Genomic DNA, 57671 nt, shown 5'->3' on the forward strand with positions numbered 1-57671 from the left:
CCTAACACGGCCATCGGAGGCATTCCGCCCAAACAATTAACGCAAGCGGTTCATTAATTCTACGAATAACTGCTGCTTAAAATGGGGGGATTACAACAAGCCTTAACGCCCCAACTGGTTAATTTTTAAGTAGTGTCAACAATCCTGCCAGAGGGGGCCCTAACGACGAAGCCGTCATGAAGGTGCTGTACTTGGCCTTGCATCAGGCTTCAAAAAAGTGGACTATGCCCATACGCAACTGGAAGCCAGCGATGGCACAGTTCGAGATTATATATCAGGATCGGATTTAACAGTGAAACCAGCCATTTACACAAAATCTTTTACAGTCTCGCTAATACACATGTGTCATCTCGTTTTTGCTTAGTTTATCGAAATGACACAGAATTCTGAACACTACCTTACCACCTTACAAAAAAGACAACGATGCAAAGTAAACGATCTTTTGTTTACCTGTTACTGGCTTACTGTATTTAAACCCTTTTCGTGCGTATTTAAAGGCTTTAATATATTGTCGTTCCTCTAGCAACCCTTTTACATAAGTAATATGCGTTGCCATTTTTCGCTGGTTTAAACATTCGAAACTGTAGTAGTTTAACCACTCTGCTTTTTCTAAAAAAAACATAACCCTGGTAAAGTTTTTAGCTGGATCTGAAGGGCGTGAAAGTGAGTTTTGCCTTAAATTTCTATAAAATCCTGCTGGAGTACAGCCTTTAACTTTCTTTTCAGCTTTTATTAACCTAATTAATATATCGTAATCTTCATTACACTTTAGCTCTTCATCAAAGCCCCCAACTTGAGCTAGTGCACTCTTGTTAAATAGGAAAAATGGAGAGCCGCCAGGTATTCCTTTCCCCTGAATATCTAGTTCATCCGTATTAGCGATACCATCTGTATCAGGAAATATTTCAGTTTCGCCCGTAGAGCGAATTGCTGTTCCGTACACACCAAAATAATCTTCATTCAAGTTTTTGATCAAGTTATATTTATCTAAAAGATTGTTTGGCAACATTTTGTCATCGACATCTAAAAAAGCGATGTATTCATAAGTAGACTTTTGAAGTCCAAGGTTTCTAGCACTTGATGCGCCGCCATTTACTTTACAATAAAAACTAACTTTCACGTTTTTATCATTTTCGATAAATTTATTTGTAATTACTTCGGCTTCAGGTAATTCAGATCCATCATCAATAACAATAATCTCACTAGGTAACAATAACTGTTCTAAAACCGATTCAATTGCTTGTTCGAGAAATTGGTAATCATTAAATGTAGTAATAATTACCGATATAGGTGCGTGGGTAAATACCATTATTTTCAACTCTATATTTAAGCGATCGTTACCACCTTGTATTCATCTTAAACAGCTGTAACGCTCAGCCAAATAAACACAGAGAATACCACGCCAAAAAGCAAACTAAGCATTCACTTCGACGGTCGACCGGATGATCATATAGACTTATGAAAACTTGGCTGACACAGAATATTGAACACTCTCTGGAAACTAGCTCACTCATGCATTTTCCCCACTACCGCTCCTAACCAGCTTTTCCCATCCACCAAACGCTCAGCATCTACGTTTAATACATGAATATTGTTTTTTTTATCGCAGCGTAAGCTGCGTTGAATTTCTTTTTTACGCTGGCCAACGTCATTGCAGTTGTAATCCAAAACTACAAGTTTTTTATCTTCATCATCAATCAATGAGCGCAGCAGTGTATTTATATGTCCATCATCTGCGTTAAATCCATAACCAATAACTATTATTACATCACTTTTTTTCGATGCATCATAATAATCAATATATCTTCGCGACATAGATATGCTAGTTAATGGTTTTGTGCCACTTTGCGTAAAAAGTAATGGCACTTTGAAAACGTTATTAGATTCATCTGTTATTTCGTTTTTATAAGGATCATACCAATCAGATAATTTTCCATTTAAATGAAAAATGCCAGAGCATCCAGTTCTACTAATGAAATTGGTATAGTTGCTCGTAGCTATGGCCCTTATATCTAGCTCATTAGAATTCTTTATATCTTCATAATAACCTTGGCCCTTTTTACATTGCTCTACTTGCTCAGACATATAACGATGAACCGTGAATAAAAAAGTGGTTATTTTACAAAACTTGCCCCATTCTTTTTTAGGTTGATATAAATAAGAAAAGTGTGAGTCTACAAGCGCTTGGTAATCGGCAACTGAAGAAAAAATTAGCTCATATAGGCGCAGCAAGAACTGGTAAGCAACATACTGATTATCAGACATATTTTTAATAAGCTCTTGCGAGCGAATATTAAACGGCTTTTCTTTAAGTAGATGCTCGAATGCATCAAGACCAACCCGCCTGAAATCTAAGCGAAATATCCCGCCAATATCATCAAACAATGCCACATCATCGGGAGCTTTTTTGAAGATATTACTATTTAAAGTATTAACCAGCTCTTTACCAAGCGCGCCAATAAGTAGCTCGATTAATGAGCGAATTAACATAGTAACATTATCAGAATAGCTTTCTGAAAAGCCACCTTTCCTAATAATATCCATGTATGCTGAGAAATAATCAGAACCAAAAAGCCCATCCAAGTTTTTTCCTGTGAGGCTGTTATTTAAGACTATTTCTTGAGCAAAAGTTTTAGTGCCTGGCTCACAGCCTAGAACCTTTAAAACCCTGGGTATATCTACGCTTTGGTCAAGTTTTGCAAACTCGTTTACAACTCTTTCAGCATACTTATCAAAATTAAGAATTGCTGCAACAACATCCTGTCTTCTTGCTTCTAAAGTGGAGCTGATAACGCTATCGAAATTGGTTTTTCCGAATACCGTAACGCGCTGACTCCCCAGTTCATCGGGGAACCAAGCGATCTGATTACTGGTTGTCTCAACTTGCGCCAATTGTTCCTTTAGCTGATCTTTATCTTTAGAAGAAATTGACCGAAAAATTTCTAATGCAAACTCGCCACCGCTTGGCATGCCATAGGCAACTTCGGCCCCTGCGCCAAAAAAGAATGATACTTTGGGTTTACTTTTTTCCATTCTTTAGCCCAGCCTTCAAAAGCTCAAACGAATGTCCGCGCAAGCTCTGCAATTTTTCTTGCACTGTTCCATAGTCAATAGAGCTGTCTAGCAAGTCCTCCACTTGTTTTTTGTCAAACTCACCTACCAACCTATCCAGTAAGTCAAATTCACTCAAAATAGATTCAAACCTTGATGCGCCTCGGTTGATGTTTACCAGGCTGATAAAAGGTTTGTTAAAAATAATTGAGAACACTGTGCCGTGGAATGAGTCGGTGATGACGAAATCGGCATCAGCAAAGCCTTTTATCCAGCCTTCTATGCTGGGAATTTTTTGTTCTTCAAGTGTCTGTTCATTATGTTGGTTGCTGTATTGAGGCAAACTTAATGTGCTTTTAGCGGTTTCAACGATTTGTTGCTTCCAGTCGCTGCTGTCGAGTATGTAGGTGTAAATACCTTTATTGGCAGGCAGGCTTAAACAGTTAAATAGCTGCTGATAATCTTCTTTGTTTAACAATAGTGTTGGATCTAATACAAACTCGGCATCTGCGTTTAGCTTTTCTTTAACTAGCCCAACTGCGGCTTTTTCACGCACGGTTATTTTGCCAAATTGCTGTGTAAGCTGTTTGCAACGTTCAGTTTGTTCGGCTGTGTATTCCCACTCATCAGTGCCAAACGAAGCAGCATAAGCCATTTTTTTTATGCCGTTATTTTGGCTTAAGAAATCTAAAAAATAGCTATAAATGTTAGGCGAATACATTGGCCTCCAACATTGGTCGCTACCTACTACCACGGCATCAAACTTGCCTTGAGCAAAGGCTTTTTGCACGGCAACGTCAGAGTAAAGTCTTGGCGTTTTGGTGATGTATGTACCTATAAAACGAGTAATTTCTTCACGCTTGGTAGCTAGGTGCTTATTTGAAAAGTAGGCCTTAAAACTAGGTTTGGGCTGTCCTTTTAAATAGTGAAAAACCAAACGCTTAAAATAGCCAAGTCTTAGCTTTGCTCGTAGTTTGATGGGGTGATGCCTGTCGATGGTAACAGGCTCATGCCCCATATCTTTTAATACTTTTTGCAAAGCAAAGTTTTGAAGGTTGCCACCGTAGTTGTTGTGCAATGGTTGGGTGAGAATTGCGATTTTCATAATTTACCGTTTTATAATTTTCTTCACTACGTCTACGCCTTTCTGGCCTATTACACTTTTCATAACCTGTTTAGCTTTGCCTTCAGCGCTCACTTCTATGCGATGCATTATCTTCAGTGCTTCGCTTTCTTCTTCGCTATCGGTGAATACTTCAAATAGCATGGGTTTGTCTGTTACTTTAGGCTCTAAGAAACGTTGATAAACCACTTCAAACTCTTGCTTGTTACTAGCCGTTAGATATTCAAACCCTAAATTTTCTGCGTAGTTTTTAATGAGTGTGTGTGATTTGTTGCCATAGTGGCCTGCCGCTGCTACAAACTCGTCGCCATCTTTGCCAAAGTGGGCCGCATGGTGGTTGTAAAGACGAAACTCTGTACCTTTACCATTGTTTACCATGAGGATGCGTAAGTTATTGCCCGTATGGCGATTGCCAATAGCGTTTAAGTCGTAGAAAAAGGCTAAGTCGCCTATTACTGCGTAATAGAGTTTTTCAGGGTTGGCCAGCGAAGCGCCTAACAATGATGAGACACCGCCATCAATACCGAAACCACCCACATTGGAGCAACTGGTTACGCTTTCAGGTAAATCATAGAAATTCCACGTTCTTAGGCTATTTAAAATACCAAAATGCACAGCCGAGCCAGCGGGAATTTTAGCAGCCATTTTGGATGCCAACCAAACATTAGAAAATGGTACTTCGGGAACTTTGCTTTGAATACTTTTAAGCAAGTTTTGACAATGCTCAAAATATTGTTTTGATGGATTTCCTTTCGCTTGTTTGGCCATTTTTGCAAAGAACAAAAATTCAGGCATGGCAAATACGTAACGTAATTTTCGGAAGGTATCTCGAACTTCGCCGTCTTCGTTGACTCTCCAAACCTCTTTACCTGACATGCCTAGCGTGGGGTAATCACCCGTTATCTCACCTATATGTATAGTTAAATCTGGAAGATATTCTTCACGATTTAACAATTCTTGTGCAGCCGCCAATGAAAAAAACAATCTATTTTTTCCACGATAGCCACTAGTATGATCACAAAAAACCACCGCGTTATAGGCTTCACAAAATTCTTCTAACGCTTTCGTTTCTTCTTTTTTCCAGTTTTTATGCGAACCAATAAATACGGCCACTTTGCTGTTTTCCGAAATTTCGGGAAACGCATCGTTAAACCCAATGCGGTTGATAACACGGCATTGAATACCCTCTTTTTCGGTAAACGGCTTGCTGTAGGTGGTTGGCAAGTTGATATGAACAGGCCCACCGCCATTACGTGTAAGCTCTAGAATGGCTTGATTGACTTTAACTTCACAATCCCAAAAATCTTCTTCATCTTTTACTACAGGCAAAGTAACACTGAAGTTAGCTACGTCATTTGAAATGACGCTTCTATCTATTACTTGTGCAATATGATGGCCAATGCGGCCTATCTGCTGTGTGGAGGTAATGGCTAATACAGGCAGCTTGCGGTAATAGGCTTCTGTCATGCCTGGTGCATAGTTACGCGAAGCCGTTGCACCTGTACAACTAATCACCACAGGTTCATTAGTTTCTGCCGCTAAGCCACAAGCCATGTAGGCAGCAGAGCGTTCATCTACAGCAGAGAAGATAGTAAAAAATGGGTCTTTTTGAATACTGCCAATCAGTGCGTTATTAGTTGTACCAGGCGATGCAATAACATATCTGATGCCATGCGCTTTCAGTAATGAAATAACAATTAAAGCGTTTTTTTCGGTAGTGGAATAACATTTCATTTTGTTAGTATCCTTGCTACTGCAGGTAGGGTCTTAAATAAGAGATATTTAATTTTTTGCTTGCTGCCAGCAATTTCTTTTAATGCTGTACTTTGTTTCGTTATACGATCTTTTAGAGCTTCTTCTTGCCAATTTGGCACTTTAAACGAATAAAGTTTAGACGATAGAAACTCATTCATACACTCTTTTAATCCATTTGCTGGAAAAACAAAATCAGAGGTATCGACAAATCGTTTTATCTTAGAGTTATCGAAAATGCGATCATAAAGCCTATCGTAAATAACCTGATACTTCCCTGTACGCCAGGCTAAAAAATCAGCCGTATTTTGTTCAACAATGTTTAATTCGATTCCCTGAGCTTGCAGAGTTTCCTTGTAAATATTAGCAACTTGCTGCCAGCATATATTTTCATCGGTTGTGATATGAAAGGCTTCACCTTGTGCGCTAACGTTACCAAGCAATGCCGCCATCGCTTTGGCTACATCCCTGCCCGATGTCATGGTGGTTTGTGCCGTTAAGATCTCTTTGGCCAGAACAACACTGCGCCCATGCAAGGTACGATATAACCAGTCCTCTTTTTCTAACACGCCTAGCTGCAAGCGTTCAGTATCGTAGGTGATATAAGGGCGGATGATGGTCCAGTTTTTATAGGGGCTGTTAAACAGAATATCTTCTTGGCGTGCCTTGGTTAACGCATATTCATCTGTTGCTAGATAAGTATGGTCGTTACATGTATCTAATAGGCGAGGTGAATTTTCTGTGAGTGGTACATCAGAGTTGGCATATACTCTTGAAGAACTTAGATATAAATAGTGAGAGGTCGATTTTAATAACTGCTCATTCCGAGCCTTAAATTGCTCCGTTGAATACACCATAAAATCGACGATACCATCCCAGTGCTCACTCAATATATGGTTCAAAAAACTCAAATCATGGGCGTTGCCTTGGATAAAATTAATGCTGCCTTTTCTTCCATTACGAGAGCGCGAAGTAACATGCACATTATGGCCAGCATCGGCTAGGTCGCGCACCAAGTGCACACCCATTGCTCCTGTGCCACCTAATACTAAAACTTTCATGCGAGCTTCATGTTTTTAAATAACTTGTTTTGCAGCACCGTTGCTACTTTCTGACGCCAGTGCTTATCTAAGCCCAAGTAATACATAGCTATGGTGGATATTGCCATAGAAAATACGATAACGAATGTAGCAGTAAATAAATTATTAGGCAGGCTATGTAAAACCAAAACACTACTTAGCGTTGAGAGCAGCAGAACCAATAAAATTGGCACTACTACCTTTTTGTAATAGGGCAGCACAGGTAAGCCTGTTAAATAATTAACCAACAACAAACGCATTTTAAACATAAGCACGTTTGCCGCTATGGCAACATAAAACACCCACTCAGCTGAATAGCCAAGGCTTAATACCCACCAAGACACAAAGAAAATAGCTATTTGTATGCTACCTAAAATAAATTCGTACATTGCCATTTTGCCCGGCGCTCTGGCCGCCGTTGCTAGGGGCATGCTTAATGCAAAAATAAGAGATTCAACTATCGCTAGTTGTGTAAACAGCACGGTAGCAGGTGGCGGTGTTTTCAACCATAGTGTTAGTATGGCCTCCATTTCCAACAACATGGGTAATGCAAACACCCACATTAAAAAAAATGTTAGCTTAGAGCCGTTAAATACAAGCGACATCATTTCGTCTTTTTGCTTGGCGGCATACGACTTAATTATGGGAGGGTACAGCCCAGTATTTAAGTTGTTTGAAAAAACAGCTACTTGACTTGCAACATTTAAAGCAATAGCGCGAGCAGCAACTATCGCTGGGTTAAACATTTGGTTTACCAATACTGTTACCGCTTGGTTGCGAAAGGCAGTGCTAATTTGTCCCAACAATGTCCAGACCGTGAAGCCTAAAATTTCTTTAAGCAGGCTTGTGCTCCAGTAAAGTTTTCTTAACTGGCATTCTGCGTATTTTTTTACACAAACACTAATGTAAAAAGCCGCAAGGCAAGCAGAAAGAGCAAATAGCGCCAAACCATAAAACACTAGCACATCACTGTCAACGTAGGCTAATGCTAAGGCAACACCAAGCTTCGCTACGGCATCGACAACAGAAACCATGGCATATAAATGCATATCTTCGTGGGCTATCAAAATTGCAATGAAAGGTGCTGTAAATATTGAAAAAACAAACATCAGCGAAGTGTAATGGTAAAGGGTTATGGCGGCATCAAAACGTTCATCGGGTATTTTTAAATACTCAGTAACATACCAAAGACCTACTGTTTGCAACAAACCATAAGCTATCACTGCAATGGCTACATACATCAGCAGATTTACACTAAATGTTTGTTTTAGTTTTTCGCTATTATTTTCTCCCATGGCGAAGGAAAAAAAACGCTGGGTTGCACTTGCCATACTTCCTGGTAAGAAAGCGAGTAACGTAACAAAGCCAGTGATTACACTGTACACTCCATAGTCGTCTGTACCTAGCTCATTCAAAACCACCCGCAAGGAATACAGCGTGATGAAAATAATAATGATTTGGCGAGTGTAAAGAGCCAATGTGTTTTTAAGAACTCGGGAGCTGGACATTACTTCTCTTCTATCCCTACAATTTCCTGATCCGTACCACTAAAAGTGGACACTTTGCTAAGCACTATTTTTTAATTCAAAGTTCTCTGGGCTGAGATAGCCAATAGCACTATGCCTTCTTGTCTTGTTGTAATCAACTTCGATGTACTCAAAGACTGCTCGGCGCATATTTTCTCGATCCATGATGGGCTCGTCCTGCAAGGCTTCGACCTTTAATGAGTGAAAGAAGCTTTCGGCACAGGCATTATCCCAATAATTTCCTTTTCGGCTCATACTCTGAGTAAGTCTATGTTTTTTTTTAATTAAATCTCGATAATCGTTTGAACAATATTGACTACCTCGGTCGCTGTGAACAATGCTCCCTTTGGGAAAGCCTCTGCGAAATAAAGCCATTTTCAGAGCATCACACACCGACGTTGCGGTCATTCGGTTACTCATCGACCAGGCAACAACCGAGCGTGAATATAAATCGATGATTACCGCTAGGTACAGCCAGCCCTCACTAGTGAATAAATACGTGATATCGCCAACCCACTTTTGATTCGGAGTACTTGCCGTAAAATCTTGCTCCAGCAAGTTTGGCGCCACAGGCTGATTGTGCTTACTGTCCGTGGTGACCTTAAATTTACGTGCAGCCTTAGGTACAAGGCCCTGGCGTATCATACTATTGCGAATAGTTTTGATGTCGGGTTCATGTCGAGCTCTGCCAAATCCACTTGGATACGCCGAGCGCCGCTGCGCTCTTTCGAGTCAATAAATGCCTGCTTAATCGCCTCGTCTCGCTCAATTTGACGCTGCTCTCGAGGATTGACTGTCTGACTATGTTTCCGCCAGGAGGAATACCCACTACGCGATACGTTGAGCACGTTCACCATCCGCTTTAAGCTGAATTGATGCTGATGCTCAAGAATAAACTCAAATCTGGCTATGTTTGGTTCTTCGCGAAGTGGATAGCAGTTCTCTAGCCGCTGCTGCAACGCCTATTCTTTCAGCTAATTTCAGGGCTTCTGCTTTAAATTCTTGTGTGTGGACTTTGCGTGTTTTATTTGCTTTCATGATTCACCTCGTTAAGTGATTTTACTCACTTAGCTCGGTATCCCAAAGTACTGGTACGGATCATAATGAACAGTAATGCTGAAGCTTAGGACGACGCTATATAGGCGATGTTACGTAGCAATTTATCGAAACCGAAACACAGTCAAAATCTATTGGCTCTTATAAGCATAACCATAATGGTAGTTATACCCATACCCGTAATAAGAACTTGCTTTACGCTCTATGCTGTTCAAGATGGCGCCTTTTACTTCAACACCGTTTTGTTCAAATCGTTTAACTGTGTGCACTAGCTCTTTGGCTGGGGTCATCCCAAAGCGGGCAATCAATAACGTGGTTCCTGCATATCGTCCCACAATGGCTGCATCCGTTACTGCAAGAATCGGTGGTGTATCTATTAGTACGTAGTCGTAATCGTTCGCTGTTTGTTCCATCAGCTGCTCCATGCGGCTATGCATCAATAGTTCAGCTGGATTCGGAGCAGACGTACCACGAGGCATAAAATCGAGGTTATCTACGTATCCAGATTGCGTGTAGGCTTTGTAATTCAAATCACCTGTGGCATCTCGGGCCGCTAGGAAATCAGCTAGGCCTTTATCATTCACGGCGTTCATCATGTTGTGTAAATAACCGCGACGAATGTCACCATCAATTAGCAGCACTTTAGCACCTGTTTGAGCAAGTACAGCAGCTAAGTTCCCCGTTACAAAGCTTTTACCCACACCTGGGCTTGGGCCTGAGATCATGATGATGTTGTTGCGTGCTTCTAACATAGCGAAGTGCAAGCTTGTGCGAAGGCCACGTAATGATTCAATAGCTAAATCTGTTGGGTCTTCTTTAGCGAGTAATGGTGCTCGCACGGCATCTGTTTGTTTGCGCTTTGCAAGCTTAACCAACTTCTCGTTCATGTTTTCTTGAGTGTCAGACTTAGGTACTGAGGCATAAACGTTTATGCCTTCTTGTTCTAACTGCTCAGATGTTTCTACACCGCGGTTAAACATAGCACGCACAAATACAATACCTACGGCTAACATACCGCCTAGCATAGTTGCTAGTACAACTATCAAAGGTTTTTTCGGAGCTACAGGCTCTGGTTTAACAACGGCTTCGTCAAGAATACGTACGTTACCTACGGTACCTGCCTTTAACACGTTCAGTTCTTGCATGCGGTTAAGTAACTGTAAGTAAATTTCTTGATTTACTTCTACGTCACGAGTGTAACGCAGTACTTGTTGTTGTGTTTCTGGCAGGTTTTGAATTTGGTCGGCTAAACGCTTGCGGTCGGCTTGTAAATTGGCTTTCTGCTCAATAAGCGCCTGATAACTTGGGTGCTGTTTGGTATACAAACGGCTTAATTCAGCTTCTTTCAATGAGAGCTCGTTAATTTGTTTCTCTAAATCCACTAACTGCTTTAGTAAGCCTTCTGTTTCAATGGTTAAATCAACTGACTGGCTTTCTAAACGGTATTGGTTTAGCTTTTCTTCGGCATCGTTTAGGTTTTCTTTTATGGTTGGAATTTGGCGTTGTAAAAATTCTAAGCTGTTTTCCGCTTCAGCTGCATTACGGCGAATGTTTTGTAGCATGTATTCGTTGGTTACGGCGTTTAACACGTCTACAGCATAGTTACCGTCAGCATTTTGAATACTTGCGCTAAGAATACCCGTTTGCTTACCGCGTTCGCTAATATCTAATTCTTCTTGAATGTCCGTGATAGCTTTTAATCGCGTTTTCTTAATTAACGTAAAGCTATTAGTATTCGGTGTAGTTGCATCCGCAATATGAACAAACCACTCCCCTTTTTCTGCTGGTGCTCCAACTACACCGGTTAGTACTTCTTCGCCTTCGCTGTCATATAACGTGAAAATTTTGTCTTTAATTTCAAGTTCTAAAGCTTTGCCTAGTTCTGCTTGCGATACGTTCAAGTTTTCAATAAGTACGCGGTCTTGTTCTTTTGCGCGGCGCGCTAGAAAATCACCGATAACTGGCATGTAGTTTGGGGTAACGACGTTGGTTAGTTTCAATTGGTCAACAACGGTGCCCACTACCATGCGTGACTTCATGATCTCAATTTCAGTGGCGGCTTCGCTTTCTTGGGCAAACATTTCTGCCATTTCACCAAGTGCTGGCATGCCTGACGATTTTTTCTCAACTTGCAGTAAGGCATCTGCTTGGTAAATGGGTGTTGCTAGTAATGCGTACACCACACCCAATGCGGCAAAGCTGGTGGTAATGCCGGCGATTAGCCATTTGTGGTCGATTAATAGGCCGAACAAGCGGCCTAAATCAATTTCGTCGTCATCGTTGCGTTGCTGGGCTGGAGATGGCGAATTCTGCATTTGAGATTACCTTGTAAAATTTAAATCGAGTAATTGGGTAGAATAACGGCGCGTTGCGCCACCCGGCGTGGAACGCCGGGCTACAAAATGGATGGCGTCAGCCATCAACATTAAAGCTTAGTTGCCCATTTATCGGTGGCTTGGTCAATAAGCTTTAGTACGTGTTCGTATACTTCGTCGCTTTTTTTGTATGGGTCTGGAATTTCTTTGCCACCTTTTTCTAACCACTGTCCTAGAAGCATGGTTTTGGCTTGGGCTTCTGGGTAGCGCTGGGCTATGTGGTTGCGGTGGTTGTGCTCCATTACCAATATAAGGTCGTAATGACTTATTAACTCGCGTGTTAATTGCTGGGCTTCGTGTACCGGGAAGCTATGGCCGTGTTTTTCGGCAATGCTGCGTGCGGTTTTGTCCATGTCCCAACCTTTGCCGTCACTGTGTTTCATGGCGGTAATGCCGGCACTGTGTACGGTTTTGTTCGGCAGGCGTTGCTGCAGCATAAACTGGGCGGTTGGGCTGCGACAGATGTTGCCTAGACAAACAACTAGTATTTTATTGAACATCGTTATTCGTTACTCGTTATTGGTTGCTAGATTAACCGAGCTGCGCTCGTCCCGGCGTGGAACGCCGGGCTACAACAGCGGGAGCGCAAGCGACCAACATTAGTTGCTGCTTATGTCGTCTTGGAATCTACCCAGTGAGTAGAGGCCGGTGATGGACGGGAGTAGCTGGCTGATGACGCGGTTCCAGCGCGCTACTGGCGCGGCGGTTACGTATACAATGTCGCGTTGTTGTAGTTTGAACTGCTCGGCCAGCACTAGCGCGGTGGCGTTTTTGGCATTCAGTTGGTATACGTCTGCGACACGCCCTGTCGCAGGGTCAGCGATGCGAATTACAAATACGCCTTCGGCGTTGGCGGTGGCTTCAAACCAGCCGCCGGCGTCGGCCAAGGCTTCGGCTAGGGTCATACCGCTGCGGCCCATCATGTAGCTTTTCGGTTGGCGTACTTCGCCCAGCACAAATACTTTGTTCTGGTCGTTACGCGCTACGTGCAGTACGTCGTTCGGTTGTAACAGAATGTTTTGGTCGGTATTGCCTTGCTGGTATAGCTCGCGCAGGTTAAAAGCGCGTTCCTGGCCGTTACGGGTGAGCGTTACGGTGGTCCAATCTGCTTCTGGGGTTAACCCGCCTGAGGCGCTTACCGCTTCAATTAGGGTCATGGGCACGTTAGTTACAGGCAACACACCTGGTTTTTGTACTTCGCCGGTTACGTATACGCGTTGGCTGCGAAAGCCGGCTACGGTAACGTCGACTTGTGGGCTTTCAATGTACTTGGCTAGTTTGTCGGCCAAAATGTCCCGAATTTCAGTCACTTTTAGGCCTTCTACTTTTACGCGGCCGACGTATGGGTAAAAAATGCTGCCGTCGTTGTGTACCCAGTTACCTGCATCTACTGGGTCACGCATTGAGCCAGCTGGAATGGTGAGTTCTGGGTGGTTCCATACGGTAATGAGCAGTACGTCGCCTTTGCCTACTTTATAGTCGTAGTTGCCCATGGCGGCTTGCAGTTGTTCGTTGAACTGCGGCTTGGGCTGGTTGGCGTTTAACTCGCTCAGCAACATGGGCGAAATGGTGTGGGTTTCCACCAGTTTATTAAAGTCGGCATTGCTGAAGTCGTCGTCACTTGACGCAAACATGCTGCCGCCTTGGTCTATATGGCCGCCGGGGGCGAAGGCGCAGCTTGCTGTGAATAAGGTGGATAGGGCTAGAACGGTGAGTTTTAAGTTGGTCATTCGTGTTTTGTTCCAGTTTTATTCAAAATTTGTTTTGTGCGCCGAGGGATTTACCTCGCTGCGCTCGTCCCGGCGTGGAACGCCGGGCTACTTCACATTATTGTACAACGGGCGTGAGCGGTGGAGCATTTGGCCGCCGTCGCGCAGTATGGGCATCCAGCCTATGGTGCCGCGGGTTTTGGTGTTGCGCACAAAGAATAAGTCAAAGGGTATGCTTAGGTAAAAGCCTTTGGTAAAGCTGCCTTCGCCGTAGTCTTCGTCGCTAACGTTGGTAAACGCGGCAAATGCCCCAGCTATTACGCCCGAGTCAAATTCGTGTTGGTATTCTAATTGTATGCCTTCGTCTTTGGCTAAAAACCGGCCAACACGGGCTATAACGGTGCTGTTGCCAAAGGCGCCGCCCATTAGTTTATCAGCGTTATAGTAAAAACTGGCATGGCCAGTGAGTACGCTGTAGTCATCAAACCCTAAATCTTGGTAGGGGTCACGCTGTTTTACATAGTTTAGGTCTAGGCCGTAGGCAAAATTCGAGTTTAATGGCCGATACAGCACTTCGCCGCCTACCCCACCAAACATGCGCTCTAAATAACCGCCGTAGGCGCTGGCAAATAGGTTGTTGCCAAGCTGCTTGGTGTAGGTGGCTTGTAGGTTTTCTAGCCAAACGTTTTGGTTAACGGCGTATTCGCGTATGCGGGTGCGCACGCGTGGCAGTGGGGTGTCTTGGCCGTCGATTAAAAAGTTAAACTTGTCGTAGCTGTTGGCCACGTCAATACCTAGCTTGCCGCTGATGTCCCACGCGTTGGTTAAGGTGTACTTCGCGTTGGCTTTTAGGCTTAGCTGGTATATGTAAAAGTCTTCTGCGCCGCCAAAGCTTTGGTCAAGGTCGGGTTGTATTGACCAGGTAAAGTCGTTTTTGAATTCGTTGTTATTGGCGGTTATGGCGGTTTTTGGGTTCACACTGGTGGTGTGAATGGCGTTTTGTGTTTGGGTATGAAAACGCTCGCCACGGTATGCAGTTTTATAGGCTTCGGCATTGATGTTGTGCTGTTTAATGCCAAGGTTACCGCTGAATTCTTTTATTTGGTATTCGGTAATGTGCTCGGGCAATGCGTCGGCCAGTATTCTGGCTGCGCGATCGACGGCTTCGGCTGTGTTGCGGAAGCGGGTTTGGGTTGCCTCCAACGTGACCGTAGCCCGGCGTTCTTTCGATAAGGTAAGGCCGGGGGCGATGCCCGATGATTGATCGATGTCATCGGCAATAACCGCGACGTTGTCGCGTCCCGGCGTGGAACGCCGGGCTACACGCCAACCGGCTTCGACCAGCAGATCATTTGCTAACCTATCATAGTCAACTTCATTTAAGGTTGCCGGGGCAACATGGTTGGCTTGTGCTTGGCGCTTGGCTGGCTCAAGTTTGAGCTGGTGGGCGCTGTTAAAGTTGTAATTTAAGGTAAAGCCAAAGGTGACGGTGTTGCCGCGCTGGTAGCCTACTTTAAAGCTAATGTTTTGGTTTAGTGCGTAATTGGCGCCGAAGTTCCAGGGCGAGTCTACTTCAATGGGTACGCCAGCGCGGTCTTGCTTGTAGTCGTTGGGGTCGTACTCGGCCATTAGGCTTAAGCCGCCCCAAGCTTCTGGCATGGGCACGTAGTATTGTACGCCACCAAATACCGCGGCTGGGCCACGGAACCATTTGTCTACTTCAAACTTGCCGCCGCGGCCGGTGAAGCCTTGTTCGCGCTGACACATCCGGTCGGCAATGTCGCAAAACGGGTTGCTGATGTTGTCGCGGCGGCCTAAATAGCCCCAGCCCATACCTAGGCTAACGTCGAAGCTGCCCGCGCTGCCGGCACTAAAGCGTTTGTTGGCAACAATATACTCGCCGGCAAAAATGCCGGTACCGCCCACGTCTTGCAAGCCTACCGCAAACTGCGGCATATACTTGCCTTCGTAATTTAATAGCAGCTTGGCGTCGAAGCCTTTGTCTTTTAGGGTTTGATCACCGCTAAAGTCGGGGTTATTGCTGTATAAACGGTCGCGAATATCGGTGTAACGCGCGGTGGTTTCTAGCCACGGAAACAGCTGAATGCTAAACGCGGTGCGACGGTATATGTCGCTATCTGCGTAATTTATGCTCATTTCGCCGTACGGGTTCATGCGCGCGGTGGGCGTTTGCATAAGACCAACACCGCCAAAGTCGCTTTGTGCGAGCGGACCTAGGGGTACTCCAGAGGTTGTGCTGGTGCTTGTGTCAGCGTTTGCTGCTGCACTTGCGACAGAATATGTCGCAGGGCTGAGCAATATGGCGGCAATGGCCAGTGTGAGTGCGTTCTTTTTGGCTTGTTGCCTTCTGGCACTTTTTTGCCTAGTGAAAGCACAATGCGACAAAGCGTGACCGACCCTGCTCACTTTTTACTCGCCTTTGTGTCATTTGACATGTTTTTATTTATTTTTGTGTCGTTTGACAGGTTATTCTGCCATTTGACAGAAAACTGCCAGTGCTGCAAAAACTGAGCTAGCTGCAGGTTTATGTCGCGAAAGCCTTTAGGCAGGTCACTGTCGTTAATGCTATACAGCACCACGGCGCCCGGCTGTTCGGCTATCGCGCGCTGGGCGGCGTTGCTGTTGTAATGTTGCATGGGCACTTTGGTGATCACGCCAAAGGCGTCAATAACGTACACATATTCCGGGTTTAAATAGGTTAACCCCACCTGCTGGGTGGTCTGCAAGCCAAGCGGCGCTTGGTTTAGGTGCAGCTCGTAATACGGAATATGGCTTGAGCTAGTGGTGGCATCGGCGGTATTCAGCACTGGGTTTTGCGCTAAGTCTAGGCGCGCATTGGCTAGGCTCATGCCGTGAATATAGGTAGCTTTGAGTGGCCAGTGGCTAAAACTGGTGGCGAGCGCGCTGGCGTGCTTGGCCAGTTCTTCGTTACCGTCGTGCTTGTAGGTTTGCACCAGAAGCGCCAGCTTGGTGGCCATGCCCTGCTTGCGCGCGGCAAATTGTTGCTCGAGCTTGGCGCTGCTTAGCCGGGTTAGCGGTTCGTAATAGGGTTGCTGCACGCCGTTTCTGTGGTATTCAGTTACGGCTTGGTTTAAGCGGCTGTTGGCGTAGAACAGGCCGGTGTGCTTGCGGCTGCCCTCAACCACGCGTACTTCTGTGTACTGCAACGGATTGCTGCCGTCGGTGGTGGTGAGCTGCTGAAATTCTTGTTCGGTGCCTGACTTTGCACCAACGGCGCTAAAGGCCCAGTTTTGCATATTGCCGGCGCCGCCGTTGTAGGGCTGCACTTCGGTGAACTCAAAATAACCAAGCTCTGGGCCAAGCCATTGCTTGCTGTGCACTATGCGGCCGGTGGCTGGGTCACTGAAGAACTCGTTGGTCGCTTGTGGCTCGCCGTTTTGGGAGAGTAATTCGCGGACTATGGTCGCGTTGATGATACGGCCGTTTGGTAGCGTCAGTTGTTCGGTTTCGCCGGCATTCAGCGTTGTCACTTTGTAGCTGTGGCGCTTGGTCATGTAGTGCGGCTTGTGCGCGGTGTGGTATGCCGAGGGTACGCGCGCGTCAATGTGGTACTCACGGTATTCAGTGTTCGGGGTGCTTGCGTTCTGGCTGTTTGCATCAGTGACGCGGGTAATCCACAGATGCTTCACCTGTGGGGTATTCAAATTTTGTAGGCTAATGACGCGGCCGTTGTAGGTTTCTACTACTTCTTTGGCGCTGGTAAACCACTGCTGGCGTAGGCCTAATACGTTGCCGTTTTGCACCACATTGTCGTTTTCGCCTAGCACCACAATTCCGCGCGCGCCCTCACCCACCCGAGCATAATTGGCGGCGTACGGCAGTGCGCGCGCTTGCTCTGGGGTAAGAGTGTAGTCTTCTTGGCTACTAAACAGCAGTTTCAGGCTTTCTTCTGCCGGCTGGCCAAGAAACCCTTCTTGCTCTTGTTGCTTTTGAGCTGAGTGTGCTGCTTGCTGCTGAGCTGGCTGCTGTTGATCGTGTTGCTGGGCGCAACCGGTAAGGGTTAATGCCAGTGTCAACAAAGCGCCAATGCGGTAGCTAGTGTGCAAAGTCATGCGAGAATTAATGGCTTTCATCCATTAAAAAAGCCACTGAGGGTATCAGCGGCTTTCTAGATATAGCTTTTTACTTTCAACTACTAGAACGGTTGTTCTTAGTTAGTTGCAGTAGTAGTGGTTGTTGGAGCTGCGTCGTCGTCTTCAGTTGCAACAGTTGCAACAACGCCAACAGCGACAGCACCGGCTACGATAGCGCCAGTAGTGATTGCAACACCACCAACGGTTGTTACTGCAGCACCTGCGCCAGCAGCGCCTGCACCAGCACCTGCGCCACCTGCAGCACCACCAGCGCCTTCACCTTGTGCTAATACAGCAGGAGAAGCGGCTAAAGCGGCAGCAGCGAATAATGCGGTTAAAGTTTTCATAGTGTACTCCTTGGATTCTATCCGTGTGCGAGAATTACTTGTCAGAATAGGTAATTATCGCGCGGTTTGCAAGATATCTTGCAAGATATTTGTGTAAATTTTGTTCATGCTTTCTGGGCGTGCTGTGGGCTAACCGTTAGACACGCTACCGCCCGTGGGTTGCGGCCCCCAAATGCCGGTTGCTCGCATGCGAGCATTCGAAAAACTTATTGTTTTCTGGCGCTTAAGGAAAAGTTGACTGCTGCTTGTTCTGTTTAGGCAGGCTTTGGTCTTTCCTTAAACCGATATTTGTTATTGTTTTGTGTATTTTTTCAGCATATCACTTCATTCCCGAAGTGAGCTGAAAGCCTTGCTATTAAAGCACATTTGGCTAACGCAAACAACGAACAGTTAACAAAATTTACGATCGTCTAATTTCATTAAATTCGAGGGTGGCTTTCACTTCTTTTTGCAGCCAATTTAGTAAGACAATACAACGGCTTTCGCCATCAAGTTGTACTATTTCGGCCATAAAACCCTTGAACGGCCCGTAGGTTATTTCTACTTTTTCGCCCACTTGGGGCATAGCACTTTGTTGTGCTTTTTGTTGGGTGTCGGCGTTTATTTGGTGCATTTCTTGAATGAGTGCATCAGGAATTGTCGCAGGGGTTTCGCCAAAGGTTAACATTTTGGCCACGCCGAAGGTGCTGCGCACTTTGTGAAATTTGCCGGCGTAGTCGTCTAGGTTGGCGAATATATAGCCCGGGAATAACGGCTCGGTAACCGCGGTGCGCTTGCCTCGGCGTATTTTTTGCAGGGTAATTTCCGGCAAAAACGCTTCTATCTCCTGGTTCTCCAAGTTTTGGCGGGCACGGGTTTCTTGGCGTGGCTTGGTTCTTACTACGTACCAGGTCATTTTGGGGCCTCATTTTCGTTGCCCGGCGTTCTTTTCGTACGGGAAGCCGGGTGGTGACGCAGTCACCGTAAATGTTGAATTGAACAATAACGGCACGTTGTGCCACCCGGCGTATAACGCCGGGCTACATGCGTTTAATTATGGCGTCGGTGCTGGGGTCGAAGCTTTGTTGGCTGTGGCCGTCGATGGTTTTTAGAATATCGACGGCGCAATGCTTGCCTTTTTCGACGCCCGGCTGATCAAAGCTATTAATGCCCCAAATAACGCCTTGGGTGAACACTTTGTGCTCGTAGGCCGCAATGAGGGCGCCAAAGCTTTGCGGCGTTAGCTCATCTACGTACAGTAAGTTGGTTGGGTGGTGGCCCACGTATTCGTTGCGCGGGTCGTTCGGGCTTTTGAAGCCTTCCCACATGAGCTTACGATGCGCTAAGCAATTGCTCACAGCTAGGCGTTGCTGTTCTCTTAGGGCGTTTTGCACTTCTTTAGTGAAGCCCGGCGCTTGGCGGTGCAACACGGCAATAAAGTCGGCGGTGAATTTATCCCACCCTTGGTGCAAATGCTGGAAGAACGCGTGTTGGCCGTTCGGGCCAAAGCCACCCCAAATAATGGGGCCCGTTGGCGTGCTGAGCGCTTGGTTGTCGTGCGTGGCTTGCTTGCCGTTGCTTTCCATGTCCAGCTGCTGCATGTAGCTGGGCAGGTAACGTAAGCGGCCGTCGTACGGCAAAATTGCCAGATTGTTTATGTTGCGTTCTTGACGGTTGTACAGGCCAATGAGCGCGAGCGCTGTGGGTATGTTTTGCGTTGGGTCATCGGTTTGTACAAAGTGGTCGTCCATGGCTTTCGCGCCGTCGAGCATTTTGCTGAACTGGTTGCTGCCCACGGTAAGCGCAATGGGTAAGCCAATGGCGGACCACAAACTGAAGCGCCCGCCTACCGAGTCGGCAAAGCTAATTTGCTGCGCGGGCGGTATGCCGAAGTCGGTCATGGCTTGGTTGTTGGCGCTTACGCCTATAACGTGGTTTGCAAGCCATTGTTCTTGTGTGAGTTTTGGTTTTATCCACTCTTTTACGGTGGCGACGTTGGCCAGCGTATCGATAGTGCCGAAGCTTTTGCTGGCAATAATAAACAGCGTCGTTTCGGGGTCAATAATGGGCAGCACCGCGTACAGCTGGCCGCCGTCCATAGAGCTGACAAAGTGCGTGTTTAATTGGTGCAGCGGGTTGTCGTCGGCGAATTCTTTCAGCGCGAACGAGCCCATCATGGGGCCTAAGTCGCTGCCGCCCACGCCAATGTTGACGACATTTTGTATGGGTTTGCCGGTAGCGCCAAGCCATTTGCCGCTGCGTAGGGTTCGCACAATTTCGGTGAAACGGTTTTTGCCGTTGCCGGCTTTCACCACGTTATGAATGCTGCGGTTGAGCATGTGGCTAACGGTGCGGTTTTCGGTTTTGTTTTGGTATTCGCCTTTAGCCAGTTGCTGTTTGAGTTGTTGGAAGTTTTTTGGCAGCTTGGTGGCGGCGTATTTTTTTAGCTCTTCGGCGGTGAGGCCTTGGAAGCTGTAATCTAGGTTCAGAAAGTCCGTTTCTATGGTCTGCTGTGCTTGTGCTGGGGTGTTGTTGACCATGGGGTATTCTCCTTGTTCTAAAAGAGGGGAGAGGGGGGTGCAGACCCGGGTCCGGACCAAGGTCCGGACCCGGGTCTGCACCCTTCTCAACCACTAATCACTGCCGAATAAGTCGCGAGTATACACGCGGTCGGCAACGTCTTGTAGTTCTTCGGTGAGTCGGTTCGACACAATCAGGCAGCACGAGTTTTTAAATTCCTGCAGGTCGTTGATGACTTTCGAGTTGAAGAACGTTGGCTCTTGCAGCACGGGTTCGTACACAATCACCTCGACGCCCTTGGCTTTCAGGCGCTTCATAATGCCCTGCACGGCCGAGGCGCGGAAGTTGTCCGAGCCAGTTTTCATGACTAGGCGGTAAATGCCGACGCATTTCGGCTGACGCTTCAAAATGCTCTCCGCGACGAAATCTTTGCGGGTGCGGTTGGCGTCGACGATAGCCTGAATGAGCGTTTGCGGCACGTCTTCGTAGTTGGCCAACAGCTGCTTGGTGTCTTTCGGCAAGCAGTAGCCGCCGTAGCCGAAACTTGGGTTGTTGTAGTGCGAACCAATGCGCGGATCAAGGCACACGCCGTCGATAATTTGCTTGGCATTTAAGCCGTGCGTTTCGGCGTACGAGTCGAGTTCGTTAAAGTAGGCAACGCGCATGGCCAAATACGTATTGGCAAATAGCTTAATCGCTTCGGCTTCAGTTGAGTCGGTGAATAGCGTTTCGATGTCTTGTTTAATCGCGCCCTGCTGCAACAATTCAGCGAATTCTCTCGCTTGCTCGGTTTGTGCGCCCACAATGATGCGGCTTGGATACAAGTTGTCGTACAGCGCCCGGCCTTCTCTTAAGAACTCTGGCGAGAAGATAATGTTTTCGTCGTTATAGGCGTGCTGCAATGACTTGGTATAGCCCACTGGAATGGTCGACTTAATAACAATAGTGCAGGTTTTGTTCACCGCGCGTATGGCGGTGATGGCTTTTTCCACCGTGCTGGTGTTGAAATAATTGGTTTTCGGATCGTAGTCCGTTGGCGTCGCCACAATGACAAATTCGGCGTCTTTGTAAGCTTCTTCGGTGTTTGTGGTGGCCTTGAGGTTCAACCATTTGGTTTCTAGATACTCTTCGATTTCCTTATCGGCAATTGGCGACTTTCGCTTGTTGATAAGTTCTACTTTGGCTTCAACGATATCAACGGCGGTTACTTCGTTGTGCTGCGCCAAAAGTACGGCATTCGATAAGCCAACGTAACCGGTGCCCGCTACTGCAATTTTCATCGCGACCTCTTCCTTGTAGCTTTATTGTAATCTTTGGGATTTTGTTAATTTTTGTGTAAGTGGCGTATTGTATGAGGGACGGAGGCTTGGCGCAAGGGTTTGGGTGGATAAATGCGAGAGAGGGGTGCAGACCCTGGTCCGGACCATGGTCTGGACCAGGGGCCGCCCCCTCCTCAAGCATTAAAAATGCCAAGTGGCGCCAACGCGCGTGTAGCTGACGTCATCGCCCGCTGCGGTATAGCCGAGCAGGAGGCTGAACTCATTGTTGATGTAGTAGCGACCGGTAAGCGCGAACTCTTGGTCGTTTACGTCATCACCCATGTCGTAATGGCGCATGTTCGCGTCAACTTCGAACTGTTGGTTGAAGCGATGGCGAATGCCCATTTGCACGTTGTAGCCGTTGTCGTCGAATGACTCACTGCCAAAGCCGCTAATGTCGTACGTTGCTTTTGCATAGGCAAAACCGGCCGATAGATAAATGGCGGTGCCGTCTTGCTCGAAAATTTTGTAGCCAAGGTTGGCGTATAACTGCTGCACGTCAAGGTCGGCTTCAACGTAGGTAGCGCCAAAGTATTCGCCGTAGCTGTCGCCCACATCGAAATACTGCACTTCTGCGAATACTTGTTCGGTAACGTCGAAGCCGAAGTCGATGCCGAAGCCATTCAGTTTTTCGCCATCTAGGTCAACTTGGTGCACGGTACCTGACACGTAATTGAAGCTTGGTTGCGCGGTTTCTTGCGCTTGCGCTACGGATACAGAGCCTGCAGAAAAAGCTACTGCTGCTAACGCCATTGCAACTTTCGTTAGTTTTAACATTTAAGTTTCCTTACTGTTTTTTTTTGTTGGTATTAATGGCGGCGATTGTAATCTGCGGGGAGTTGCTGCGCAAGGGGCACGAGAGGGGGGAGAGAGGGGTGCAGACCCTGGTCCGGACCAGGGGCCGCCCCCTTTTCTACGGTTAAAACGGTTGATGCCAGCTAAGTACCCACAAGTCCAACCCGTCATTAGGCCGTTGAATGTCGGCTTGCGAATAATGGGCGTAGCCAAAGCTAAGGCGCGTGCCGGCATGCGTATCAAACTGCCAGCTCAGACCAATCCGGTCTTCAAATTGAAAAGCGATAGATAGCTCGCGATCGCTAATGCGCGTCTCATCAAACAATGACACGCCGATGCCGGCTTCCAAGAACAATTGTGGCGCGAGTGCCCATTGCAAAACCGGGCTGAAGGTTAGCGCGTTAATGCGTTCGCTCGAGCGTCGCGAGTTCACCCAACTGTTCACGGCTGCTTCCCAATGAACGCGTGGGCTTCCGATGGCCGCCAGCCACGACTGCGGCACGATAGTTGGGCCGTCGGTCCAGCGATACCCGGCTCGAAGCCCATTTAAATGCTCAGTGGAATAGCTCGCCGCCACATGCAGCTCGTTGGCTTTGGCCGTCGGGACATATATCGCACCAACGACAGCTGCAAAAAAGGTTAATCCGTATAAAAAGTTCGATAATTTCTTTAGATGCATACCGCTTACTTACACCTTTAACTACTCAGGGAAACGATGGCGATATTTTACATACATACACGAATGTATGTAAGTTTAAAGGCGTAGAGTTAAATCGATAGCAGGGTTCGATAAATTCGAAACTAAGGATGGGCGGGGGAGCGCGGTTCTTTGTTCTTGCTACACTTGTTGCGAGAGAGGGGTGCAGACCCGAGGCCGCCCCTGGTGCGCACCATGGTCTGGAGCTGGGTCTGCACCCCTCTCCTACCCACAATCTCAGTTACAAGGACCGTACTATGACCCGCAGAACTCGCTATTCTGGCGCTGATGTTAGTCAGCATATTTATGATCGTGGCAATAACCGTCAGCGTATTTTTATCGACGAACAAGATTACGCGCACTTCGCAGCGGCGATGTTTCGCTTCGCGAAAAAATTCGACATTGCTATTCATGCTTGGGCGCTCATGCCCAATCACTTTCACATATTGCTCACGCCGTCCAAACCCGACACGCTGCCGAGCTTCATGCAGTTTCTGAAGTCGACTTACACCACCTATTTCAATATGAAGAACAAGCGCACCGGTACGATTTGGGAGCAGCGTTACAAGCAACTTCTGGCTGACAATCAGGAGTATATTCTTGAATTATATCGATATATTGAGCTAAACCCGGTGCGCGCCCATCTCACGAAAGGTCCGCGCGGGTTCCACTGGACGAGCTACCACACCAACGCCATGGGCGTTCCTAGCGGCGGCCTTACTCCGCACCCGTACTATTTATTGCTGGGCACCGACGAGCACGAGCGCCAGAAAAATTATCGCGAATTTGTGCGCGCGGCATTCGGCAAAGAGCGTTCTTTCTACGAGGCGCAAGTCGCCATCTTGAAAACCGCAGCGGCTAGCATTGCCGTGTACGGCCCGGAAGAGTTCCACAAGAAAATATCGGAGCGCGTTACTTTTGCGCTGCCGCATTACCAGCGGTTGATGATTATGACTGAGCAGGCGGGTGGGTAGAGAGAGGGGTGCAGACCCTGGTCCGCACCATGGTCCGGACCAGGGGCCGCCCCCTACTCTCCTCTAAAACAGATTATGCGATCACATAAACCACAACCAAACCACACACTCATAACAAAAGATTTATTCGATCGCATAAATAAACTTGACCAAACCCTATACATTTTCTATTTTTATACTATCGCATAAAAAATGGCATTCATTATGATTCAAGTTACAAGCGCTAAAGAAATCGGAAAAATCGCAAGGAAAGTCAGAAAATTACAAAAAATGGATCAGCAAACAGCTGGTTCCGTGGCGAACTGCGGCTTAACTTTTGTCAGTCACTTTGAAAATGGCAAGCCGACTGTGCAGTTGGAAAAAGCGCTGCAAATGCTCGACGCATTGGGTGTGCGTGTTTACCTTGACGTGCCGCCGGAGAGTTAAGCCATGACCGAGCGCCGGTTAAATGTATTCATAAGTTCGACTCTTGTCGGCGAGCTGGTTGAAAATAAAGGGCTCTGGCTATTCAAGTATGCCGAAAATTGGCTGAACTCGCCGTACGCCTACCCGCTTGCTCCGTATCTACCGTTACGCAGCGCCCCCCATGTCGATACCGGAAGCTACCGGCCGGTGCAGTGGCTATTTGATAATTTACTTCCCGAGGAAGCGGCGCGGGTTTTGCTTGCACGCGACTTAAAGACTAGCACCGAAGATGCTTTTGCCATGTTAGAGGCTATTGGAGCGGAGTCGGCCGGCGCGCTATCCCTTCTCGCGCCTCAACAAAACCTCGCACCTGGCAAGTATGTGCCGCTATCGAATGACGAAATTAGTCGCCGGATTCGGAATTTACCGCGCATGCCCATGAACGATCGCTCACGCAAGCGTATGTCTCTAGCCGGTGCACAACATAAGATGTTGGTGGTGAGTTATCAAGATCAATTGTTTGAGCCGAGTGGCGATTATCCTTCGACACATATCCTAAAACCGGAACATTCGCAGCCCGATTTGTACCCATTCACGGTACGTAACGAGTTCTTCTGTATGCGGCTCGCTCGCTTGTGCGGCTTGGAAGTTCCCAATGTCGATATTGGTTATGTTCCTGAAGCTTATTACTTAGTTGAACGTTTCGACCGGGAAGGCGAGTTTCCTCAGCTTAGACGCCTTCATGTACTCGATGGCTGTCAAATGCTTGGGCTATCTGCCGGCGCCAAATATCGCTTAAGTACTGTGGATACTCTGGTAAAGCTGCAACATCTATGTCGCTCCAAAGCGAAAACGGCACTTCGATTATTTCGCTGGGTTTTGTTTAATTTTTATATTGGAAATGGCGATGCTCACCTTAAAAACCTGACATTTGTTTTTTCTCCTGATGGTGTGGAGCTAATGCCGCATTATGATTTCCTCTCAACACTTATTTACGAGCCATTAGGCCAACATTTAGACGCTGAACTTTCTCAGCCTCTAGGTAGCGCTCGTTATTTTGGGCAAGTAACCCTGCAAGATTTACTGGCAGTTGGGGAGGCGTTTGGTCTACGTGGTAACGTAGCTGCTAAAGAGATTTCGTTAATGGCTAAGCAAGTTAGTGTGCATAGTGCGTCATTAATTGATGAATATGCTTCATCTACGAACCATGTCGGCAAGTCTGGTGAGCTGCGTATGCTGCGACAGATTCAGCATTTGGCTGTTGGAGAGCTTACTGGGCTTGGGTGAGAGAGGGTGAGAGAGGGGTGCAGACCCTGGTCCGGACCAGGGGCCGCCCCCTCCTCTTCTTTAGTCTTGCTTGTGCAAATGCACATCCATTTGCGGATATGGAATACCAATATCGTTCTTATCTAGCGCAATTTTAATTTCGCGCATTAAGTCCCAGTACACGCCCCAATAATCGGTGCTTTTTACCCAAGGTCGTACAATAAAATCAACCGATGAGCTGTTCAAAGCATGCACCTGAATATTCCAAGCTGGGTCTTTTAACAAACGGCTTTCTGCGGCCAGCACGCTCTCCAGCACTTCTTTGGTTTTATGCAAGTCGGCATCGTATGACACGCCAATGAGCAGATCGACGCGACGCGTATCTTCTCGGTTGTAGTTAGTAATTGGCGAGCCGGTAATTTGCGCGTTCGGCACAAATACCACTTTGTTGTCTGGGGTTTTCAAAATCGTTTGGAAAATATTCACTTCTTGCACTGTGCCGGATACGCCGCCGGCGTCGACATATTCTCCAGCGCGGAATGGGCGGAACAAAATAATCAACACGCCCGACGCCATATTTGAGAGTGAGCCTTGCAACGACAAGCCAATAGCCAAACCGGCAGCACCTAAAATGGCGATAAACGAGGTGGTTTCAACACCTACTTGCGACAACGCCATCAGTACAGCGGCGATGAAAATCACGCTACGAACAATGGCGCCCAAAAAGCTGATCACCGCTTTGTCGGTGCCGCGTTTTTCCATGCCTTTGCCCATAATTTTGGCAACTGAGTTCGCCACAATTTTACCCACAATCAATATGATAATGGCGACAACGAACTTGACCGTATAGCTGAGAATCAAATCTTGGTTCTCGCTAATCCATGACATTACCTGTTCCATAAGTACTCCTTTTTACCATTTGAAATTGTAGCGGCCCTGCGCGTCTGGCTTTCCTAAGAAAACAAGCACGTCGGTGACCGGCTTTGGTGTTTGCAATGTTGGCTTAATGCTGCCATTGACACTTACTTGAGGCGCAGTTATCCGCCCATTCACTTGTGCGTTTAAACGTAAACCGACCAGGTTATTATCGTCGATATTCGCGTTAATGCCATTCTGCGGGTTGCACGTTAACTCGGTTTTATAGTCGCCGAGTTGATGCCACTGGTGGTTCAGACGCATTTCTGTACGGCTTGTTGCAAAGGTGCCTTCTAGCGTATCGCAGAACTTTCCACTTTGAAAATCAGATACTTGGTAATTTGCAATGTTAAGCTCAAAGTCACCAGCCATGGTGATGGGTACGGGTATTTGCAATTGTTGGATCGCCGGCTGCATGGCGCCTTTCAAGTTTGCTTGCAATTTGGCTTGGCTACTCGACGCCATTATCGTTGCCTCACCATAGATATAATTTGACGACGGAATTTTTAGTGCGACATTGGCTTCACCGGTGAATAACTGCCACGGGCTGAGCTGCCACGTCACATTATGCAGGCTCAGCGTACCGCCCGTTGGCAGCGTCGCGTGAATGCTCGCTTCGCCTTGCCAGATGGTGCCGCTTACGGAAGAGAGGGGTGCAGACCCTGGTCCGCCCCAGGGGCCGCCCCCTTCTCCTACAAACCAAAACACCAGCCGCGCCGGCGCCATCACAACCAGCGCCACCAAGTACAACGGAATTAACCACAGCAACCAACGCCAAGACATCATTCGCTCACCTGCAATCGGCGCACGCGAACCACACCTGCTGCGTCACCTTCTGTCGCATCAACATGAGTGACCGTCAACCCGGCGTGGCTTTGCAAGTTTTCCACAAACTGCAGCAATGTATTAAAAGGAACTTGGTCAATCACCACCAATAAACCATCCGATTGTGGTTGCATGCGGCTAAGCTCAATCTTCGCGGAAGCGGCCAAACGAGTCACACGCTCGGTGACGCTGCCCGGCATTTGCGCAGAATTATCAGCCTTTGCGCCCGCACTTTTTTGCGCCAAATAGGCACCTGTGTTCTCGCGCACCCATTGCAGTAATTCTTGCTGCGCTTCAATTTTACTTTCACGCTCGCTAATACCGTCGGTAATTGGTTTCCACATTATGAAGTAAATCAATGTGATAACTAACAACACCGCAGCCACACTCACAAGCATACGCTCGCGGCTGTTCATCTGATTTATGCGCGCCTCGAGCCCCGGCACGTTATGTAATAATTTTTGCATGAGCGTTGCCATAGCTTAAGAGTCCTTCTTCACGGTAAGTGCGCCACTGACTGCGCCCGCTTGGTTATTCACAGGCCCTTGCTCCACAGTAATAGAGCCAGATTGATTTGCAACTTTACGAAAGTTCTCTAAGCTCGCGAAACTATTAGCTTTAACCTGCATTTTTAGCGTATCGGCTTCATAGCGGAGTAACTGAAGTCTGACATCTCGGTTGGCTTTAAACGCACTCTCAAGTTCAGACATTAACGCCAACATAGAGGCCTTCTCGCTACCCTCTAAACCCAAACTGTCCATGTGCTGGTTCAACTGTGCACGCACGTTCACAATACGTTTTTCGTTGGGAAACGCTTCTTTATACGTATCTACAATGGCTTGTTCTAGCTGCTCAGACTGCTGACCAAGTTGAACGTATTCAAACACTTGGGTTGCATATGCAACGGCGAACAAAATGCCTGCGGCAATGGCTGCCGGTTTAAAACTTGCCGCCGAGCTCTGGCCTTTGCGTTTTTTACGCTGCGAACGATATTGGTGCTGACGCAAATTGATGCGCGCTGGCTGTGCATAACTATTATACGCTTGCGCAACGATGCTTAGCGGCATCTCAATGTCGGTTTCTTCCACACGCTGTAAGTTTAAGTCTTGCGCCATCACGTCTAGCAAGCTTGCGTCGGTGCTAAATCCGCTATACGCGCCGGTACGCACTACGACGGTATCGCCGAGGGTAAGTGCGAGAGAGGGGTGCAGACCCTGGTCCGGACCCTGGTCTGGACCTTGCTCTGCACCAGGGGCCGCCCCCTCCTCTGCCACAGGAAGCATGAACACATCCGGATATATCTCATCGCAATTAATGTCTGCGTCATCAAGCGCTTGCAACCACTGCTGCATAGCTTCGTGCGCTACCACCGCAACAGGAACCGCAACGCTATCTGCCGATTTCTTAACCGGCGGCCACGCAAAATGTAACTCACTGATATCTTGAGCCAATTCGTCTTCGAGTGAATTGGGAATTACCTGCGCGAGCATGCGCAACGCACTTTTAGGCAACTGCACGCTGGTCAATAAAACATCAGTGCCGGGCGCGAAACAAACCACCTCACGGCTTCGAGCATGGTCGGTCAATGCGCCGATCTCGGACAAATCTTTCAGTGTTCCGCTAGCAATTAATTCCGCCTGAGCCGGGCTCCAAATCAGCCAGTGCAGCGGCTCTTGCGGCTGCGAACTCAGGCGAATGAATAACTGTTCCATATTCTTCTCTCTTTTATTGTGCTCGTGCACATTTTACGGCGCGGCGTTCGCTCTAAACAGCACTTTAGCTTCTTCTTTAGTAATAAGAAACTGGCTCTGAGCAGCAATGACTAAATCGCCGTACCCAATTTTTGCATTCAGTTGGAAATACTTACTTTTCACGTCTAAATCGTCAAGCGCGCCACCAATAGTTTCGGCGGTAACCCCTTCAGGAATAATGCCTCCACCAAAATTCGGCACTGGCCCCTGAGCGGCTGCGCTACTAAGTTCACCGTTATTTCGGGCGTCATCCAAACTCTCATACCCTTCACCTCGACGGGTATTCAAAAACTGCTGTGCCTCGTCTTCGGCGAGCGCGCCAAGCGTAACTGCATACAGCAATTCTGGCTGCTCTTTGGCAACTGTATTCACGTTAATTTTTAGCGAATTGTCGCGCGGAATCACGCAAACGTAATCCTTAACGTCATTGAAAATCTTCGCTGTCACGCCCCGAATTAAGCGTAATTCGCTCACGTGTGTCAGCCAAGTATTGGCGGCACCATGGGGAAACAACAGGCTCTGATAGTCGACCGACTCAGCGCCGTAATTGCCATCAATATTGTCATCTTGATCAAGCCAATCGGCCAACGAGTCAACAATAACATCTGCTGTGTACGGCTCGATATCATCATCGCCGACGCTCAGAAGTAGCATGCGCAGCTGAGCTTTGCGCCGCTCTCGCAGCGAAGAGGGGGGTGCAGACCCTGGTCCGGACCCGGGGCCGCCCCCCTCTCTCAAAGAGTTCAGATTGAAGCAGCTGTGCAAGTCTTGAATGCCACCTTGAATGGCGCCGCCGTCCACCGGGTAAATATTGCCGCTTTCGCTTTGCTGGTACCACATTTGTTGCTGGTGGGCGACGCCGTCGCTTTCGCTAAGCTCGGTTTGTAGCAGTTCGCGCACAATTTCTTCGGCGCTAAGCCAATACCAATACGCCTGTTCTGCCTGTTGAAAATTCGCGGTACGCAGCACGGTGGTTTGTAAGCGCCCACTTAATGTCACGGCCATAACTGACACTAGAGCGACAACAAGCAGAACCATCAATAATGCAACTCCTCGCTGCTTCCTGATACTGACATTTAAGCTGCGGCTGGCGTTGTGACACCGATTACGGCTGTCCATTTGAACCTCCGTCACTTGGTGCATCTGTCGATGACTCGGCTGGAGCTTCGGCCGGAGCTTCTGCGTAGTCCCCACCATTTAGCAAGAATACGCGGGTAATTTCGCCCCAACGCTTGGTTTGCAGCCGAAGCTCTAGCGCGTCGGGTATAACAGTGGGGGGCGGCCCCTGGTCCGGACCAGGGTCTGCACCCCTCTCTGCACCAGGGTCTGCACCCCTCTCGCGCGCCAAAAAGCGCACGCTAAACCCTTCAACACCTTCCAACAAAACGCGGGTTTGCGGCTCGCTCGCCGAGGTGACGTCGACAAAGTAAAAGTGTTCGCGCACTAAGTTGCCGTCGCGCAACAAATAGGCCACGGGTTGTAATTCGCTGCGCGGGAAAAGGCCCTGTGGATTAAACCAGCCACCGCGCACGAAGCCTAAGCGTTCGTTGTCGTAAAACACAAACCGCCCGGTAACGTTTTCGCGCGGCACAATTTGGCGAATATCTTGCTCCATCACAAGCATGGCGTACTGTAATTTTTGTAACTGCGCGATGGCCTCTTCGCTTTGCTCACTTGTACGCATTATCGCGTTGATAACTGCCGCAGAGGCTAGGCCGATCACGGCCATGATGACGACGGTGACTAGTACTTCTACTAGGGTGAAGGCGCGGGATTTGCCTCGCTGCGCTGACGGGCGATAACCTCGCTGCGCTGACGGGCGATAACCTCGCTGCGCTCGTCCCGGCGTGGAACGCCGGGCTACGGTGGTACGTGGGTGCATTAGTTTGCTCCCAAGTAGCGGCTGAGGACGACTAGGGCGCCGCTGTCGTCGGTTGGCATATTGGCCGTGTCGTACACGCGTATGGTCACGTAAAACACGTCTTGGGTTTGGGTTTCGAGTACTTCTGCGCGCCAATGCCATTGCTTGCCGCCGACGGTTTCCACGCCGGTGTCGTTGTTTTCCGGCGGATATTCAAGGCTGATACGTGCGAGTGCGTTGGCGCCGGCATATTGGGCCAGCGACTTGTCTTGCATGTAATTTAGGTTGTTCAAATGCTGGCTGGTGGCGGCCACGGCGGCAAGGGCGGCCATGGCGAAAATGCCTAGGGCGAACATGACTTCGACTAAGGTGAAGCCGCTGGATTGGCCTCGCTGCGCTCGTCCCGGCGTGGAACGCCGGGCTACGGGCGTCAGGCGTCGGGAGGCGGTGGCATGTGTCATAAATCACCTCGGCTGAGGGTGATGTCGATGCCGTTTTCGCTTGCAATTTTCCATTCGGTGCCGGCGCGCAGTGCAAAATCGTCGCGTAAAGTTATTGTGAATGGTGCGAGATCGCCACTGCCGAAAATAAACAATTGTGGTGTGGGTTGGCTTTTTAATTTTGCGCGATCGCCGGCATCCTCAGCCCCATCCTCGTCGTCCGAATCCCGGCCGGTAAACTCGCGCTCATCCACCTTAAACACTTCGTCAATATCCGTATCGTCTTGTTCTAACAGGGCTAAATCGGCAGTTTCAATATCCAACGACACCTGTTCATCAAGCGCGGTACGGCGCAAACCGCGGTAGTTCAGCTCTTGCCAGCGGCCATCGGTAAATTGCAAAAAGCGGTAGCTGGTGCCGTTGTCGTCCACACGTAGGCCTAATATCGCACTGCGAACGAGGGCGAATTCGCGTGCATAATTGATGCGTTCATACAGCACGCGGGCGCTTTCTTGCACGCTGTCGTCGCGCTGGTCGGGCACCACAAAGCTGACGGTGAGCGCAAGCATGCCGATCACCGCCATGGTGACCATGACTTCGACTAGGGTGAAGCCTCTTGCGCGAGGCAAACTGGCTGCACGGTTAGCTGGCTGACTGGTATGAGTCATGGATAACGGCCTTCGGCCACCCGTCGTGGAACGACGGGCTACTCGATGTTCCAGTTGCCGATGTCGTCGTCAGTGCCTGGTTGACCGTCAGGGCCGGCTGAGAAAATGTCGATGTCGCCATTTTCGCCAGGGCTAAGAAGTAAGTATTCACTACCCCACGGATCGGCTGGCAAGCGCTGAATGTAGCCGCCGCGACGATAATTGCGTGGGCTTGGCTGCACGTTTGGCTCTTGCACCAAAGCTTCAAGGCCTTGCTCGGTGGTTGGGAATACGCCGTTATCAAGGCGATACTGCGCCAATGCGTTCTCCAGCGCGATGATGTCGGTGCGCGCTTTTTGGCGGTTGGCTTGGTCGGCCGAGCCTAACACGTTTGGCAAAATTAATGATGCAAGTAAGCCGAGAATGGCGATAACAACCATCACCTCGATAAGACTAAAACCTGTTTGCTTTTTCATGTTTACGACCTCTTTGTTCACTTCGCGCCGCTTACAGTCCGACGCTTTGGTTTAATTGCAATATAGGTTGAATAATTGCCAACACAATAAGCATGACCACACCGGCCATGACCACAATTAGAGCTGGCTCGAATATTTTTAGCGCCACGTTCATGGTGGTTTCGAAGTCGCGATCTTGGTTGTCGGCCGCGCGACCCAGCAATTGCTCGAGTTCGCCCGACTTTTCACCGGCGGCAATCATGTGCAACATCATGGGCGGGAATAATTTCGTTTGCGCTAACGCCGCACGCAGCGATGAGCCTTCGCGTACACGGTCGCATGCTTCTTCCACCGCAATTTGCATGGCGCGGTTGCTCAGCACGCGGCCGGTAATACGTAAACCGTCAAGCAGCGGCACCGCTGAAGCCGACAAAATACTTAGGGTGCGCGCGAATCGCGCAGTGTTGACGCCCTTAATCACGCGCCCAAATAATGGCACTTTCAATACAAAGGCATCAAATTTATCGCGCCGCTCTGGCTTACGCAATAATTGCCCACCAACCACAAGGCCGAGCAAAATTGCTACCAGGGCATATATGCCATAATTTTGTAGGACTTCGCTTACAGCCAACAAGAACGTCGTGGTGGGTGGCAGTGTTTGGTCTAAGCCACTGAATTGCTCCACAATTTGTGGCACCACACTCACTAGCAAGAAGATGATTACGCCAATGGCGACCAAGGTCAAAATGGACGGATAAACCAGCGCCTGAATAAGTTGACCTTTGAGGCGATTGCGCTGCTCGGTGTAATCCGCCAACCTGTTGAGAACTTCGTCCAAATGGCCTGAGCGTTCGCCGGCAGCCACCATAGCGGTGAATAACTTGTCGAACACGTGCGGATATTCAGCCATGGCTTCGGCCAACGAATAGCCTTCGACTACTTTTGAGCGCACCGCCATGATTAATTTTTGCAGGCGCGGCTTGTCAGTTTGTTCCGACACCGCGAACAAAGCCTGCTCAATGGGTAGCGCCGCGCTGACTAGCGTCGCTAGCTGGCGGGTGATCAAGGCCAAATCGGCAGCGCCCACGCCGCGTGTTTGCAGCCGCCGCATAAACGTAGAGAGGGGTGCAGACCCTGGTCCGGACCCTGCTCTGGACCCTGGTGCGGACCGGGGGCCGCCCCCTTCTTCCGCCAGCTCAACGCTAACCGGAATCAGCCCTTGCTCGCGCAGTTGCGCGCGCACTTGCCGCTCGGTATCGGCTTCAATAACGCCTTTGGTTTTGCGGCCGCTGGCGTTCAGCGCTTGAAATGCGTAGGCTGCCACGATTTACTCCTCGCGCGTTACGCGCAAAACTTCTTCCAACGTGGTTTTGCCCGCTAAAACTTTGGCTAATCCGTCGTCACGAATTGACGGCTGGTGCTGGCGTACATATTTCTCAATGGCTTGCTCGCCATGGCCGTTGTGGATAAGTTCGCGCACGCGCTCGTCCACCACCAATAATTCGTGAATACCGGTACGACCGCGATAGCCCGTGTGGTTGCAATTTTCGCAGCCCACCGCACGGTACAAGGTCGCACCGCCAGCCACGTCACCGTCGGCTACATAAGCCAATTCTTCGGCGCTCGCTTGGTACGGCTGTTTGCAGTCGTCACATAGCGTGCGCACCAAGCGCTGGGCCAGTACGGCTAACAAAGATGACGACAGCAAAAACGGCTCTACGCCCATATCTTCTAAGCGCGTAATGGCGCCGGCGGCGGTGTTGGTGTGCAATGTGGATAACACCAAGTGCCCGGTTAACGAGGCCTGCACGCCAATTTGCGCGGTTTCCACGTCGCGAATCTCACCCACCATGACCACATCGGGGTCTTGACGCAATATCGCACGTAAACCCCGGGCGAATGTCATGTTCACTTTCGGGTTCACTTGCGTTTGGCCGATGCCCTCAATGGTGAATTCAATAGGGTCTTCCACCGTCAATATGTTGCGGTCGCGCGAGTTAATTTCCATCAGGCCTGCGTACAAGGTGGTTGATTTACCAGAGCCTGTCGGGCCGGTGACCAAAATAATGCCGTGCGGCTTTTTAATAAGCTGCGAGAATACCTTGCGGTTAGCTTCGGTCATACCAAGCTGTTCGAGATTTAGCCGTGCATTGTTTTTGTCGAGCAGTCGCAGTACCACCCGTTCGCCGTGGCTAGACGGCATGGTTGAAACCCGCACGTCTACCGCGCGGCCGGCTATTAGTAAGCTGATACGGCCGTCTTGCGGTACGCGTTTTTCGGCAATGTCTAGCTGCGCCATTACTTTAATGCGCGACACCAGCAACGAGCTGAGTTTGCGATTCGGGCGAATGACTTCGCGCAGCACGCCGTCAATGCGAAACCGCACCAATAATTCTTTTTCGAAGGTTTCAATGTGAATATCCGACGCGCCTTCTTTGATGGCCTCGGACAGCATGGCATTGATAAGTTTGATAATTGGCGCGTCGTCTTCGCTTTCCAACAAGTCTTCGGTTTGCGGCAGTTCGTCGGCCAGCGAGAATAAGTTGCTCTCGTTGCCAATGTCTTCCATCAGCTGTTTTGCTTCGGACGAGTCGCGCTGGTAAGCCTGCGTTAAAATAGCTTCAAATTCTTCGGCGCTGTGCTGTTGCAACGCAAATGGCGCGCCTAACACGCGGCGCACTTCAAGCAATGTCTGCGGCGTTACGCCTTCGCGCGCATGCACCGTCGCGGTAGTAGAGAGGGGTGCAGACCCTGGTCCGGACCCTGGTCTGGACCCTGGTGCGGACCCGGGGCCGCCCCGCTCTCCACTAGCGTCAGCAACCACTACGCCGTGGCGCTTCGCAAAGGCGAACGGCAAACGGCGCGGCGCCACTTGCGCCACTACCTCTGCAACTTTGTTCGCTTCAGCAGCAGAGCTCATAGCTGCTGCGTTTGTATCAGTCATTGCCACCACCGTGATTTCCGCGGCCTGCGCGAGAGGTCGAACGAGGGTCCAGACCAGGGTCTGCACCCCCCTCCGAACCAGGGGCCGCCCCCTCCTCTCGCAAATACTCTTCAAAAGAAGGCGGCAAAGTCAGCGGCCCATCCCACTCCGGTACCACCGGCTGATCGGTGAATGGCATTAAAGAAATACCGTCTTCTTGTTGCTTCAATTGCTCAGCGCGAATGTAGTTGTATTTGCGCGACGAAATTTGCCCAGCGGTAGCGCCATCGCGCACTATGCGCGGACGCAAAAACACCATCAAGTTTCGCTTTTGACGCGACGTAGAAGTGCTCTTAAACAAGTGCCCCAAAAACGGAATGTCGCCCAGCAACGGTACTTTCGATACCGACTCTTGCACGTCTTCGTCAATTAAGCCGCCCAGCACAATGGTTTCGCCGTCGTCGGCCATCACCACAGTTTTTAGCTCGCGCTTATTAATGGTGATATCCACCGAGGTCGCACCGCTAATGCTCGACACCTCTTGCTCAATCACCAACTGCACACCGTCGCCTTCGTTAATTTGCGGTGTTACTTTTAGCTTAATACCCACGTCTTCGCGCTGTACGGTCTGGAACGGGTTGTCGTTATTCGAGCCAGTGGTTGAACCGGTAATGGTTGGCACCGACTGCCCCACCAAGAACTGCGCTTCTTCGTTGTCCAGCGTCATAATGGAAGGCGTGGCCAAAATATTCGAGTTCGTGTTGGTGGTCACCGCCTGCAAAATAGCGCCCCAATCGTTTTTCACCACCCCAATCATCATGCCGTTTACGTTCTGCAGCACCTGCGCCAATAGCGACACATCGCCTGGTTTGTCCGGCTCAGTGGTGGTCACCACGTTGCCGTCAACAATGGTGGTGGTTTCACGGCCTGGCTGCTCGCGCGCCAAGTATGCGCCCGCCGCTACTTGCCCAATTGGCGCCTGACGGCCGTTGTTGTATTGCACCATGCCTCCGTCTTCGCTAATCCATTGCAAGCCAAAATCGACGCCATCGCCTTCCATAATTTCCACGATAATCGCTTCAACATGCACCTGCGCACGGCGAATATCCAACTGCCGGATAACCCCTTCAAGGCTCGTCAGCAAATCTGGCTGCGCGGTAATAACCAATGAGTTCGACGAGTCATGAGCGCTAATGCTAATGGCCGCGCCAGAAGCCGTCGAACGACGCCCTGGGGCGCCTGCAGCACTTGCCGCGCCGGCCTCTTTCTCGGCTTGCAAGCTTTGGCTAACGCCTTGTAAAACATCAACTAACTCAGCCGCTTTGGCGTATTTCAAGTAATAAACACGAGTGTTACCCTCGGTTTTTAAGTCTTGGTCCAGCTGATTCACCAACCGCACTACCCGCTCACGGGCGCGCGGCTCACCGCTGACCACCACACTGTTTGTGCGCTCATCGGCGACAATTTTTGGAATTAACAAAGCCGGCGTGCCGTCGTTAGCTTTTTCGAACAAGCTCAGCGCAATGCGCACCACTTCAGCCGCAGATGCGTATTCCAACTTGATCACGTCAACGTCTTGGTTACCTGCGCGGTCTACCCGCTCAATAATTTCTACCAAGCGCTGCACAGTTTCGCTGCGGCCGGTAATCATAATTACGTTCGACGGGTCATAGCTCACCACGTTGCCGCCGCCGCTTTGGTCGTTCAGCAAACGCAGCAATGGCGCCAGCTCGCGCACACTGACATTCGACACCGGCACCACGCGGGTGACCAAGGTATCGCCACCTAGTGAATTGTCGTCCACCACTGGAATCGCGCCGTTGCGCGCGTCTTTATCGCGCATAACTTTAATCACGCCCGACTCCATTTCGACCGTGGCAAAACCGTAAACGTCTAAAACGTTTAAGAAAAACTGCCAATATTGCGACTCGGTCATCACGTCGTAGCTACGCACGTCAATGCGCCCGCGCACGTCTGGGTCGATGATCATGGTGCGGCCCAAATTACGCCCAACCACCTGAATAAACTCAGTAATATCGGTGTTTTTGAAGCTGGCCGCGTATTCCACCGCCTGCTCGTTCGAAGCTTGAGCCGACGCAGCCTTTGAATTGAGGCCCTGGCGCGATTGCTGGGCGCTCACGTCGCTAAGCGTACCGGCTAGCGAGGCGCCTAAGGTTAATGCAATCGCGAGAGTTGTTTTACGCATACTTATTCCTCTAGATCGCGAATATCTAGTCGCAAATCAGTGTATTGATTATTACGCTCGACAGTAATTGTCGCCTCGGTCATGGAGCCAAGATCGCGCATTAATTTCATCGCCGTGCTAACACGGGTAAGGTCTTCGCCGTTAATGGCCACGGCTAAGTCGCCGTCACGAAAGCCGGCTTTATTGAATAGTTCAGGGTTTGCACCTGGGCTCAAGCGATATCCGGCCAAGCCGTTGCCCGAGCGTACTGGAGTAATCTTCACATGCTGCAGCAGGTTATCTGCCACTTCGCGCACTTCTGGGCTAGCATTTTCGAGCACTTCACTGCCACTAGCACCGCCGTTGCCAGCACCAGCACCGCCAGCCCCCGCAGAACCAGCACCCGCATCAACCGCCCGCGCCGACCGCGATACGCCGTCCGAGCCAGAACCAGAACCCGAGCCAGAACCCGCACCGCGCGAGTTCGCCATCGTCAACGACAAACCTTCGCTTAGCTCACCAATACCCTCAAGCTCTAGCGTTTCTAACCGACCGTTGTTATCCAAAATAACCCTATCGGCATAAATTTCTTTAATAACCACCTGCGTACCGTTGAGCTTCTCGCCCATGACGTACACTTCTTGCTGGCCGCTGCGCTCAATAATTGCCGCCGAACGCTCCGGCACATTTGAAGCCGACACACCCAGCAACCGGATATTCAACGACGTTTTTGGCGCATTGCTTGCCGCAACTTGAGAAACCGGCGGCGTACCAAATAAATCTAAAGCAATGAGAGACTGTGCTGAAGCCTGCCGCTCGCTCTGCGTCGCGGACACACTTAAAGGCCCGCTCGCCACCGGCGTGGCTGGGGTAATGACTTGCCAAGTTAGCTGCGCGCCAAACCAGACCGCGGCAACCGCACACACTGCGGTAACCAAATAGTTGACGTGCGTGTTCTGTATCTGCATGAGCTATTTACTGCGCTTACTAATAGTTATAATTTTGTGACAATAGCGTCGTTTGGACATTCTAGCTTTACTATACACAAGTGAACAGATCAAATTCGAGGATTCTGGTATAATGCATACAATTTTTTACAATCATATTGCAGAAGCCGTACGCTATGACCAAACCTGAACTGAAAAACTACCCTCACGACCAATTATTACGCTACACATTTTTAGAACAAGACGTGCGCGGCGAATTGGTGCAATTGAGCAGCAGCTACCAGCGCATGATTCTAGGACACAACTATCCCGCGCCAGTTCAACGCTTATTAGGCGAATTAATGGCAGCCACCTCGCTGCTTACCGCAACCCTGAAATTTGAAGGCCATATTTCCATTCAAATTCAAGGCGACGGCCCAGTGAATTTCATCGCCGTAAACGGCTCGCACCACCAAGAATTACGCGGCATTGCCCGCGTACGCGAAGAAATCTCCGACGACCAAAACGACTTACGCACCCTCATGGGCCCCAAAGCCGTATTAGTCATCACCCTCACCCCACTAGAAGGCGAGCGCTACCAAGGCGTAGTCAGCGGCCAAGGCGATAGTATTGCCAAGATTATCGAAGAATACTTCATGCAATCTGAGCAATTGCGTACAAGAATTTGGTTACATGCAGACGGCGAACACGCCGCGGGTATGCTGTTACAGGTTATGCCTGCAGCCGGCACCACGCTTGAAGCGTTCGAGCATTTAGAACATTTAACCGACACCATTAGTGCGGTGGAGTTGTTTACGCTACCGGGCGAGCAAGTGCTGCACCGCCTGTACCACGAAGAGCACGTGGAGCTATACCCAGCCCAGCCCGTGTCGTTCAAGTGCGGCTGCTCGCGCGAAGGCACCTTGGAAGCCATGGCCTCAGTGTCGCCCGAAGAACTGCGCGAGATTCTCGCCGAAGAAGGCGCCATTGTCATGACCTGCGACTACTGCCAAACCGAATACCGCTTCACCGAAGCCGACCTGTAGCCCGGCGTTCTACGCCGGGTCGGCGCAGCCGGTTAATCTACCATCGTTGTAGCCCGGCGTTCTACGCCGGGTCGGCGCAGCCGGTTAATCTATTCCACATCACCGAAACTTAAATAATTACGGTGCTACGCACCCCCGGCGTAAAACGCCGGGCTACATTGGTGCTACGCACCCCCGGCGTAGAACGCCGGGCTACGTTAGTCACACCGCGACGCCGTAAGCCAATCTCCGACAAATATATAAGGTCGCCAAAATTCCCGTAGTGCACGACACTTACGCCATGAGAAACGTTCGCAGATATTTCGAGCGCGGGTATTACTTTTTCACCGTATGCACCTACCGCCGCCAACCCGTACTAACACGGCCCGATGTCATGGCGGCGCTGCGGAATGCCGTGCGTGAAACAATGAAAACACACCCATTCGAAATAGAGGCGTGGACAGTGATGCCGGATCACATTCATTGCGTGCTAATTATTAAAGACGACTACGTACCATTACGTTGGGGCAAAATCAAAGCGTTAACCACCAAAGCGTTGCCGGAATTTTCATCTAGATCGAAACGTAATGCTAAAAACAGTAAAGCTCGAGAAATGCATGGCTATGGAAAATTATGGCAGCACAGCTATTGGGAACATGAAATTCGCAATGAACGCGAATACATGATGTACATATTGTACTGCTGCTTTAATCCGGTGAAGCATGGTTACGTGACCAATGCATGTGACTGGCCCTTTTCGACGTTAAACCGCTATCTAAGCAATGGAAAATACCCAGAAGACTGGAAATACATTACACCGGCGTGGCTTGACGATAACTTTAGTGACTATAAAGAGTAACTACAACGAGACTAAATTATCGATTTTTAAATCGAATTAACTCTCGGCGTTCCTTTTTGTCGGGTTTGTGGTCTGGGTGCGGGTTGTACAACGCATTCATTTTACGAAGCTCAACTTCTTTTTCTCGGCGTGCGGCTGAGTCTGCGGTTTCGCGGTAAAGCTCTTGCGCTAATGGCGCGCTTAAGCGGTTTTCGCTTAAGCCTAATACTTCAACTTCATAGATGTCGTGCCCGCGCGGCGCCTTCACAATCTGCCCTACGGTAATAGTTTTGGAAGGTTTGCAGCGCTGGCCGTCAACGGAAACTTTACCCGCTTGCACGACTTGCCGCGCAAGTGAACGCGTTTTGTAAAAACGAGCGGCCCACAGCCATTTATCGATTCGTATTGGTTCCATGTTAGCATTTTACACCAGTAACAGCGGGGTGCGCCAGCCGTGTAGCCCGGCGTTTTACGCCGGGTGGTGCGTAGCACCGTAATTATTTACGTTTCGGTGATGTGGAATAGATTAACCGGCTGCGCCGACCCGGCGTAGAACGCCGGGCTACTTGCGCTTCAAATATTTCATTAGGCGCTTGCGCTTGCGGGTTTGCGAGAGCGTGAGCGAGTTTTTGCGGCCGGCGTATGGGTTGACCGATTCGCGGAATTCAATCTTGATGGGCGTGCCCATAACGCCAAGCGACTTGCGGAAATAGTTCATCAAGTAGCGCTTGTACGAGCCCGGTAGTGATTCTACTTGGTTGCCGTGAATAATAATTCGTGGCGGGTTATAGCCACCGGCGTGGGCGTATTTGAGCTTCACGCGGCGTCCGCTCACCAACGGCGGCTGGTGGTCTTCTACTGCGGTTTCCAAAATGCGGGTTAACTTGGCGGTGCCGACGCGCGCCGACGCTGAGGCGTAGGCTTCGAGTACGGATTCGAACAGGTTTCCTACGCCGCTGCCGTGCAGCGCTGAGATAAAGTGCAAGCGGGCAAAGTCCACAAAGCCTAAGCGACGGTCAAGTTCGCGCTTGATTTCTTCGCGGTGGTCGTGCGACAGCCCGTCCCATTTGTTCACGGCAATCACAATAGAGCGGCCGGCATTCAAAGCAAAGCCTATTAAATTCAAATCTTGGTCGGACACGGTTTCGCGGGCGTCAATCACGGCGATAACCACGTTTGCGTCTTCAATGGCTTGCAGTGTTTTGATGACTGAGAATTTCTCAATAGACTCGTCAATGCGGCCACGGCGGCGCACACCGGCGGTGTCGATCAAAATGTACTGGCGGCCGTCGCGTTCCATCGGAATGTACACCGAGTCGCGGGTGGTGCCTGGCATGTCATACACCACCACGCGTTCTTCGCCGAGTATACGGTTGGTTAGTGTGGACTTACCGACGTTCGGGCGGCCGACAATGGCGAGCTTCAGGGGTAGCGTGTCGTAGTCGATTTCGTCATGCGAGCGGTCGCCCAGCTGGCCAATAATATTGCCTTCGTGGTCGATGATATTGCCATCGGCGTCTACCACATTGCCGTTTATGTCGTACACGTTGCCGTCGGCGTCGGGTTCGACGATTTCGCCTTCGGCATTGACTAGATTACCTTCGGCGTCCAGATTAACGACTTCGTCACCCGTCGTAGAACGACGGGCTACGACACCTGGATACTCATCAACAAGTGGGTCGAAGCATTCTTGCAACAACTGCTCCACGCCACGGCCATGGGCGGCCGCAATGCCGTGCACGTCGCCAAGACCGAGTTCGAAGAAATCAGCGCGGGCGGCGTTGCTATCAATGCCGTCAATTTTGTTGGCAACCACGTAGGCTTTTTTGCCTAGGCGGCGCAGGTGGGTGGCGATGCCCATGTCGGCGGCGGTGATGCCGTCGCGGGCGTCGACCATGAATAAGACGACGTCGGCTTCGTCGATGGCGCGCAGTGACTGCGCGGCCATTTCGGCGTCGATGCCTTCTTCGTCTCCGTGCACACCGGCGGTGTCGATGACAATAAACTGGTAACCGTCGTAGTTGGCCTGGCCGTACTTACGATCTCGGGTTAAGCCGGGAAAGTCTGCAACCAAGGCGTCCCGGGTACGGGTAAGCCGATTAAATAGGGTTGATTTGCCCACGTTGGGGCGCCCGACCAGGGCAACTACGGGTAACATATAACGTTAAATCCTTACCGCGAGTAAACTGCCGTCGCGTGCTTGTAAATACAGGGTGTCGCCTTCTACAACTGGGGCTGTGTAAACTTCTTCACCGACATCTAGGCGGCCTACAGTGCGGCCATTTAGTATGTCTAAAAAGTGCAAGTAACCCATGCTGTCGCCAACTACGATATAGTCGCCAAACTGTACTGGTGCGGTAAGCAAGCGGCCGTTGTAGTCGGTGTTGGACCACAATTCAATGCCGCCATCTAGGTTAAGTGCTGATACTGTGTCTGAGGCGTCGGTTAGGAACAGACGGCCTTCGGCCAGGGTTAAGTTCTGGAACGAGGAATATTCGCGTTTCCAGATGGTGTTGCCGTTGCGCACGTCAACGGCGACTAACGAGCCATTGTAGGCGACGTTGTATAGCACGCCACCGAACAGTACTGGCTTGGAGTCAACGTCAACGATTCGTTGTAGCTCGGTGCTGCCGCTTGGTACTGCTAAGCGTGTTTCCCAAGCCGGTTGGCCATTTTCAGCAATCACCACAACAACTTTGCCGGTTGCCGTGCCAATAAATACGCCGCCTTGGGCGATAATTGGTGCAGCTGTTCCGCGCAAGGTTAAAGCTGGGCTTTCAGTGCCATACCGCCATTGTTCTGCGCCGGTTTCAAGGTTCAATGCGACGACGTCACCTGAGCTACCTTTAACCACAACAACGCCGCTACCTACTGCGGGGTCTGCTAAAATTTCAATGCCGACTTGGCTGTGCCATTTGACGTTACCATCAGCAACGTCTAGCGCGACCACGTCACCGTTTTCGCTGCCCAGATACACCACGCCGCGCTCGGCTGTCAGGCCGCCGGCGATGCGCATGGGTTCACCTTGGCTCCACCAGCCGCCGGTTCCGAAGTTTAATTCTTCGCGTAACTCTTTGCGCCACACTCGTTTGCCGTTGCTGCGCTGATATGCGGCAACAACGCCAACGCGGTCGGCGGCGATTATGTAGTCACCAACAACGACTGGGTTTAGGTGCGAGAAATAGTTTTCAACGCCATCACCGACACTTGCTTTCCAAACCACGTCGGGTTTGATTTTGGCGTTAAATTCCTGCAGTTCTTTTACTGGAATTTCGTCGGTGGTTGAGCATGCGCTTACCAGCATGATGGCGCTGGAGGCGAGTGCTAACTGTTTTAAAAATTTTCTCATGAAGCCGCCACAATGCTGTTGAGTTTGATCTCTGCCAAGCCTTGCGAGCCGGCATCGATAGCTGCTTGATACGCTGCGCGGGCACCGGTGGTGTCGCCTTTAGCTAGCAAAATGTCGCCTTGCAATTCTGCGGCTTGCGCTATAAATGGCGCTACGCTTTCTGCTGATTTGGCGGCGGCAAGGGCGGCGTCAAATTGCTCTTGCGCAAGCAATACGCGCGCTTGACGTAAGTCAGCGACTGCACGCAAAGCGGGTTCTGCGTTGTCACGCACAACTTGCAAGGCGCTTACGGCGGTGGCGTAGTCGTTGTGTTCAACGGCGTGCTTGGCAAGTTCGAACGCGGCTAAGTGCGCGTAGGTTTCACCGCTGTTGGCGGTGAGGAATTCTTGCGCGGCGGCCATGCTGCCTTCTTGTTCGCTTTCTAGCTGTACTACAACGCTTTCAAACTGTTCTGACGCGGCTTCTTGGGCGGCGCGGGTTTGCGCGTCGTAGTAGCGCCAGCCGTAGAATAGGCCAAAGCCGATAACGAGGCCGGCGACGATGCCTTTGCCGTGTTCGCTCCAAAATTGTTTGATGCGTTCTACTTGTTGTTCTTCTGTTTCCATTTTTAACTCCGTTCGTAGCCCGGCGTTTCACGCCGGGTGGCACATGGTGCCGTTGATCGTAGCCCGGCGTTTTACGCCGGGTGGCACATAGTGCCGTTAATTTCTAATTTTTGTTAATGTTCAATAATTACAGCGCTTCGCGCTTCCCGGCGTAGAACGCCGGGCTACAATTACAGCGCTTCGCGCTTCCCGGCGTGAAACCCCGGGCTACAATTACAGCGCTGCGCGCTTCCCGGCGTGAAACGCCGGGCTACAGCCAGTTGCGGCCGGGCTACAGCTCGCTGATGCTCGCGAGCATGCGCGGTTCGGCGCTGCGGTCGCGCAGGTGCTTCAGCTCGAAGTCAGTGTCGCGCACTAACAAGGCGTAGGTGGCGCCTGACTTGTCGGCTTTGGCTAGTTTTTTCTTCATGTTCTGGGTGCCGCTGTGCAGCTGAACTTTCAGCTCTGGGCGGGCGCTTCGAATTTGTTCGGCAACGGCCGGGGCCGTTAGTTCCGCAGCTTCGGTGGCCGCAATCACATAAATATCGCACAAGGTGTGCTCGGGCACCAAACCTTGCGATTCTAGCAACAACACCAAGCGTTCAATACCCATGGCGAAGCCTACTGCTGGGGTGGCTTTGCCGCCTAACTGCTCAACTAAGCCGTCGTAGCGGCCGCCGGCACAGACGGTGCCTTGCGCGCCCAGCTCGGTGGTGACCCACTCAAACACGGTGCGGTTATAATAGTCTAGGCCGCGCACTAGGCGTTCGTTCAATACGTACTTCACGCCGGCAGCGTCTAAACGAGCGCACAAGCCGTCAAAATGGGCGCGCGATTCGTCGTCCCAATAATCGGACAAGCGTGGCGCGTCTGCTAATACGGCCTGCGTTTCAGGTGACTTGCTGTCGAGTACGCGCAACACGTTGGTGTCTAAACGGCGTTTTGAGTCTTCATCTAATGAGGCTTCATGGGCACGTAAAAACTCACGCAATGCCTCGCGATAGCGGGCACGGGCTTCGTTCGAAGCCAATGAATTCAGTTGCAGTTCAACTTGATCGCTAATGCCGAAGGCTTGCCACAGGCGCGCTGACAGCAGAATAACTTCGGCGTCAATGTCGGGGCCTTCCATGCCAAAGGCTTCAATACCAAACTGATGAAACTGGCGATAGCGGCCTTTTTGCGGGCGCTCGTGGCGGAACATTGGGCCCATGTACCACAACCGTTGGGTTTGGTTGTACAACAAGCCATGCTCGTTACCGGCGCGCACGCAACTGGCCGTGCCTTCTGGGCGCAGCGTTAGGCTGTCACCGTTACGGTCGTCGAAGGTGTACATTTCTTTTTCGACAATATCGGTTACTTCGCCAATAGAGCGCTTGAATAAGTCGGTGCTCTCAAGCACCGGCATGCGAATTTCTTGGTAGGTGTACTGGGCGGCCACCTGCCGAATCACGCCCTCAACGTATTGCCACGCGGGTGATTGAGTCGGCAGTATGTCGTTCATGCCGCGAATTGCTTGTATATTTTTAGCCACGTTCGGTATCTACTTTCTGTTCTAGTTGCAACTTTGTGCTGTTTAACACGAAAAATGGCGACTAGTATACCGCAGCTTTACGCTTGCTTCACGGGAATCTGTTCAGCTTCTAAACGTTTTACTTGGTCGCGGATGCGTTTTTCGAGTTCATCCACTAAGTCGGCGTTGTCTAAGCGGTCTTTTTGCCGCTCGCCATTCAAGTAAAAACCGCTTTTATTCTTCGCGCCCGCCAAGCCTACGTGCGAGATCAACGCTTCGCCTGGGCCATTGACTACACAGCCAATAATCGACACATCCATTGGCGTGGTGATGTCTTCAAGGCGTTGCTCCAGCGCATTCACGGTGCCAATCACGTCGAATTCTTGGCGCGAGCAGCTGGGGCAAGCAATAAAATTAATGCCGCGGCTACGAATGCGCAGCGACTTTAAAATATCAAAGCCTACTTTGACTTCTTCAACGGGGTCAGCCGCCAGTGAAATGCGCAGCGTGTCGCCAATGCCTTCGGCCAATAACATGCCAAGGCCAATAGACGATTTCACTGAGCCACTGCGTAAACCGCCGGCTTCGGTAATGCCTAAGTGCAACGGCTGTTCTATTTGCTTGGCTAGCAAGCGGTAAGACTCTACCGCCAAAAACACGTCCGACGCTTTCACGCTAACTTTAAAGTCTTGGAAATTTAAGCGATCAAGAATATCCACATGGCGCATGGCCGATTCCACCAGTGCTGCTGGAGTTGGTTCGCCATACTTTTCTTGCAGATCTTTTTCTAACGAACCACCGTTCACGCCAATACGAATGGGAATACCGCGGTCACGTGCCGCGTCGACCACCGAGCGAATACGCTGCTCGTTGCCAATATTGCCCGGGTTTATGCGCAAGCAATCAACCCCGTACTCAGCCACTTTTAGCGCAATACGGTAGTCAAAATGAATGTCAGCCACCAAGGGAATGGGGCTTTGTTGCTTGATAAATTTAAACGCTTCGGCGGCATCCATAGTCGGCACGCTAACGCGCACCAAGTCAGCCCCGGCATTGGCAATGGCTTGAATTTGCTTCACCGTGGCCGCCACGTCGGTGGTTTCGGTGTTAGTCATTGACTGCACGGCAATGGGTGCACCGTCGCCAATCGGCACGTTGCCAACGTAGATACGGCGTGAAGGTCGACGTTTGATTGGGTTTAAATGCATTTGAAAACCTTAGTGCGATATTAGCTATTAACGGCAAGACCGATATTAGCTATTAGATATTAGATATTAGCAAAACCCGAAACATCCGATCCAATATCTAATATCCAATAGCTAATATCGTTGTTGCTCTTAATTCAAAGTCATGGTGACGCTGCGGTTGCGGCGATAACCAGTTAAATCTACTTGCTCACTATTATACGTCATTGACACCGCTTCTGGCTTGCACAAAATGACATCAAATGGCGCTTGGCCGTTCAGCGGCATCGTGTAGCCCGCTACTTTGGTGCCAATGGCAATAACTTCGCCGGTGGCGTCGGTTACTTTTACCCAGCAGGCGTCGCTGAAGGTTATGACTAATTCATCTGCGCTAGTGCTTGCGCTGGCAGTGGGCGATTCGCTGACGACTTGTCCGCTTTCGGGGGTGTCGGCAGTGCTGTCGCGATCGGCATTTTGAGGCGCTTCGGTAACGGTTTGTGCTGCGTCATTATTTGTCGCACCCTGCTCACTTGCTGAATTGCCAGTAGTTTGGTTACCTACGCTGGTCGCTTCGCCACTAACTGTGGTGTCTAGACTGGTGTTCGATGCAGTGCCAGAGTCTGCGCCATTTCCGCCGTCTTCACCTGCCGTGTCGGTACCAGTAGCGTCGTCAGTCGCGGTACTAGGGTCGGTGATAGCACTGCGTACGTCATCTTCGGTCACGCGGCGGCTTACCGGGGTGCGCTGTTCACTGGCTTGCTCGGCGCTGTCATTTGCACCCAGTAGTTGTTCGGTTAAGCTCTGCGAGCTGTTGTTGGCTTGCGAGTCTTGCCACCACCAAATAACCGCCATGGCAATCACAATGGCAATAATTAAGTAGCTAATTAGCATTAAACGGCTGTCATTGCGTTCGCGTACTTTGCGTTTTGAGAAGCTTTGCATGGTAATGGTGCTGGCAGCAACTTCGCCAAACCCCATAGCTCGGTAGGCTTCAAATACGCGCTTTTCGTCTACTTCAAGGGCTTTGCTGAACGAGCGTAGGTAACCGCGCACGAAGGTTGGCGACGATAATTTGTCGTAGTCGTCGGCTTCAATTATTACCACCACGGCGTTGCGCAAACGTAAGCTGTCGGCAACTTGCTGAGTGCTTAAGCCTTTGGCCTCGCGCGCGGCACGTAAAATTTGCCCAGGCGTTTCGCCGGTGTATGGCTCAGGCTGCTCTGCTGCTTGACCTTCCACTTGGTTGTCAGCCGCGCCCTCGCCTTTATCGTCGTTTTGTTCGAATAAATCGTCTTTCGGAGTCATGTAGTTTCGCTATTCGTTCTGCTGCTAAAGCAACTGTTTGTATTCGCGCGCTTGCGAGGAGTTCGGAAAGCGCTGTAGAAGCAATTCGCCAAATTGTCGCTGCTTATTTTTGTCGTTTTGGGCAACGGCTAACTGCACTTCAAGCCATACATATTGCGCCGACAATTGTGGGTAATTGGCGCGGCGCTCTATCATGGTTGCGGCTTTGTCGTAGCGTTTTTGCGCTAGTAACAAGGTCGCGTAATTTTCAAGAATATTCACGCTGCCGCCGCTGTGGTTCAGCGCCAGCTCGTAGTAACGATCAGCATTGGCTAAGTCGCCTTGCTCGGCGGCACAACGGCCGGCATTTTGATAAGTACTGGCAATTTTCACATAGCCCGACTGCGCCACGGCTTTGCGGAACATTTGATCGGCTTCATTGTAGCGTTTTTGGCCACATAACAAGACGCCAAGATTGTTATAGCTGTCGCCGTCTTGTGGGTTCAAACGTATGGCGGTACGGTAATAATTTTCCGCATTTGTGAAGTCACGAACTTGTTGGTAATAATACGCAAGACCGGTATAAACATCTGGGTTTTCAGGGGTATAGTCGCGGGCGCGCTCTAAATTGGCTTTTGCTTGCTCGAAATTACCGGAGCGCAAATATTGTAACCCCAAGGCTAGCCGCGTGCGCGACGCCTCTTTTGCATCAAATTGCTGTGCCGGTTGTTGTTTGCCGTCAACGGTGCGTTGACTGACACAGCCGGTGCTTATTACTGCGGCAATAAGCGCTAACAGCAGTATTCGCATGAAAAGTCCCCCATAAAGAAAGCTATCTTAACCTTTCTAAGCGGCAGATCAAGCGATGCGGTGTGAAAGTGGCGTTAAACCGCCTTTATTTGAATGCCGTCGCCGCCGCGCTGAGCTTGCTGCTTTTTCAAAATGCGCTTGGTGCGGTCAATCACATCACCTACTAACTGACCACACGCGGCGTCAATGTCGTCGCCACGAGTACGACGCACCACCACAATGTAGCCTTTTTCCATCAGCACTTTGGCAAAGCGGTCTATGCGCGAGTTGCTTGAGCGACCGTAGTCTGAGCCCGGGAACGGGTTAAACGGAATGAGGTTAATTTTGCAAGGCGTGTCTTTAAGTAGCTCTGCGAGCTCGGCCGCCTGCTCCATCGAGTCATTAATGTGGTCAAGCATAACGTACTCAATCGTAATGTTTTTATTGGCTTTGCTGCCGTCAATATAGTCGCGGCTAGCTTTTAAGAATTCTTGAATATTGTACTTTTTATTAATCGGCACAATTTCGTTGCGCAGCTCGTCATTCGGCGCATGCAAAGAAATAGCTAGGGCCACATCAATTTCTTCTTTCAGCTTATACAGCGCCGGCACCACGCCTGAGGTACTTAAAGTAACCCGGCGTTTCGACAAGCCAAACGCGTTGTCATCAAGCATTAAGTCCATGGCTGGAACCACGTTATTAAGATTAAGTAGTGGTTCGCCCATACCCATCATGACCACGTTGGTGACGGCTTTAACGCCGGTTTCGGCAAACGGTCCAAGGAGTTTGTTCACGCGCCACACTTGGCCAATAATTTCCGCCACTTTCAGGTTGCGGTTAAAGCCTTGTTGCGCGGTTGAGCAGAAGGTGCACTCTAGCGCACAGCCTACTTGTGAGCTCACGCACAGGGTTGCGCGGTCACGGTCTGGAATCCATACCGTTTCAACGTCTTGCCCGTCGAACAATGTCATGGCGAACTTGATGGTGCCGTCTGACGATTGCTGCTGCATGCGCACTTCTGGCGCACGAATTTCCGCCATTTGCTTCAGTTTTTCTCTGAGTGCTTTGTTGAGATTAGTCATCTCGTCAAAGTTGTCGACGCAATAGTGATACACCCACTTCATCACCTGGTCGGCGCGAAATGGTTTTTCACCCAACTCTTGAAAGAACGCGCGCATGGCTTTGCGATCGAGGTCGAGTAAGTTCACTTTCTTGTCTACAGCATTCATTGAGTTAAAACCTTAGTGCGATATTCGTTGGTCGTTATTCGTTGTTCGTTTTTCGTAGCCCGGCGTTTCACGCCGGGTGACGCACAGCGTCGTTAATCCATTAACGACTAACGAACAACGATTAACGCTTTAGCTTTTAGCGGGTGCGTGGGCAGATTTCTTCGTCGCTGAAGAAGTATGCAATTTCACGCGCCGCTGATTCTAATGCGTCAGAACCGTGAACCGCGTTCTCGTCGATAGATACAGCATAGTCTGCACGCAAAGTTCCCGCCAATGCGTCAGCTGGGTTGGTTGCGCCCATGATGTCGCGGTGACGTTTTACTGCGTCTTCGCCTTCAAGTACTTGCACCATGATTGGGCCAGAAGTCATGAAGTCTACCAATGCGCGGAAGAAAGGACGCTCTTTGTGTTCAGCGTAGAAGCCTTCTGCTTGCTCGGTGCTTAAGTGCATCATTTTTGCTGCAACAATGCGGAAACCCGCAGTTTCGAAACGGTTGTAGATGCCGCCGATGACGTTTTTGCCAACTGCGTCAGGCTTGATAATTGATAAAGTGCGCTCTAAAGCCATGATTTTCTCCAATCAAGATTTATAAGTTTAAATTGAAAGTAAGGGGTCAAAATTTTAGTCGCGCGGATTATACATAAAAGCCGCTCGCGCGGCTAGAGGGGAGAAGGGTGCAGACCCTGGTCCGGACCAGGGTCTGCACCCCTCTCTCTCTATTTCTCGCACTAAAACAACCGCGGATAATTCGCCAAAGGCGCTTCTAGCAGTTGTTTGGAGGCACTAGAAATGCCGGCCTGTGGGTTAATCACTGGGATGGCAGGCAGTTGGATCATGGTCTCCAGGCTATATTCAGTGTCGGTAAACCACGGGTCGGCCACGTCGCCTAATACAATGTAGCGGCCAAACTGTACTTGGTAGGTTCCTAGGTCCGCGTTGTGATTCAGCACTTTGTAGGAGCTGCCCGGGCAGTTATAAATGTTGATGTCGCAGTTGCCGTCAGCTACAAAAATACGCTGGTCTACTAGGCTCCATGTGGCGCTCAATCCGGTGGGGTACCAGGTGTATTGCTGGTCGGCACAAGTGCCGATAACCGCACCTGGTTCGCGCGCGAAATCAAAGTTGAAGCAACGCAGCATAAACAACTGTGAACGTTGGTCGTTGCCAAATTTGTACGCGTTGGCCGGGCTGTTCGAGTCGGTCACCCGTAGCAAGTTGCCGTATACCATGCCCACGTTGATGTCCCACAGGTTGCTGTATTTTTCAACGTGATAGTGAATGTCATTGCTCTCGCTTGGGGTAACCAATAAGTCCGTCGCGTATCTGTTCTCGACAATTGGCGCCGCTTGCTTAATTTGATAGTCGATGCCCGCGTTGCCACCTAGGTTATAGCTAAATTTTGCCACCATGTCTTTGGCGTAGCTGTCATATTTGCGCCAGAATAGTTCAATTTTAAGCACGGCCGGCGGAGAACCCATTTGGCTGTACGGCACGTCTAAGCGCAACACCTTTTGGTCGGCCGACAATGACCACTGCGCGACAACGTCCACGCCAGCGGCGGTTGCCGTGCCATCGGCATGCAAAGTAACTTCTTTTAGCGTGCCCACGTCACGAATTCCGATACTCGAGTCACTCGGGTTCAGCGCTGTAAACGGAATTAAGTAGCGGTTCGTTTGGCTCATATCAAATGCCGGTGCGCGTTCACGCAGAGCGTTGATGCGGCCAAACTGGTGTGCCTGTTGCGATGACGCGTACAAAATGGATTTAAAGACAATGTCGCGCCCTAAGGTTGGCGACGGGAACGCTCGTTCTTTGGTGGTTCTGCGCGCGCGTTCTAGCACCGAAATGCTGGTGTCGTCGCGGCCGACAAGCACAATGTCACGCTCAATTTCAGAAGCGAGCACAATAATGGTGCTGTAATAATCCACTTCGAATGCGGCAATTTCTTCTGCTGTTAAGCCAAAGCGTGGATCATCCGTGGGAATTTGCCCCGTGTTGCCGGAGCCCTGAATAGGTAATGTTAATAGGCGCCCATTGTTTGCAATCGTTACCGGCGTTAGGCCGCCGGCCATAAAGTTCTGCGTAAATAGCACTCCGCCGTCTTCAAAATAAAACTTCATTTTGTTCGGTTGATCATCAACTTGCGGCAAAAAGTAAGGGCTAGGTTCCATGGCAATGTAGGCGCCGCGCAAGTCAGCCCAGCTGCGGTCGCCCAAGGCATTTGGGTCATCAATTAACTCATAGACGCGTTGTTGTATGTCGTCTTTGTGCAGCAAACTTAGAAAATTGCTGTAGGCTATTCGATTCGCCAATACATCGCGGGTGGTCAACTCGGCTGCTGCTAACTCCGGCAGGTAATTAGGCACTAATAGTTGCAATGCCGCGGCCATTTCTAGTTGCAGCCAAAGATCAAGCTCTTGGCCAATTAAATGCATGGTTGCCGCAGTAATCGGCATGTCGCGGCTGGTTAATTCAATTTGTACGTCGCGAGCGGTAGAAAACGCACTCACGTCAACTTGTGCAAGTTCTGTCGCGTCTAATACGCCATCGGCGCCAGCGCTACTAATAAGACTATTGAACCCGACTAAACGTGAGCTGTAAGTAATTGGCGACCATTCACCCTGCCCTTGGACAATAATCTGCGCGGCAATTTCATGCTCTGGCTCTAATGGTGACAAAGCCGGCCGATTGTCAGCTGTAGCGTGCGCTGTTGGCGCTATTCCAAAACCGCTGGCGGTGGATGAATTTACGTCTAGCACGATTTCGTAATAACCATTGCCGTCAATGCTGCTCGAGACAATGTTGTCGTTGTACGGCGGCATGCTTATTTGCGCGTTTTCACCCACGTCATCAAGAATCTGGCCGGTGATAACAATTTCGGTGTAGGTACACGCGATGCGCAGTGAACTGATATTCGCTTGGTTAAAGGTGAAGCTGGATGCGGAAGTAATTTCGCAGTTTTGCCGCTCGGGTTGCTCGACAATACTGACTGAAACACTTGTTCCGCTATTGAATTCAGTGGCAAAACTAAATTGCCCGTTGTACTCAACCGCGAGTTGTTCTGCTCCTGCAGCCAGCGTCAAAGTACCGTTTAAGCCACTGACTTGGCCAGAAAGCGTATAACTGGCCGGCGGCTTTTCGGTTTCTTTGGTTGGCTCTGAACCACCCCCTCCACACGCATGTAAACCAATAAGTGCTGACACAATTAAAGCGCATTTTGACCATAACGGCATTATGGAATTCCTTATAAAATCAATGAGGTGTTGGTTCTTTTAATCGCGATAACACAGTGACATTGGTAAGGCAGGAGAAGTGACTGTTCAGCGCAGCTATATTTAACACTGAATATATATTTTATTTACAATGAGTCAACTAAAAAATAATAAGAGAGGGGTAGAGAGGGGTGCAGACCCTGGTCCGGACCTTGGTGCGGATCTGGGTCTGCACCCTTCTCTTGCTCTTTGCGGGCAACGGGCGTATGCTACGGGCATCTAGACGTCTATTTAAAGATTCAATATGAGGTGGTTATGGCGCAGCAAATTACATTAGGTGGCGGTTGTTTTTGGTGCTTAGAAGGTGCGTTTAAGCAGGTGCGTGGCGTGCTGAAAGTGCAGTCTGGCTATGCTGGAGGGCACAAGGCGGAGCCAACTTATGAAGAAGTTTGCACCGGCAATACCGGCCACGCGGAAGTGGTTCAAATCACCTTTGATCCGGCCGCTTTGAGCGTGCGTGAAATTTATGAAATCTTCTTTGCGCTGCACGACCCAACTCAAGTTAACCGCCAAGGTAACGACGTTGGTACGCAATATCGCACCTCTATTTTTTACCAAACTGACGAACAAAAAAGATTAGCGGAAGAAATTATCGCCGAACAAGAGCGTGACAAAATTTGGGACGCGCCCATTGTGACAACCGTTGAGCCGTTGGAAAAATTCTGGCCCGCTGAGGACTACCACGAGAACTATGTGGAACGTAACCCCGAAAATGCCTATTGTCAGGCTGTGGTGCACCCTAAGCTAGCGAAGTTTAAGCGTACTTTTGCCGAAAAGTTAGATGGCTAAAATAAAAGGGGGCGGCCCCGAGGCCGCCCCCCTTTTCATCAATAACGATTTAGTGCTTAACGCCTAACTCATCGCTCCATTTCAGTACTTTGTTGTATTTTTTAATTGGCGACTCGAGGTTAGTCACCCCGGGGCCATTGCCTGGGCCAGTGCCATTAAATGGAATGCTAGTCCAGTAGTTAATGCGCGGTGCAATCCATTGGTATACCCCACCTTCAACCACACCGTCGCTTAATTGGTAAATGTCAGCTGGGCTGCCATCACCAACCAATTCCATTTCTAGTATGGTCATAATACCGGTAGATGCGTTGTAGCTTATTGGGCTAACAAAGCGGCCACCACAGGCAATTTCACCCGTACATTCAGGTGCAGAGGTACGCTGCGGGCGTACTAGGTGTAAGAAGTCGTCGGTTGTGACCCAAATTTCACCTTCGCCCTCGTTCGACTGATGCCAGTATGTTCCTTCAACTGAACATAAATAGTCGTCGAAATAGTCCGGATCATCACAATAAGCAACCAAGAATTGCAAATCGCCCGATGCCGCTAAATGCCAACCGTAAAGCCAGCCAATGTCGCCACCGTAAATTGGGCCATTGTCGCCCCAGTCATCGGCTTGCATATTCACCAAAGCGAGATTCATTTCGTCATCAGCATGAATAAGTGACTCAATAGCGAGTTCATCGCTGATCATGCCGCCTCGCTCAATAGTGATAACATCAATGGCTTCGCCTTCATCAATGTAGTCAATTTGCGCTAAGAACTCGGCCACGTGCTGGTCTTTGCGCGAATACCACAAGGTGATTTCTGCATTGCCTTCGTCAATTTCAGTTATTAACGTAAGTGCCGTACCATCTTCCGATAAGCTCCAGGTACCGGTCGCACCAGTTAAGTCATTGGTGTAAGTACCCGTAGTTGCTGTGGTTTGTGTCATGGTGACTAATTGCGAGTCATACCAGAAGTCTTCACCCCATTGGTATTCAGGGTTAATATCTGCGTAATAGTCAAATATTTGCGGCACAACCCACTGCGAGTTATTGGGAACTTCAATCGCGATTCCCGACATTAAGCTTGCTTTTGGCAACCATGTTTGTACGTAGTCAGCAGGTTCAAGCATTTGCTCTGGAATGGTATACTCCACGCCTTCCCAGGTGAAAGTGTACGCTAAGAAACGGCGTTCATAACCACGGTTCAGTACCAGCGAGTTTTCATTGCTTGAAATAACTTTAATAACGTCGTTGGCGTTCTCAATTGGGAATGGCCACTGGGTTTCGTTCATGGCGGCTTCGAGCGCAACCGCTACTGATGCCTCCATTTGTACGCCCCAGATATTCACCAAGCTGAAGAAGTTAATGTTGTAGTCACTCGTTGATGACGTTGCGGCTTCCCATGAGCCATCTTCAAGCTCAACTAGCGGCACCGGTGTCGCCGTATTGGAGCCTGACGTAGTACCTACGCGCATACCATCGGCCGATAAATACACTGAACTTGGGGCCCAGCGACCGGTATAGCGGCTACCAATGTTATTTACCACATAAGCGCCGTAATAGTCTTCTAGACCGGTGCCTGGCGGTGGGCCTGCTACTTCTGGGTCGTTTATGGTTTCTTCAAGCGCTCGTTCAAGATCACCACTGGCTTCGGCTTCGTCCACCATGGTGTTATACGCTTCTTCGTCGGCAATAAACTCTTCTATAGATTCATAGCCTTCAGGTAGTTGGTAGTTTGGATCATCCACCAATAGCTTAATAGCGGCAGCCATTTCTAAAGCGAGTTCGTTGTCGTATTCAGTCATTAGTTCTTGAATGTTGTCGTCGCTAATCTCACCACCCGAGGCTGAAGCAATGCGCTCTAGCTGTAGGTTTTCGGCGGTGGTTAGCTGCGTCACTTGCACTTGGCCTGATTCCGCACGCACCAATGTGCCGTCTTCACCGGCCGCGTTAAGCATGCTACCCGCGCTTGGCAAGCGTGAACTTAAACGCACGTGGCTTTGGGTGTCGGCGCCTTGCGCGGTTAAGCGTGGGCGTTCACCGTTGTTAGAATCTACCACTGGCAACTCTAATTGATAGTCACCGTTGGCATCTGCTGTGGCGGTGTAAGTTTGGCCATTCATGCTCACGGTTACCGTAGCATTGGCAATAGGCCCGTCAGTTACGCGGCCCGCAATTGTAACCGTTTGGGTAACGGTAACCGTTACGGTGGCGGTGTCTTCTTGCGCACCATCGGTACCGGTGTACATAAAGGTGTCAGTACCTGCAAAGCCATCGTCTGGCGTGTAGGTGATCGTGGTGTCGCTAATAACTGCCGCACCATTGGTCGGCTCGGTTACGCTCACCAAAGTAAAGGTTGTTGCGTACTCACTGGTGTCGTTGGCCAGCACATCAATGCTGATTTCGCCACCGGTTGACGCAGCTGTGTCGTCTACCGCGCTATACAACACCAAGTCAGTACAGGTTACTGCGAGGTCGCTAATGTCGGCGTCATCGAAGGTAAATGTGGTGTCCGAGGTAATTTCGCAGCTCTGTAAATCAGGTGCTTCGGTAATGCTAACGGTAACTTCATCACCCGATTCAAATTCGGTGTCGAAAGTAACTGTGCCATCTGCGGTAACGGTTTGTTCTTCGTCGCCTGCGGCTAGGGTTAAGCTTCCATCGAGTCCGGTTACGGTACCGGATAATTCATAGGTTGCGGCAGGTGGTGGTGGCGGTGGTGGTGGCGGTGTTGGATCATCGTTATCGCTTCCACAACCGAAAAGAAGCCCGGCGCCCATTAGCGCCAACATGGTTTTTGTTCTTTTAAACATAGTT

Annotated in this window: 48 protein-coding genes and 2 pseudogenes; 7 read left to right on the forward strand and 43 right to left on the reverse strand. The window is 49.9% G+C overall.

Translation table 11 applies throughout. The features are described 5' to 3' along the window. Positions 1-158 precede the first annotated feature (158 nt). Positions 159-290 (forward strand): annotated as a pseudogene (locus tag ASC40_RS12015) (IS256 family transposase); the annotation flags it as partial. Positions 291-406: 116 nt separating this feature from the next. On the opposite strand, the gene ASC40_RS07290 reads toward ASC40_RS12015, so the two are convergent. From ASC40_RS07290 to ASC40_RS07375, 18 genes and pseudogenes are all read right to left on the reverse strand, one after another. Continuing rightward, positions 407-1309, reverse strand: coding sequence for a glycosyltransferase family 2 protein (locus ASC40_RS07290; RefSeq protein ID WP_055439145.1), 903 nt, complete (start codon positions 1307-1309; stop codon positions 407-409). A 197-nt stretch (positions 1310-1506) separates the two neighbouring features. Beyond that, positions 1507-3033, reverse strand: a complete 1527-nt coding sequence (locus ASC40_RS07295; protein ID WP_055439146.1) for a hypothetical protein — start codon at positions 3031-3033, stop codon at positions 1507-1509. Then, on the reverse strand, positions 3020-4156 hold the full coding sequence (locus ASC40_RS07300) for a polysaccharide pyruvyl transferase family protein (RefSeq protein ID WP_055439147.1): 1137 nt from the start codon (positions 4154-4156) through the stop codon (positions 3020-3022). Before ASC40_RS07300 ends, ASC40_RS07295 begins: the two co-directional genes overlap by 14 nt. 3 nt (positions 4157-4159) lie before the next feature. After that, the gene (locus tag ASC40_RS07305) at positions 4160-5908 is read right to left on the reverse strand and encodes a thiamine pyrophosphate-binding protein (RefSeq protein WP_055439148.1); all 1749 of its coding nucleotides are present in this window, start codon (positions 5906-5908) and stop codon (positions 4160-4162) included. Further along, positions 5905-6987, reverse strand: coding sequence for an NAD-dependent epimerase/dehydratase family protein (locus tag ASC40_RS07310; protein WP_055439149.1), 1083 nt, complete (start codon positions 6985-6987; stop codon positions 5905-5907). Before ASC40_RS07310 ends, ASC40_RS07305 begins: the two co-directional genes overlap by 4 nt. Next, complete coding sequence (locus tag ASC40_RS07315; RefSeq protein ID WP_425415066.1) at positions 6984-8420, reverse strand: MATE family efflux transporter; 1437 nt, start codon at positions 8418-8420, stop codon at positions 6984-6986. The genes ASC40_RS07310 and ASC40_RS07315 overlap by 4 nt, the downstream gene beginning before the upstream one ends. 150 nt (positions 8421-8570) lie before the next feature. After that, a pseudogene (locus ASC40_RS07320) lies at positions 8571-9569 on the reverse strand (IS3 family transposase). A 149-nt stretch (positions 9570-9718) separates the two neighbouring features. Then, on the reverse strand, positions 9719-11902 hold the full coding sequence (locus ASC40_RS07325; protein ID WP_055439151.1) for a polysaccharide biosynthesis tyrosine autokinase: 2184 nt from the start codon (positions 11900-11902) through the stop codon (positions 9719-9721). 110 nt (positions 11903-12012) lie between these two features. Next, a complete protein-coding gene (locus ASC40_RS07330) occupies positions 12013-12462 on the reverse strand; it encodes a low molecular weight protein-tyrosine-phosphatase (protein WP_055439152.1) in 450 nt (149 codons plus the stop codon). 99 nt (positions 12463-12561) lie between these two features. Continuing rightward, on the reverse strand, positions 12562-13692 hold the full coding sequence (locus ASC40_RS07335) for a polysaccharide export protein (protein WP_055439153.1): 1131 nt from the start codon (positions 13690-13692) through the stop codon (positions 12562-12564). An 87-nt stretch (positions 13693-13779) separates the two neighbouring features. After that, positions 13780-15867 (reverse strand): YjbH domain-containing protein, encoded by a 2088-nt coding sequence (locus tag ASC40_RS07340; protein ID WP_055439154.1) that lies wholly within the window; start codon positions 15865-15867, stop codon positions 13780-13782. A 227-nt stretch (positions 15868-16094) separates the two neighbouring features. Beyond that, positions 16095-17786, reverse strand: a complete 1692-nt coding sequence (locus ASC40_RS07345; protein WP_055439155.1) for a YjbF family lipoprotein — start codon at positions 17784-17786, stop codon at positions 16095-16097. A 77-nt stretch (positions 17787-17863) separates the two neighbouring features. Then, positions 17864-18133: a hypothetical protein gene (locus tag ASC40_RS11925; RefSeq protein WP_055439156.1), complete on the reverse strand. Its 270-nt coding sequence runs from the start codon at positions 18131-18133 to the stop codon at positions 17864-17866. A gap of 400 nt (positions 18134-18533) precedes the next feature. Next, positions 18534-19028, reverse strand: a complete 495-nt coding sequence (gene rfaH, locus ASC40_RS07355; RefSeq protein ID WP_055439157.1) for a transcription/translation regulatory transformer protein RfaH — start codon at positions 19026-19028, stop codon at positions 18534-18536. A 124-nt stretch (positions 19029-19152) separates the two neighbouring features. Then, positions 19153-20652 carry a glucose-6-phosphate isomerase gene (pgi, locus tag ASC40_RS07360; RefSeq protein WP_055439158.1) on the reverse strand — a complete coding sequence of 500 codons (1500 nt, stop codon included), beginning with the start codon at positions 20650-20652 and terminating at the stop codon, positions 19153-19155. A 93-nt stretch (positions 20653-20745) separates the two neighbouring features. Further along, positions 20746-21912, reverse strand: a complete 1167-nt coding sequence (locus ASC40_RS07365; RefSeq protein WP_055439159.1) for a nucleotide sugar dehydrogenase — start codon at positions 21910-21912, stop codon at positions 20746-20748. Between the two features lie 180 nt (positions 21913-22092). Next, entirely contained in the window at positions 22093-22728 is a 636-nt protein-coding gene (locus ASC40_RS07370; protein ID WP_055439160.1) for a porin family protein, read from the reverse strand. Positions 22729-22870: 142 nt separating this feature from the next. Further along, positions 22871-23425 (reverse strand): acyloxyacyl hydrolase, encoded by a 555-nt coding sequence (locus tag ASC40_RS07375; protein WP_055439161.1) that lies wholly within the window; start codon positions 23423-23425, stop codon positions 22871-22873. A 275-nt stretch (positions 23426-23700) separates the two neighbouring features. On the opposite strand from ASC40_RS07375, the gene ASC40_RS07380 reads away from it, so the two are divergent. The 3 genes from ASC40_RS07380 to ASC40_RS07390 all read left to right on the forward strand — a co-directional run bounded on the left by ASC40_RS07380 (position 23701) and on the right by ASC40_RS07390 (position 26109). Then, positions 23701-24417 carry a transposase gene (locus tag ASC40_RS07380; protein WP_055439162.1) on the forward strand — a complete coding sequence of 239 codons (717 nt, stop codon included), beginning with the start codon at positions 23701-23703 and terminating at the stop codon, positions 24415-24417. A gap of 204 nt (positions 24418-24621) precedes the next feature. Next, positions 24622-24843, forward strand: a complete 222-nt coding sequence (locus tag ASC40_RS07385; protein ID WP_281175482.1) for a helix-turn-helix domain-containing protein — start codon at positions 24622-24624, stop codon at positions 24841-24843. 3 nt (positions 24844-24846) lie between these two features. After that, a complete protein-coding gene (locus ASC40_RS07390) occupies positions 24847-26109 on the forward strand; it encodes a HipA domain-containing protein (RefSeq protein ID WP_055439163.1) in 1263 nt (420 codons plus the stop codon). 60 nt (positions 26110-26169) lie between these two features. Here the strand turns inward: ASC40_RS07390 and ASC40_RS07395 are convergent, their stop codons facing one another. Genes ASC40_RS07395 through gspC form a run of 13 tightly spaced genes read right to left on the reverse strand, consistent with a single transcriptional unit; the run spans position 26170 to position 39058 of the window. Continuing rightward, positions 26170-26988, reverse strand: a complete 819-nt coding sequence (locus ASC40_RS07395) for a mechanosensitive ion channel domain-containing protein (protein ID WP_055439164.1) — start codon at positions 26986-26988, stop codon at positions 26170-26172. A gap of 12 nt (positions 26989-27000) precedes the next feature. Then, positions 27001-27789 (reverse strand): type II secretion system protein N, encoded by a 789-nt coding sequence (locus tag ASC40_RS07400; protein ID WP_055439165.1) that lies wholly within the window; start codon positions 27787-27789, stop codon positions 27001-27003. Next, positions 27786-28295 (reverse strand): type II secretion system protein GspM, encoded by a 510-nt coding sequence (gspM, locus tag ASC40_RS07405; protein ID WP_072243422.1) that lies wholly within the window; start codon positions 28293-28295, stop codon positions 27786-27788. The genes ASC40_RS07400 and gspM overlap by 4 nt, the downstream gene beginning before the upstream one ends. Positions 28296-28310: 15 nt before the next feature. Next, positions 28311-29540 (reverse strand): type II secretion system protein GspL, encoded by a 1230-nt coding sequence (gspL, locus tag ASC40_RS07410; protein ID WP_055439167.1) that lies wholly within the window; start codon positions 29538-29540, stop codon positions 28311-28313. Positions 29541-29573: 33 nt separating this feature from the next. After that, positions 29574-30776 (reverse strand): type II secretion system minor pseudopilin GspK, encoded by a 1203-nt coding sequence (gene gspK / locus ASC40_RS07415; RefSeq protein WP_082432504.1) that lies wholly within the window; start codon positions 30774-30776, stop codon positions 29574-29576. After that, positions 30685-31461 (reverse strand): type II secretion system minor pseudopilin GspJ, encoded by a 777-nt coding sequence (gspJ, locus tag ASC40_RS07420; protein ID WP_055439169.1) that lies wholly within the window; start codon positions 31459-31461, stop codon positions 30685-30687. The genes gspK and gspJ overlap by 92 nt, the downstream gene beginning before the upstream one ends. Continuing rightward, positions 31461-31901 carry a type II secretion system minor pseudopilin GspI gene (gspI, locus tag ASC40_RS07425; protein ID WP_082432506.1) on the reverse strand — a complete coding sequence of 147 codons (441 nt, stop codon included), beginning with the start codon at positions 31899-31901 and terminating at the stop codon, positions 31461-31463. The genes gspJ and gspI overlap by 1 nt, the downstream gene beginning before the upstream one ends. Continuing rightward, positions 31898-32548, reverse strand: coding sequence for a pilus assembly FimT family protein (locus ASC40_RS07430; RefSeq protein WP_055439171.1), 651 nt, complete (start codon positions 32546-32548; stop codon positions 31898-31900). The genes gspI and ASC40_RS07430 overlap by 4 nt, the downstream gene beginning before the upstream one ends. 38 nt (positions 32549-32586) lie before the next feature. After that, entirely contained in the window at positions 32587-33003 is a 417-nt protein-coding gene (gene gspG / locus ASC40_RS07435; protein WP_055439172.1) for a type II secretion system major pseudopilin GspG, read from the reverse strand. A gap of 31 nt (positions 33004-33034) precedes the next feature. Next, positions 33035-34306, reverse strand: coding sequence for a type II secretion system inner membrane protein GspF (gspF, locus tag ASC40_RS07440; RefSeq protein WP_055439173.1), 1272 nt, complete (start codon positions 34304-34306; stop codon positions 33035-33037). Positions 34307-34309: 3 nt separating this feature from the next. Next, on the reverse strand, positions 34310-35902 hold the full coding sequence (gene gspE / locus ASC40_RS07445; RefSeq protein WP_055439368.1) for a type II secretion system ATPase GspE: 1593 nt from the start codon (positions 35900-35902) through the stop codon (positions 34310-34312). A 16-nt stretch (positions 35903-35918) separates the two neighbouring features. Continuing rightward, positions 35919-38111: a type II secretion system secretin GspD gene (gspD, locus tag ASC40_RS07450; RefSeq protein ID WP_082432508.1), complete on the reverse strand. Its 2193-nt coding sequence runs from the start codon at positions 38109-38111 to the stop codon at positions 35919-35921. A 2-nt stretch (positions 38112-38113) separates the two neighbouring features. Further along, positions 38114-39058: a type II secretion system protein GspC gene (gene gspC / locus ASC40_RS07455; protein ID WP_055439174.1), complete on the reverse strand. Its 945-nt coding sequence runs from the start codon at positions 39056-39058 to the stop codon at positions 38114-38116. 155 nt (positions 39059-39213) lie between these two features. Between gspC and hslO the strand changes: the two genes are divergently transcribed. Both hslO and ASC40_RS07465 read left to right on the forward strand, forming a co-directional pair. After that, on the forward strand, positions 39214-40062 hold the full coding sequence (gene hslO, locus ASC40_RS07460; RefSeq protein WP_055439175.1) for an Hsp33 family molecular chaperone HslO: 849 nt from the start codon (positions 39214-39216) through the stop codon (positions 40060-40062). A 280-nt stretch (positions 40063-40342) separates the two neighbouring features. Next, positions 40343-40900 (forward strand): REP-associated tyrosine transposase, encoded by a 558-nt coding sequence (locus ASC40_RS07465; protein ID WP_072243415.1) that lies wholly within the window; start codon positions 40343-40345, stop codon positions 40898-40900. 16 nt (positions 40901-40916) lie between these two features. On the opposite strand, the gene ASC40_RS07470 is transcribed toward ASC40_RS07465, so the two are convergent. From ASC40_RS07470 to ASC40_RS07520, 11 genes are all read right to left on the reverse strand, one after another. Beyond that, positions 40917-41294: an RNA-binding S4 domain-containing protein gene (locus tag ASC40_RS07470; RefSeq protein ID WP_055439176.1), complete on the reverse strand. Its 378-nt coding sequence runs from the start codon at positions 41292-41294 to the stop codon at positions 40917-40919. A gap of 147 nt (positions 41295-41441) precedes the next feature. After that, positions 41442-43037: a ribosome biogenesis GTPase Der gene (gene der / locus ASC40_RS07475; protein WP_055439177.1), complete on the reverse strand. Its 1596-nt coding sequence runs from the start codon at positions 43035-43037 to the stop codon at positions 41442-41444. 6 nt (positions 43038-43043) lie between these two features. Then, positions 43044-44228, reverse strand: a complete 1185-nt coding sequence (gene bamB / locus ASC40_RS07480) for an outer membrane protein assembly factor BamB (RefSeq protein ID WP_055439178.1) — start codon at positions 44226-44228, stop codon at positions 43044-43046. Next, a complete protein-coding gene (locus ASC40_RS07485) occupies positions 44225-44833 on the reverse strand; it encodes a YfgM family protein (RefSeq protein WP_055439179.1) in 609 nt (202 codons plus the stop codon). The genes bamB and ASC40_RS07485 overlap by 4 nt, the downstream gene beginning before the upstream one ends. Positions 44834-45104: 271 nt before the next feature. Beyond that, a complete protein-coding gene (gene hisS, locus ASC40_RS07490; RefSeq protein WP_055439180.1) occupies positions 45105-46343 on the reverse strand; it encodes a histidine--tRNA ligase in 1239 nt (412 codons plus the stop codon). A 77-nt stretch (positions 46344-46420) separates the two neighbouring features. Further along, entirely contained in the window at positions 46421-47530 is a 1110-nt protein-coding gene (gene ispG / locus ASC40_RS07495) for a flavodoxin-dependent (E)-4-hydroxy-3-methylbut-2-enyl-diphosphate synthase (protein WP_055439181.1), read from the reverse strand. Positions 47531-47659: 129 nt separating this feature from the next. Next, positions 47660-48811, reverse strand: coding sequence for a RodZ domain-containing protein (locus ASC40_RS07500; RefSeq protein WP_055439182.1), 1152 nt, complete (start codon positions 48809-48811; stop codon positions 47660-47662). A gap of 24 nt (positions 48812-48835) precedes the next feature. Further along, positions 48836-49600, reverse strand: a complete 765-nt coding sequence (gene pilW, locus ASC40_RS07505; protein ID WP_055439183.1) for a type IV pilus biogenesis/stability protein PilW — start codon at positions 49598-49600, stop codon at positions 48836-48838. Positions 49601-49674: 74 nt separating this feature from the next. Continuing rightward, a complete protein-coding gene (rlmN, locus tag ASC40_RS07510) occupies positions 49675-50808 on the reverse strand; it encodes a dual-specificity RNA methyltransferase RlmN (RefSeq protein WP_055439184.1) in 1134 nt (377 codons plus the stop codon). A gap of 136 nt (positions 50809-50944) precedes the next feature. Further along, positions 50945-51376, reverse strand: a complete 432-nt coding sequence (ndk, locus tag ASC40_RS07515; RefSeq protein ID WP_055439185.1) for a nucleoside-diphosphate kinase — start codon at positions 51374-51376, stop codon at positions 50945-50947. Between the two features lie 161 nt (positions 51377-51537). Beyond that, positions 51538-54042 carry a hypothetical protein gene (locus ASC40_RS07520; RefSeq protein ID WP_055439186.1) on the reverse strand — a complete coding sequence of 835 codons (2505 nt, stop codon included), beginning with the start codon at positions 54040-54042 and terminating at the stop codon, positions 51538-51540. A 294-nt stretch (positions 54043-54336) separates the two neighbouring features. Here ASC40_RS07520 and msrA point away from each other — a divergent pair, with 294 nt between their 5' ends. After that, complete coding sequence (gene msrA, locus ASC40_RS07525; RefSeq protein WP_055439187.1) at positions 54337-54870, forward strand: peptide-methionine (S)-S-oxide reductase MsrA; 534 nt, start codon at positions 54337-54339, stop codon at positions 54868-54870. A gap of 49 nt (positions 54871-54919) precedes the next feature. Here msrA and ASC40_RS07530 read toward each other — a convergent pair whose 3' ends face one another. After that, a complete protein-coding gene (locus tag ASC40_RS07530) occupies positions 54920-57667 on the reverse strand; it encodes an Ig-like domain-containing protein (RefSeq protein ID WP_141656128.1) in 2748 nt (915 codons plus the stop codon). Positions 57668-57671: the final 4 nt, after the last annotated feature.

Source organism: Pseudidiomarina woesei, from assembly GCF_001418345.1.
In the GTDB taxonomy this organism is placed as follows: Bacteria; Pseudomonadota; Gammaproteobacteria; order Enterobacterales; family Alteromonadaceae; genus Pseudidiomarina; species Pseudidiomarina woesei.

Excerpts from the sequence above, each read along its gene's own strand:
- ASC40_RS07290 (WP_055439145.1), bottom strand. The coding sequence starts at position 1,309 with ATGGTATTTACCCACGCACCTATATCGGTAATTATTACTACATTTAAT.
- ASC40_RS07295 (WP_055439146.1), bottom strand. The coding sequence starts at position 3,033 with ATGGAAAAAAGTAAACCCAAAGTATCATTCTTTTTTGGCGCAGGGGCC.
- ASC40_RS07300 (WP_055439147.1), bottom strand. The coding sequence starts at position 4,156 with ATGAAAATCGCAATTCTCACCCAACCATTGCACAACAACTACGGTGGC.
- ASC40_RS07305 (WP_055439148.1), bottom strand. The coding sequence starts at position 5,908 with ATGAAATGTTATTCCACTACCGAAAAAAACGCTTTAATTGTTATTTCA.
- ASC40_RS07310 (WP_055439149.1), bottom strand. The coding sequence starts at position 6,987 with ATGAAAGTTTTAGTATTAGGTGGCACAGGAGCAATGGGTGTGCACTTG.
- ASC40_RS07325 (WP_055439151.1), bottom strand. The coding sequence starts at position 11,902 with ATGCAGAATTCGCCATCTCCAGCCCAGCAACGCAACGATGACGACGAA.
- ASC40_RS07330 (WP_055439152.1), bottom strand. The coding sequence starts at position 12,462 with ATGTTCAATAAAATACTAGTTGTTTGTCTAGGCAACATCTGTCGCAGC.
- ASC40_RS07335 (WP_055439153.1), bottom strand. The coding sequence starts at position 13,692 with ATGACCAACTTAAAACTCACCGTTCTAGCCCTATCCACCTTATTCACA.
- ASC40_RS07340 (WP_055439154.1), bottom strand. The coding sequence starts at position 15,867 with ATGCAAACGCCCACCGCGCGCATGAACCCGTACGGCGAAATGAGCATA.
- ASC40_RS07345 (WP_055439155.1), bottom strand. The coding sequence starts at position 17,786 with ATGAAAGCCATTAATTCTCGCATGACTTTGCACACTAGCTACCGCATT.
- ASC40_RS11925 (WP_055439156.1), bottom strand. The coding sequence starts at position 18,133 with ATGAAAACTTTAACCGCATTATTCGCTGCTGCCGCTTTAGCCGCTTCT.
- rfaH (WP_055439157.1), bottom strand. The coding sequence starts at position 19,028 with ATGACCTGGTACGTAGTAAGAACCAAGCCACGCCAAGAAACCCGTGCC.
- pgi (WP_055439158.1), bottom strand. The coding sequence starts at position 20,652 with ATGGTCAACAACACCCCAGCACAAGCACAGCAGACCATAGAAACGGAC.
- ASC40_RS07365 (WP_055439159.1), bottom strand. The coding sequence starts at position 21,912 with ATGAAAATTGCAGTAGCGGGCACCGGTTACGTTGGCTTATCGAATGCC.
- ASC40_RS07370 (WP_055439160.1), bottom strand. The coding sequence starts at position 22,728 with ATGTTAAAACTAACGAAAGTTGCAATGGCGTTAGCAGCAGTAGCTTTT.
- ASC40_RS07375 (WP_055439161.1), bottom strand. The coding sequence starts at position 23,425 with ATGCATCTAAAGAAATTATCGAACTTTTTATACGGATTAACCTTTTTT.
- ASC40_RS07380 (WP_055439162.1), top strand. The coding sequence starts at position 23,701 with ATGACCCGCAGAACTCGCTATTCTGGCGCTGATGTTAGTCAGCATATT.
- ASC40_RS07385 (WP_281175482.1), top strand. The coding sequence starts at position 24,622 with ATGATTCAAGTTACAAGCGCTAAAGAAATCGGAAAAATCGCAAGGAAA.
- ASC40_RS07390 (WP_055439163.1), top strand. The coding sequence starts at position 24,847 with ATGACCGAGCGCCGGTTAAATGTATTCATAAGTTCGACTCTTGTCGGC.
- ASC40_RS07395 (WP_055439164.1), bottom strand. The coding sequence starts at position 26,988 with ATGGAACAGGTAATGTCATGGATTAGCGAGAACCAAGATTTGATTCTC.
- ASC40_RS07400 (WP_055439165.1), bottom strand. The coding sequence starts at position 27,789 with ATGATGTCTTGGCGTTGGTTGCTGTGGTTAATTCCGTTGTACTTGGTG.
- gspM (WP_072243422.1), bottom strand. The coding sequence starts at position 28,295 with ATGCAAAAATTATTACATAACGTGCCGGGGCTCGAGGCGCGCATAAAT.
- gspL (WP_055439167.1), bottom strand. The coding sequence starts at position 29,540 with ATGGAACAGTTATTCATTCGCCTGAGTTCGCAGCCGCAAGAGCCGCTG.
- gspK (WP_082432504.1), bottom strand. The coding sequence starts at position 30,776 with ATGGTGGGGACTACGCAGAAGCTCCGGCCGAAGCTCCAGCCGAGTCAT.
- gspJ (WP_055439169.1), bottom strand. The coding sequence starts at position 31,461 with ATGCACCCACGTACCACCGTAGCCCGGCGTTCCACGCCGGGACGAGCG.
- gspI (WP_082432506.1), bottom strand. The coding sequence starts at position 31,901 with ATGACACATGCCACCGCCTCCCGACGCCTGACGCCCGTAGCCCGGCGT.
- ASC40_RS07430 (WP_055439171.1), bottom strand. The coding sequence starts at position 32,548 with ATGACTCATACCAGTCAGCCAGCTAACCGTGCAGCCAGTTTGCCTCGC.
- gspG (WP_055439172.1), bottom strand. The coding sequence starts at position 33,003 with ATGAAAAAGCAAACAGGTTTTAGTCTTATCGAGGTGATGGTTGTTATC.
- gspE (WP_055439368.1), bottom strand. The coding sequence starts at position 35,902 with ATGAGCTCTGCTGCTGAAGCGAACAAAGTTGCAGAGGTAGTGGCGCAA.
- gspD (WP_082432508.1), bottom strand. The coding sequence starts at position 38,111 with ATGCGTAAAACAACTCTCGCGATTGCATTAACCTTAGGCGCCTCGCTA.
- gspC (WP_055439174.1), bottom strand. The coding sequence starts at position 39,058 with ATGCAGATACAGAACACGCACGTCAACTATTTGGTTACCGCAGTGTGT.
- hslO (WP_055439175.1), top strand. The coding sequence starts at position 39,214 with ATGACCAAACCTGAACTGAAAAACTACCCTCACGACCAATTATTACGC.
- ASC40_RS07465 (WP_072243415.1), top strand. The coding sequence starts at position 40,343 with ATGAGAAACGTTCGCAGATATTTCGAGCGCGGGTATTACTTTTTCACC.
- ASC40_RS07470 (WP_055439176.1), bottom strand. The coding sequence starts at position 41,294 with ATGGAACCAATACGAATCGATAAATGGCTGTGGGCCGCTCGTTTTTAC.
- der (WP_055439177.1), bottom strand. The coding sequence starts at position 43,037 with ATGTTACCCGTAGTTGCCCTGGTCGGGCGCCCCAACGTGGGCAAATCA.
- bamB (WP_055439178.1), bottom strand. The coding sequence starts at position 44,228 with ATGAGAAAATTTTTAAAACAGTTAGCACTCGCCTCCAGCGCCATCATG.
- ASC40_RS07485 (WP_055439179.1), bottom strand. The coding sequence starts at position 44,833 with ATGGAAACAGAAGAACAACAAGTAGAACGCATCAAACAATTTTGGAGC.
- ispG (WP_055439181.1), bottom strand. The coding sequence starts at position 47,530 with ATGCATTTAAACCCAATCAAACGTCGACCTTCACGCCGTATCTACGTT.
- ASC40_RS07500 (WP_055439182.1), bottom strand. The coding sequence starts at position 48,811 with ATGACTCCGAAAGACGATTTATTCGAACAAAACGACGATAAAGGCGAG.
- pilW (WP_055439183.1), bottom strand. The coding sequence starts at position 49,600 with ATGCGAATACTGCTGTTAGCGCTTATTGCCGCAGTAATAAGCACCGGC.
- rlmN (WP_055439184.1), bottom strand. The coding sequence starts at position 50,808 with ATGAATGCTGTAGACAAGAAAGTGAACTTACTCGACCTCGATCGCAAA.
- ndk (WP_055439185.1), bottom strand. The coding sequence starts at position 51,376 with ATGGCTTTAGAGCGCACTTTATCAATTATCAAGCCTGACGCAGTTGGC.
- ASC40_RS07520 (WP_055439186.1), bottom strand. The coding sequence starts at position 54,042 with ATGCCGTTATGGTCAAAATGCGCTTTAATTGTGTCAGCACTTATTGGT.
- msrA (WP_055439187.1), top strand. The coding sequence starts at position 54,337 with ATGGCGCAGCAAATTACATTAGGTGGCGGTTGTTTTTGGTGCTTAGAA.
- ASC40_RS07530 (WP_141656128.1), bottom strand. The coding sequence starts at position 57,667 with ATGTTTAAAAGAACAAAAACCATGTTGGCGCTAATGGGCGCCGGGCTT.